The sequence below is a fragment of the Xanthomonas cannabis pv. cannabis genome, from assembly GCF_000802365.1.
GTDB lineage: Bacteria > Pseudomonadota > Gammaproteobacteria > Xanthomonadales > Xanthomonadaceae > Xanthomonas > Xanthomonas cannabis.
In genome coordinates, this window is the sequence record NZ_JSZE01000007.1 from 1 (window position 1) to 42,277 (window position 42,277).

General features: G+C 67.3%; 34 protein-coding genes, 1 tRNA gene, 1 other RNA gene and 3 pseudogenes. 12 read left to right on the forward strand and 27 right to left on the reverse strand.

What is annotated here, in order from left to right:
* Nucleotides 1-475: 475 nt before the first annotated feature.
* From OZ10_RS01905 to OZ10_RS01965, 15 genes and pseudogenes are all read right to left on the reverse strand, one after another.
* A complete protein-coding gene (locus tag OZ10_RS01905; protein WP_039414817.1) occupies nt 476-772 on the reverse strand; it encodes a flagellar basal body rod protein FlgC in 297 nt (98 codons plus the stop codon).
* Nucleotides 773-1,017: 245 nt separating this feature from the next.
* Nucleotides 1,018-2,658, reverse strand: a complete 1,641-nt coding sequence (locus OZ10_RS01910) for a DUF5597 domain-containing protein (protein ID WP_039563785.1) — start codon at nt 2,656-2,658, stop codon at nt 1,018-1,020.
* Nucleotides 2,655-5,003: a S9 family peptidase gene (locus OZ10_RS01915; RefSeq protein WP_039563786.1), complete on the reverse strand. Its 2,349-nt coding sequence runs from the start codon at nt 5,001-5,003 to the stop codon at nt 2,655-2,657. The genes OZ10_RS01910 and OZ10_RS01915 overlap by 4 nt, the downstream gene beginning before the upstream one ends.
* Nucleotides 4,993-6,564 carry an APC family permease gene (locus tag OZ10_RS01920; RefSeq protein ID WP_039414820.1) on the reverse strand — a complete coding sequence of 524 codons (1,572 nt, stop codon included), beginning with the start codon at nt 6,562-6,564 and terminating at the stop codon, nt 4,993-4,995. Before OZ10_RS01920 ends, OZ10_RS01915 begins: the two co-directional genes overlap by 11 nt.
* Nucleotides 6,565-6,828: 264 nt before the next feature.
* Nucleotides 6,829-8,664, reverse strand: coding sequence for a DUF885 domain-containing protein (locus OZ10_RS01925; protein ID WP_039563787.1), 1,836 nt, complete (start codon nt 8,662-8,664; stop codon nt 6,829-6,831).
* Nucleotides 8,661-10,478, reverse strand: coding sequence for a DUF885 domain-containing protein (locus tag OZ10_RS01930; RefSeq protein ID WP_039563788.1), 1,818 nt, complete (start codon nt 10,476-10,478; stop codon nt 8,661-8,663). Before OZ10_RS01930 ends, OZ10_RS01925 begins: the two co-directional genes overlap by 4 nt.
* 91 nt (nt 10,479-10,569) lie before the next feature.
* On the reverse strand, nt 10,570-10,662 hold the full coding sequence (locus tag OZ10_RS23105; RefSeq protein ID WP_425511556.1) for a hypothetical protein: 93 nt from the start codon (nt 10,660-10,662) through the stop codon (nt 10,570-10,572).
* Between the two features lies 1 nt (nt 10,663).
* Nucleotides 10,664-11,824, reverse strand: a pseudogene (locus OZ10_RS01935) (M24 family metallopeptidase); the annotation flags it as partial.
* Nucleotides 11,791-13,407, reverse strand: a complete 1,617-nt coding sequence (locus tag OZ10_RS01940) for an aldehyde dehydrogenase family protein (protein WP_039410918.1) — start codon at nt 13,405-13,407, stop codon at nt 11,791-11,793. The gene OZ10_RS01940 and the pseudogene OZ10_RS01935, both read right to left, overlap by 34 nt.
* A gap of 221 nt (nt 13,408-13,628) precedes the next feature.
* Nucleotides 13,629-13,705, reverse strand: a non-coding RNA gene (locus tag OZ10_RS20500) — sX9 sRNA.
* A 50-nt stretch (nt 13,706-13,755) separates the two neighbouring features.
* Nucleotides 13,756-14,664, reverse strand: coding sequence for a dihydrodipicolinate synthase family protein (locus tag OZ10_RS01945; protein ID WP_039563791.1), 909 nt, complete (start codon nt 14,662-14,664; stop codon nt 13,756-13,758).
* Nucleotides 14,661-15,974 (reverse strand): NAD(P)/FAD-dependent oxidoreductase, encoded by a 1,314-nt coding sequence (locus tag OZ10_RS01950; RefSeq protein ID WP_202902974.1) that lies wholly within the window; start codon nt 15,972-15,974, stop codon nt 14,661-14,663. The genes OZ10_RS01945 and OZ10_RS01950 overlap by 4 nt, the downstream gene beginning before the upstream one ends.
* A complete protein-coding gene (locus OZ10_RS01955) occupies nt 15,967-16,212 on the reverse strand; it encodes a 2Fe-2S iron-sulfur cluster-binding protein (protein WP_039563793.1) in 246 nt (81 codons plus the stop codon). The genes OZ10_RS01950 and OZ10_RS01955 overlap by 8 nt, the downstream gene beginning before the upstream one ends.
* On the reverse strand, nt 16,209-17,498 hold the full coding sequence (locus OZ10_RS01960; RefSeq protein WP_039563794.1) for an NAD(P)/FAD-dependent oxidoreductase: 1,290 nt from the start codon (nt 17,496-17,498) through the stop codon (nt 16,209-16,211). The genes OZ10_RS01955 and OZ10_RS01960 overlap by 4 nt, the downstream gene beginning before the upstream one ends.
* Nucleotides 17,498-18,436 (reverse strand): proline racemase family protein, encoded by a 939-nt coding sequence (locus OZ10_RS01965; protein WP_039410908.1) that lies wholly within the window; start codon nt 18,434-18,436, stop codon nt 17,498-17,500. The genes OZ10_RS01960 and OZ10_RS01965 overlap by 1 nt, the downstream gene beginning before the upstream one ends.
* Nucleotides 18,437-18,596: 160 nt before the next feature.
* Between OZ10_RS01965 and OZ10_RS01970 the strand changes: the two genes are divergently transcribed.
* From OZ10_RS01970 to OZ10_RS01985, 4 genes are all read left to right on the forward strand, one after another.
* Nucleotides 18,597-19,313, forward strand: a complete 717-nt coding sequence (locus tag OZ10_RS01970; protein ID WP_081419243.1) for an AraC family transcriptional regulator — start codon at nt 18,597-18,599, stop codon at nt 19,311-19,313.
* Between the two features lie 171 nt (nt 19,314-19,484).
* A complete protein-coding gene (gene ftsY, locus OZ10_RS01975) occupies nt 19,485-21,185 on the forward strand; it encodes a signal recognition particle-docking protein FtsY (protein WP_039563796.1) in 1,701 nt (566 codons plus the stop codon).
* A 325-nt stretch (nt 21,186-21,510) separates the two neighbouring features.
* On the forward strand, nt 21,511-22,584 hold the full coding sequence (gene mutY / locus OZ10_RS01980) for an A/G-specific adenine glycosylase (protein ID WP_039410904.1): 1,074 nt from the start codon (nt 21,511-21,513) through the stop codon (nt 22,582-22,584).
* A 22-nt stretch (nt 22,585-22,606) separates the two neighbouring features.
* The gene (locus tag OZ10_RS01985; RefSeq protein WP_039410902.1) at nt 22,607-22,885 is read left to right on the forward strand and encodes an oxidative damage protection protein; all 279 of its coding nucleotides are present in this window, start codon (nt 22,607-22,609) and stop codon (nt 22,883-22,885) included.
* A gap of 169 nt (nt 22,886-23,054) precedes the next feature.
* On the opposite strand, the gene OZ10_RS01990 is transcribed toward OZ10_RS01985, so the two are convergent.
* Nucleotides 23,055-24,680 (reverse strand): hybrid sensor histidine kinase/response regulator, encoded by a 1,626-nt coding sequence (locus OZ10_RS01990; RefSeq protein ID WP_039410900.1) that lies wholly within the window; start codon nt 24,678-24,680, stop codon nt 23,055-23,057.
* 311 nt (nt 24,681-24,991) lie between these two features.
* Between OZ10_RS01990 and OZ10_RS01995 the strand changes: the two are divergent.
* From OZ10_RS01995 to cho, 3 genes and pseudogenes are all read left to right on the forward strand, one after another.
* A pseudogene (locus tag OZ10_RS01995) lies at nt 24,992-25,657 on the forward strand (class I SAM-dependent methyltransferase); the annotation flags it as partial.
* Nucleotides 25,655-25,771, forward strand: a pseudogene (locus OZ10_RS23110) (KGG domain-containing protein); the annotation flags it as partial. The pseudogenes OZ10_RS01995 and OZ10_RS23110, both read left to right, overlap by 3 nt.
* 232 nt (nt 25,772-26,003) lie before the next feature.
* Complete coding sequence (cho, locus tag OZ10_RS02000) at nt 26,004-26,858, forward strand: excinuclease Cho (RefSeq protein WP_081419246.1); 855 nt, start codon at nt 26,004-26,006, stop codon at nt 26,856-26,858.
* Nucleotides 26,859-26,919: 61 nt separating this feature from the next.
* Here cho and OZ10_RS02005 read toward each other — a convergent pair whose 3' ends face one another.
* Entirely contained in the window at nt 26,920-27,195 is a 276-nt protein-coding gene (locus OZ10_RS02005) for a hypothetical protein (protein WP_039563798.1), read from the reverse strand.
* 274 nt (nt 27,196-27,469) lie between these two features.
* A tRNA-Phe gene (locus OZ10_RS02010) sits at nt 27,470-27,545 on the reverse strand.
* Nucleotides 27,546-27,724: 179 nt separating this feature from the next.
* On the opposite strand from OZ10_RS02010, the gene OZ10_RS02015 reads away from it, so the two are divergent.
* From OZ10_RS02015 to dxs, 5 genes are all read left to right on the forward strand, one after another.
* Nucleotides 27,725-28,261 carry a lipocalin family protein gene (locus OZ10_RS02015; protein WP_039563799.1) on the forward strand — a complete coding sequence of 179 codons (537 nt, stop codon included), beginning with the start codon at nt 27,725-27,727 and terminating at the stop codon, nt 28,259-28,261.
* 105 nt (nt 28,262-28,366) lie between these two features.
* Complete coding sequence (locus tag OZ10_RS02020) at nt 28,367-28,843, forward strand: LEA/WHy family protein (RefSeq protein ID WP_039410894.1); 477 nt, start codon at nt 28,367-28,369, stop codon at nt 28,841-28,843.
* 37 nt (nt 28,844-28,880) lie between these two features.
* On the forward strand, nt 28,881-30,674 hold the full coding sequence (locus OZ10_RS02025; protein WP_039563800.1) for an acyl-CoA dehydrogenase C-terminal domain-containing protein: 1,794 nt from the start codon (nt 28,881-28,883) through the stop codon (nt 30,672-30,674).
* 264 nt (nt 30,675-30,938) lie between these two features.
* Nucleotides 30,939-31,595 carry an HNH endonuclease gene (locus OZ10_RS02030; RefSeq protein ID WP_039410890.1) on the forward strand — a complete coding sequence of 219 codons (657 nt, stop codon included), beginning with the start codon at nt 30,939-30,941 and terminating at the stop codon, nt 31,593-31,595.
* A gap of 224 nt (nt 31,596-31,819) precedes the next feature.
* Nucleotides 31,820-33,736 carry a 1-deoxy-D-xylulose-5-phosphate synthase gene (gene dxs / locus OZ10_RS02035; RefSeq protein ID WP_039410930.1) on the forward strand — a complete coding sequence of 639 codons (1,917 nt, stop codon included), beginning with the start codon at nt 31,820-31,822 and terminating at the stop codon, nt 33,734-33,736.
* Nucleotides 33,737-33,920: 184 nt separating this feature from the next.
* Here dxs and OZ10_RS02040 read toward each other — a convergent pair whose 3' ends face one another.
* The 9 genes from OZ10_RS02040 to OZ10_RS02080 all read right to left on the reverse strand — a co-directional run.
* A complete protein-coding gene (locus OZ10_RS02040; RefSeq protein ID WP_039563802.1) occupies nt 33,921-35,177 on the reverse strand; it encodes a glycosyltransferase in 1,257 nt (418 codons plus the stop codon).
* Nucleotides 35,167-35,766, reverse strand: a complete 600-nt coding sequence (locus tag OZ10_RS02045) for a hypothetical protein (RefSeq protein ID WP_039563804.1) — start codon at nt 35,764-35,766, stop codon at nt 35,167-35,169. The genes OZ10_RS02040 and OZ10_RS02045 overlap by 11 nt, the downstream gene beginning before the upstream one ends.
* Nucleotides 35,756-36,910, reverse strand: coding sequence for a glycosyltransferase (locus tag OZ10_RS02050; RefSeq protein ID WP_039563805.1), 1,155 nt, complete (start codon nt 36,908-36,910; stop codon nt 35,756-35,758). Before OZ10_RS02050 ends, OZ10_RS02045 begins: the two co-directional genes overlap by 11 nt.
* Nucleotides 36,901-37,860, reverse strand: coding sequence for an NAD-dependent epimerase/dehydratase family protein (locus tag OZ10_RS02055; protein ID WP_039563806.1), 960 nt, complete (start codon nt 37,858-37,860; stop codon nt 36,901-36,903). The genes OZ10_RS02050 and OZ10_RS02055 overlap by 10 nt, the downstream gene beginning before the upstream one ends.
* Nucleotides 37,857-38,705, reverse strand: coding sequence for an MBL fold metallo-hydrolase (locus OZ10_RS02060; protein ID WP_039563807.1), 849 nt, complete (start codon nt 38,703-38,705; stop codon nt 37,857-37,859). Before OZ10_RS02060 ends, OZ10_RS02055 begins: the two co-directional genes overlap by 4 nt.
* Nucleotides 38,705-39,736 (reverse strand): 3-oxoacyl-[acyl-carrier-protein] synthase III C-terminal domain-containing protein, encoded by a 1,032-nt coding sequence (locus OZ10_RS02065; protein WP_039410878.1) that lies wholly within the window; start codon nt 39,734-39,736, stop codon nt 38,705-38,707. The genes OZ10_RS02060 and OZ10_RS02065 overlap by 1 nt, the downstream gene beginning before the upstream one ends.
* 212 nt (nt 39,737-39,948) lie before the next feature.
* Nucleotides 39,949-40,962, reverse strand: coding sequence for a TraB/GumN family protein (locus tag OZ10_RS02070; protein WP_039410875.1), 1,014 nt, complete (start codon nt 40,960-40,962; stop codon nt 39,949-39,951).
* A 90-nt stretch (nt 40,963-41,052) separates the two neighbouring features.
* Nucleotides 41,053-41,514: a cupin domain-containing protein gene (locus tag OZ10_RS02075; RefSeq protein ID WP_039410873.1), complete on the reverse strand. Its 462-nt coding sequence runs from the start codon at nt 41,512-41,514 to the stop codon at nt 41,053-41,055.
* Nucleotides 41,515-41,548: 34 nt separating this feature from the next.
* A partial coding sequence (locus OZ10_RS02080; protein ID WP_052209950.1) for a WecB/TagA/CpsF family glycosyltransferase occupies nt 41,549-42,277 on the reverse strand: 729 nt, incomplete at its 5' end.

Below are 42,277 nucleotides of genomic sequence, written 5' to 3' on the forward strand. Positions count from 1 at the left end.
CGCAATCGGTGAGGACACAGCACCAGATAGTTGGCTGGTAGTTTTATTGAAGAACCAAGAAGCCACAGCAGAGCCCTGATAGTTACTTGGTTGAAAACTCTACGCACCGACCAACTTGATTGGTCCTTGCCCGCCCACTGTCGCGGAACCCTTGGCGGCATGGATGCCGCCACGGAGCTACATGGACGTACTTGCAGCGTGTCCCGCGATGGTGGGCGGGCAAGGGCCCTGCAGCAAACGCGAAGAACTCGAGTGCGCGGTGCACCCACCAGATAGTTAGCTGGTGGCTTTATGGAAGAACAAAATCATCGCACCAGAAATTCTGCTGGCTGTTTTATTGAAGCTCTGCGCACCGACCATCTCCACTGGTCCTTGCAGCTAAGCAGCAGACGGATGTCGCCGGGTGGGCGATCAGACCGACAGCCGTGTACCCGGCGGATCAGAACGACCACGGCAGTCATCCACTCCGCACCGCTTAGGTCAACACGTCCAGCAGGCTACCCAACATCTCGTCGGAACGCCGCAGCGCGGTGGCATTTGCCTGGAAATCGTTGCGCGCCGACAGCCCTTCCACCAGATCGGTGGCCGGCGCCGATGGATCGGCACTGGCATCGACCACGCTGGCGGCCACGCCGCCATTGGCCTGCGTGCTGGCGGCAACGGACTGCCGTGGGCTGCCATCCACTGCCTGACGGGCCACATTGCTGGCGGCTACCTGCTGGCGCAGTGCGGCCACCTGCATTCCGGAACTGGCGATGCTGTTGATGCTCATGATGGCTCCGGTGCAAAAACTACGAAAAAAAGATAGGACGCGCGTTTACTCGCCAGCCGGCGCAGCGCCGATCACAATCGCGCCGCGCTGCTGTCGCGTTTACCGCAAGCTAACCGCTGGCTAGCCTTCTTACGCGGATGGACCCAGCGAACAGCAACTGCGCCCTACCTGCTGCACATCCACATGTCCTACCTGGCAACTGCGACAATGCCGGCCTCACGGCTGCACGGTCGCCTCGCCCATGCTCAATACGTGCCCACCCGCACACGCAACACCACGGACACATTGCCGGCCGCATCCACACGCCCGAAGTTGAGCCCGTAGTCGGTCTGGTCGCCGTTGAGCTGCCTTTCTACCTGCCAGCGCCCATCGACATACCGCCCCTGCTCTACCCGCAACAGTTGTCCATGACGGGTATCGGCCGCGTTGCGAAAAAATTCAATGCGCGAAGCCATGCCGGTCACCAGAAATTCTTCCGGCCCCAACTGGGCTACCAGCAACCGGCCTGCATGGTCGTCGTTGCCGGGCAGAATCGGCGGCGCATCGCCCCACATGGGCGCACCGAACGACACCTTGGCCTCCCACTCGCCGAAGCGCAGCGTGCGCTGCGGCGTGCCGGGTTGTTCGGCCACTGCCTGCAGCCGGCCGTCGAAGGCGGCCTGCGCCAGAAGTCGCTGCATCGGCGCAAGCAGCTTGAAGTTGGCCGCGTGCGCAGCGATTGCGGCGCGATTGGCCTCGCTGTCGGGGTTGCCATCCATACCGAACACCGAAAAGCCCACCCCGCCCTGCCCCAGCACATGGAACAGATAGGGCGCGGTGGCCGCTTCGAAGCCGGTTTCCGACACCCAGGCCGGGTTGTCGGGCCGCGCGTACTGGCCGATGACCTTGGTGTATTCGTTGTAATCGTTGGTGTAGATGTCGGTGCCGATGAAGTCGATCGACGGCGTGGCCGCACGCCATAGCGCGAACATGTTCACCGTGGCACCGCCGGAGGGATAGTCCATGCCCGGATAACGCTTGCCCTTGTAGCGCAGCCAGGTGTTCACGTAGAGCGGCAGCGGATACGCACGCTTGCCGGCGGCGGCCACCTGCTCGATGTAGGCGGCGGTGGCATGCGCGTTGAACGCTTCGGCCGCTTCGGCGCCGAACACTTGCTGCCAGCTGCCCTGCGGCTTGCCCAGTGCACGCGCAATCGCGGCCGGCACCGCTTGTGCGAACGCGGCCTCGCCGGCCGGGCCGTGGTCGCGCACGGTGCCGATCGCACCGGGCTCGTTTTCCACCTGCACCAGGATCACCGTATGGCGGTCGCCATCCACCTTGCGCAGGTGCTGCATCAACGCGGTGAACGCGCGCATATCGGCCTGCACGTTGGCCGCCGCATGCGGCGACAGCACATCCACCGGTTCGCCGTTGGCATCGCGCATGCGCGGGTACGTGGTCTCGTCGCGCTTGATCCATTCCGGCACGTAATGCATCTGGCCGTTCTTCCAGCTGCCGAACCACAGCAAGGCCACGCGCAGGCCGCGCTTGCGTGCGCCGGCGATCAGTACATCCACATTGGTGGTGTCGAAGCGGCCAGGCGCCGGCTCGAACTGCTCCCAGTACACAGGCGCTTCCACGGTGTTGGCGTGCAGCGCGACCACCTCGTCCAGCGCCTTGGGCAGCACGGCTGGCCAGGCACTGGAGTTGTGCAGCTGCGCGGCTAGCACAGTGTAGGGCGCGCCATCGACAAACAGCGCATGACGGCCGTTCTGGGTGACGAAGCGCGGCAGTTCTTCGGCACTGGCCAGCAACGGCACGCTAGCGGCCAACATCACCAGCGACCACAGCAGCGCCGCGAGGCGGCCACGCGGCTGCGGTATTTTCAGGGCAAGCACATGCATCATCGCGCCTCCGACGGTAGTGAGTTCCAGTGCGGCGTGGGTTCGTTGCGCAGGTGGCGCACGAAGAAGTCGTATTGACGGCGTTGCACGTAGTCGATCGGCCCGCTGGAGCGGCCCACCGAATGCTCGCCACCGGGCACGTTGAGCAGATCGAATTGCTTGCCGGCCTTGATCAAGGCATCGACCACCTGCGCAGTGGAGGCCGGGTCGACATTGCTGTCCTGCTCGCCGACGATCAGCAGCAGGTCGCCCTGCAGCTTGCTGGCGTTGACCACGCCGGATGCCTGCGCATAGCTCGCATCCACCGGCCAGCCCATCCACTGCTCGTTCCAGCTGATCTTGTCCATGCGGTTGTCGTAGCAACCGGCAAACGCCACGCCCACCTTGTAGAACTCCGGATGGCGTTCGAGTGCACCCAGCGTGCTCTGCCCGCCGGCCGATGCGCCATAGATGCCGACCCGGCTGATGTCGTACGAAGGATCCTTCGCGGCCAGCGCGTGATGCCAGGCGATGCGGTCGGCAAAGCCGGAATCGCCCAGGTTTTTCCATGCCACATCGTGAAACGCCTTGGAACGGTTGGCCGTGCCCATGCCATCGATCATCACCACGATGAAACCCAGATCGGCCTGCGCCTGCATGCCGATCTGCTTGTCGCCGCCGGAGTGGTAGCCGAACGGCCAGAACGTCTTGGGCACGAAGGCGTCGTGCGGCCCGGCGTAGATGTTTTCGATCACCGGGTATGTTTTGCGCGGGTCGTAATCGCGCGGGCGCACCACCATGCCCCAGATATCGGTGCTGCCATCGCGGCCCTTGGCCACGAAGGTCTCCGGCGCGCGCCAGCCGGCGGCCTGCAGCCTGCCGATATCGCCACGCTCAACGGTGTGCAGCAGTTGCCCACCGATGGCGTGCAGCTCCATCACCGGCGGCAGGTCCGGGCGCGAATACACGTCCACGTAATGCCGGCCGTCGTCGGCAATGACCACATCGTGATCCGCATTGGCCGTGGTCAGGCGCGTGAGATGCTTGCCATCGAAATCCACGCGGTAGAGCTGCCGGTAGTACGGGTCCTTGCCGGCGTCCATGCCGCTGGCGGCGAACCAGATGCGGCGCTGCGCATCGTCCACGCGCAGCACATCGCGCACCACCCACTGCCCGCGCGTGATCTGGCGTTTGACCTTGCCGCTGCGGCCATCGAACAGATACAGGTGCCGCCAACCGTCACGTTCTGAAATCCACAACACCTCATCGCCGCGCCCATCCACGTCGTGGCGAAAGCTGCGATCGGCATACACGAACGTGCGCGCATCTTCGCCAACGGCCACATGCGCGCGTGCAGTGTGCGCATCCACCGCAATCACCCGCATATGCTGAAAGCCACGCTGCACATACTCAAAGCTCACACTGCGGCCATCGTTGCGCCATTGCAGCGGCGACAACGAATATGGCGTGGCGAACAAGGCGTTATCCACCACGCGCCGGCTGCCATCCACGGCCAGCAGCACCGGCCGTTCCACATCCACCGCATCGCCCGGCTTGGGATACAGCTGGGTGTGCACTACCGGCTGAAGGCGACCGGCCGGTGCGGCCTCCACACGGGTGACCCGGCGCGCAGTGCCCGGCCGTACCCGATACACCGCCAGCTGCTGCGAATCGGGAGACCAAGCAATGCTCTCCGGATCGAAATAGTCTTCCGCACGGCCATCGTCGGTGCGCTGGACCAGCTGGCCGTCGGCCACCCGGCGCACGACCAGGTTCCAGCCATCGGCCAGCGCCTCCCACTGCCCGTCGGGCGAACGGCGTGGCGTGGTATCGGCCGCTACGTCCGGGTCGCGCACCACGCCAAAGCCGCGCGGCCGCTGTTGCCCCTGCGGCTGCCGGCCGGGATCGTCGAGCGCGCAGCGGTAGGTGGTCAAGGTACAGCGCCACGCAGCGTCCTCGATGGCGAACACGATCGCCCCGTCCTCACGCGCGCCTTCCTGCGCATACGCAAACCGCTCGAATGGCAACATCAACGCCGCATAGGCAGTGCCGGTGGCTGCCTGCAGCGCCTGGGACACGCGCGCCTGATCGAAGGCGGGCTGCTTGTGCAACGTGGCGACGTCCACGCGCATGAAAGCGAACCCACCAGGCACCGTCTTGCGGTAATGGAACCTGCCGTTGTCCTGCCAGTACGCCGGCCAGGCGACGTTCTCGGTCAGCGTGCTCCAGTGCGCGCGCAGGCCCAGCGAACGCTGGTAATCGGCCACGCTGGGTGCGGCTTGCGCAGCGGTTGCAAGCAACAGCAGGCAGGCGGCCATGGCGCGCGATGCCTGCGTCAGGCATGCGCATCGCAAGGCATCACTCACCATCGTCTTCCTCCAGCGCCAGCTCGTCGCTGCGCAGGCCGCTGCGCGCGCCCCAGTGGTAGATGAAGAACGCGATCACTGCCACGCTCAAGGTATCGAACGGATGCGCGATCCAGCCGTGTCCACCGAAGGTGCCGGCCCACGACACCAGCATCACCAGCACGAAGAACACGATCAGCCACAACGACGCGCGCACCTGCCGCAACAGGCGGGTGCGGCCTTCGCGCGATGGCAGGCGATACAGCACATACAGCGCGAACGCGGCCACCTGCAAGCCAAGCAGCCACGACAAGGTGGGCCAGGTGGACCAGTACACGATCAACGCCGCGACCATGAACGACAGCGGCCCCAGCACCGCCAGGCCGCGGACGAAAAACGGACGCGGCAACGCCGGCGCGCTGCGGCGCAGGGCTGCCACCGTCACCGGCGCCACCGCATAGCTCAGCACCAGCGCCGCCGACACCACGCCGATCAAGGTCTCCCAGGACGGGAACGGCAAGGTCCAGAAGATCGACAAGCCCAGGCTTAACCACAACGCCGGACGCGGAATGCCCGACGCCGGGTCCACCCGCGTCAGCACCGGCAGGAAACCGCCGCTACGCGCCCAGCCGTACACCACGCGCGGGGTGGCATTCATGTAGATATTGCCGGTGCCGCTGGGCGACACCATGGCATCGCAGATCACCAGCGCCGCCAGCCACGCCATGCCCAGGGCCAGTGCGATGTCGTGGTACGGCAGCGAGAAGGCCTTGTCGATGCCGGTCCACCCCTGCGCCAGCTGTGCGGCCGGAATGCTGCCCAGAAACGCCAGCTGCAGCAGCACGTAGATCACCGTGGACAGCGCCACCGACAGGATCAAGGCGATAGGAATATTGCGCTGCGGGTCGCGCACCTCGCTGGCCACCGACACGATCGGGGTCAGCCCCAGATACGCGAAGATGATGCCGCCGGCGGAGATCGCCGCTTCCACCCCGGCCATGCCCGACGGCGCGAACCCGTGCATGCTGAGATTGCCGGCATTGAAGTGCTTCATCAGCAGCACGATCACCAGGATCGGCACCAGGAACTTGAAGATGCTGACGATGTTGTTGGCCAGCGCAAAGGTCTTGACGCTGAAATAGTTGAGCAGGAAAAACAGCACCAGCAAGGCCAGCTGCACCAGCCAGCCCCAGATGCTGGGATGCGTGCTGTTGGGCTGACTCAACCACGGGAACCACGCCGCTGCATATTGCCGCGCCGCCTCCACTTCGATCGCGATCAAGCTGGAAAACGCGATGAGCGTGATGAAGCCAGTCAGCGAGCCGAGCAAGGCACCATGCGAATACTCCGGGTAGCGCACCACCCCGCCAGCGCGCGGCAACGCCGCACCGAGTTCGCAATAGACCATGCCCAGCAGCAAGACGGCGATGCCGCCGAGGATCCACGACACGATGCCGGCCGGCCCCGCAATCGAGGACACATGGCTGGCCGAAAACAACCACCCGGAACCGAAGATCGAACCCAGCCCGATAAAGGTCAGGTCGGTCAGGCTGAGCCGCTTGTGGAACTTGCCTTGCGTGGCCATGGTGCCCCCGTTGGAAAGGTTGTAGCCGATTTCTAATTACTGCAGCTGTTCCCTTCTCCCACCGGGAGAAGGTGCCCCGAAGGGGCGGATGAGGGTACGTGCGCAGCCTCGTGCCATTTCGACCCTGAGCAGCTTCGCTCCGTACCCTCACCCCCCCCCCTCCGCGCCCCGGCCCGCGCCACTGGCGCGGGCGCTCCAAGGCACGCGCGCCAGTGGCGCGCAAACTGTGCCTTCTCGCCCCGTCGGGAGAGGGGCTCAGCATTGCTACTGCTTCGACACCTCCTGCGCCCAAGGCGACTTCCCGCCATCGCCGATGAAACGGTCGATGCGTTGCTCCAGCACCGGTAGCGGCACCGAACCGGTTTCCAGGATCGCGTCGTGGAAGGCGCGGATGTCGAACTTCTCGCCGAGCGCGGCTTCGGCCTTGTGCCGCAATTCGATGATCTTCAACTCGCCCAGGTAGTACGACAGCGCCTGCCCCGGCCAGGCGATATAGCGGTCCACCTCGGTGGTCACTTCGTGTTCGCTCAGCGCGGTGTTGTCGCGCAGATATGCCTGCGCCTGTTCGCGCGTCCAGCCCTTGTGATGCAGACCGGTGTCGATCACCAACCGGCAGGCACGCCACATCTGATACGTGAGGTAGCCGAAGCGGTCATAGGGCGTGTCGTACATGCCCATTTCCTGGCCCAGGTACTCCGAATACAACGCCCAGCCTTCGCCATACGCGGAGATGTAGCCGTAGCGGCGGAACTCCGGCAAGCCCTGCGCCTCCGCCGCCAACGGCATCTGCAATGCGTGGCCGGGCGAAGACTCATGCAAGGTCAGCGCGGTCAGGTTGTACAGCGGCCGCGACGGCAGGTTGTAGGTGTTGACCAGATAGATGCCCGGGCCGCCACGACCGCCGGTATAGAACGGCGCCAGCTCCGGCGGCACCGGCTCGATGGCGAAACGGCGGCGCGGCAGCCGGCCGATGTAGTCGCCCACCTTGGCATCCACGCGCTTGGCGATCCACGCCGCCTGCTTGAGCAGCTCGTCCGGCGTCTTGGCATAGAACTGCGGGTCGGTGCGCAGGAAATGCAGGAATGCCGGAAACACCGCCTGCCCGGCCGGCGCTTTGAAGCCGCTGGCTGCGATGGTCTGGTCCATCTGCGTCCGCAGCTTGGCAACCTCGTCCAGACCGATCTGGTGGATCTGATCGGGGCTCACCTCCAGCGTGGTGAACTCGCGAATCTGCGCGCGGTAATAGTCCTTGCCATCCGGCAGCGTTTCACCGGCCAGCGTGGTGCGCGCACGCGGTTGATACTCAGTGCGGATGAAGTCCAGCAACTTGGCATACGCCGGCACCACCTGCGCGTTGATGGTCTCCTCGGCCTGCGCCCGCAGTTGCGCCTGCACCGCTGCCGGCACGGTGGCCGGCATCTGCTTGAACGGTGCGTAGAACAGATTGGCCTGACCCTTGGCCTGCGCCACATCGGCGATGGATTGATCGCGGCCGGTCAGCGTGACCTTTGGCTGGCTGAAACCACGCGCCAGCCCGGCGCGCATGTTGTCGGTGTGCTCGGCGAAATAGCGCGGGATATCGGCCAGCATCTTCAGATAGCGCTGATAATCCTCGCGCGTGCGCAACTTGGCCTCGGCGCTGAAGCCCAGGTCGCTCCAGAACGCCGAGTCACTGTTGAACGGCATTTCCCAGGCGCGAAAACGCTGCTGATCCAGCAGCACCAGCAATTGCTGGCGGTACACCTGGTAACTGACCTGATCTTCGGGCGGCAGCTGCGCCTGCGGGATGGCATCCAGTTCCTTCAACGCCTGTTGCCAGTACGCCGTGCGCTGGTTCTGCGTGGCCACGTCCACCTTGGGTAGATGGTCGGATTGCTGCTCCTGCGTGGCCTGGTTGTCTTCATCCACCGCACCGGACAACTGCGCCTGCCGCCAGCGCCATTCGCGCGTGTACAGCGCTTTGAAACGTGCCGCCGCGCTGTCTTGCGTGCTTGCTGCGGGTGCGGGTGCTGCGGCTTGCGCCTGCACGGCGGCGGCGCCCAGACCGGAGGCAATCAACACGCTCAATGCGCTTGCGCGCCAGATGCGGCTGGTCCTCATCCGCGTGCCTCGGGTGCCACCTTGGCCTGCGCAATCCACTGCCGCACGCGCTGCTGCAACAGTGCCAGCGGCATCGCGCCGCCGCCGAGCACCGCATCGTGGAAGGCGCGCACATCGAAACGATCGCCCAGCTCTTTTTCCGCTTCCGCGCGCAATGCCAGGATCTGCAGCTGACCGAGCTTGTAGCCCAGCGCCTGGCCGGGCCACACGATGTAGCGGTCGGTTTCGGACTGGATGCTGGGCTCGTCGTCGGACGGATGCGCGTGGAAGAAGTCCACCATCTGCTGGCGATTCCAGTGCTTGTAGTGCACACCGGTGTCGAGCACCAGCCGGTTGGCGCGCAGCAACTCGCCGGACAGGCGGCCGTAGTCGTTGTACGGGTCCTTGAAGAAACCGATCTCCTTGCCCAGCCGCTCGGCATACAGCGCCCAGCCTTCGATATAGGCGTTGTAGCCAGCCTGCTGGCGGAACGGCGGCAGGGGCAGCGTCTGCGCAAGCGAAATCTGCAGGTGATGCCCGGGCACGCCTTCGTGATAGGCGGTGGTTTCGATGTTGATCAGCGTGCGGCTGGCGAAGTCGCTGGTGTTGACCTTCACGATCGCCGGCTTGGTGCCTTCCGGATTGCTTTGCCAATACTCGGCGCCGGGTGCGCTGCGACGGAAGGCCGGCATCGCCTGCACCTCCAGCGGCGTCTTGGGCAGATGCCCGAACAGCTTGGGCAGTTCCGGCTCCATCGCCGCGATGTACTGCCGGTATTGCTGCAGGATCTGTTCGCCGGAGCTGGCAAAGTGGCGCTTATCGGTCTCCACCGCCTTGCGGAAGCTGGCCAGATCCGCAAAACCCTGCGCCTTGGCGATCACCGTCATCTCCCCTTCGATGCGCGCAACTTCCTTCAATCCGATCTGGTGGATCTCCTCCGGCGCCATGTCGGCGGTGGTCTGGGTGTGGACGGCGTAGCGATAACGGCGCTCGCCATCGGGCAGCGACCACACGCCTTCCTGCGCGCGCCCTTGCGCGGCGTATTCGTCGCGCACGAACGCAGCCAATTTGCCGTAGGCCGGGCGCACCTGCTGATCGATCGCGGCGAGCACCTGTTGACGCAGCGCGTCGCGTTGATCGGCCGGCACCGCCGCATCGAGCTTTTTCAGCGGCGAAGCGAACGGGCTCTGCTCGCCGGTCAACGCGGCAATCTTGTCGATCTGCTCGGGCAGGCGCTCCAACAGATAGCGCGGCTGAGTGAGGCCATCGGTCGCGCCCTGGCGCGACACCGCGATGACTTGCTCGATCACGGTCGGGATCGTCTGCAGACGCTTGATGTAATCCTGGTAATCCTTGGCGTTTTCGAACGGAAACGCATCACCATACCCGGCCAGCGCCAACTGCACGCCGCCGATGGGCTCCAGCGGCATCGTGTAGGTCTTGAGGTCGATGCCTTCCAGCTTGTCGCGCAATTGACCCAGCATCATCTGCAGGCTGAGCTGGCGTTGCTCGTCCAGCGCCTTGGCATCCACTGCTTCAAACTGCGTGAGCAGGTCCGCGGTTGCGGCGCGCTCCGCCTGCACCGCTTCCAGCGAATAATCGCTCCAGCGGTCGTTGTAGCGCTTGTCGCCGATGATGCTGGCGAACTCCGGGTTGTGCTGCAGCTGGTATTGCCACTGTTTATCCAGCAACGCATCGAAGGCCTTGGCGGCTTGTTCGCTATTGGCCGAGGCAGTGGTAGCGGACGCCGTTTCCGATGCCGGCGGTGCTGGCTTGCAGGCGGTAAACAATGCGGCGGCAAGCAGGCCGATGGCGACAGGACGCAGGTGGTTCATGCATTTACTCCAAGATGCAAGGACAGCGGTAGGAGCGCGCATGAGCGCGAATGGCTTTACTCGGGAATGCCCGTCGCGCCCGGGTGCGCTCCTACGCGCGCGTGAGTCTGTGCCGCTCACGCAAACGGTTGATCGATCGCCAGCGACGGCGGCGTAAACCACTGCGCGCCCGCGTCGGTGACATAAAAATGGTCTTCAAGCCGCACGCCGAACTCACCGGGTACCACGATCATCGGCTCGTTGCTGGCGCACATGCCCGGCTGCAGCGGCTGCGCATTGCCGCGCACCAGATACGGTGCCTCATGAATCGCCAGACCGCAGCCGTGGCCGGTGCGATGCGGCAGGCCGGGCAAGCGGTAGTCCGGGCCCAGCCCTGCGGCTTCCAGCGCCGTGCGCGCGGCCTGATCCACTGCCTCACAGGCCACACCGGGGCGGATCGCCGCAAATGCCGCTGCCTGCGCGGCCTGCTCCAGGTCCCAGATGCGCTGCTGCGCGGCGTTGGGCGTGCCATAGATCCAGGTGCGGGTGATATCGGAATGGTAGCCCTGCACGGTGCAGCCGGTGTCGATCAACACCAGCTCGCCTTCGCGCAGGCGCTGCACGCCCGGGATGCCATGCGGAAATGCGGTGGCATGGCCGTATTGCACGATGCAGAAGGTCGAACCGTTGTCCGCGCCCAGCGCGCGATGCGCCTCGTCGATGAAGCGCACCAGTTGATCGGTCCCGATGCCCTCGTGCGCGATGCCGGCGGCCAGCCGCTGCACCAGCAGGGTCATGTCGCAGGCCTGCTGCATCAACGCCAGCTCGGCCGGCGACTTGGACATGCGGCAGCCGTCGACGATCGCCCCCGCATCGCGGATCGCCGTGCCAAGATGCGCGCGCAGACCGGTGTGCACGGCGAAGGCAATGCCCGGGTCCAGCGCCAACGCATGCGCGTGGCGCTCGTCCATGGCCTGCACCACCAGCGCATACGGGTCGTCGTGTTCTTCCCATAAGTACTTGGCCACCGGGATCTTCAGCACCGCGTCCAGCGAGCCTTCTTCGAACGCAGGACACAGCAGCACCGGCTCGCCATTCAACGTCAGCAACAACGCCACCAGGCGCTCGCTCGCGCCCCATGGCACGCCGGTGAAATAGCGCAGCGAGGTGCCGGCGCCGATCAACAGCGCATCCACGCTCTGGCTGCGCATCAGGCTGCGTGCGCGTTCGATGCGGCGCTCGTATTCGTCCGCGGCGATCGGCGCGGCGCATTGCGTCCACGGCGCCAGCTGCGCACGCGCCTGCTCCAGCGACAGCCCGCCGATCTGTGCGCTCATGCACCTGCTCCCAGATCGGCCGTGCTCCATTGCCCATCGACCAGCCGCGCCACCCCGCCGGGATTGCGCTGGCGCAATTCCGCAGGCAGCAGTGCATCGGGCACCGCGTCATAACTGTGCAGGGCCGCAAAACGGCGGATTGCACCGGGCATGCCCACGGCGGTGAAGCCCGGGTGCCCGGTGCTCGGGAACGGGCCGCCGTGGTTCTGCGCGGCGCTCACGGCCACGCCGGTCGGCATCTTGCTGTTGATCAGCCGCCCGACCCGCGCGCGCAACACCGGCGCGATGGCCTGCCAGGCCGCATCGTCGCTGCCATCGCCGGCGCGATATAGCGTACCGGTGAGATTGCCTTCGAATGCCGCCGCCACCTGCGCCATCTGCGCTACGTCGGCTGCGCGCACCAGCAGGCTCACCGGGCCGAACGCTTCGGCCTGCAGTGCGTGCGGGTGGGCGATGAATGCCTTTGCATCCACGCTCAACAAGGTCGGCGCGTAGCGGTAGCCATCCTCGCCGGTGTGCCCGCCCGCCAGTACGCTGGCACCGGCAGCGCGCAGGCTGGCCACCCCGCGTTGCACACCGTCCACACCGGCCGCCGAGAACAGCACCATCGGCATGGCCGCTTCGAAATGAGCCTTGGTGGCCGCAACAAACGCATCGCCGGCCGCACCGTGCGGCACCACCACCACACCCGGATTGGTGCAGAACTGCCCGCTGCCCAGTGTGCAGGACGCAAAGAACTCCTGCGCCAGCGCATCGCCGCGTTCGGCCAGCGCGCCGGGCAACAGGAACACCGGGTTGACGCTGGACAGTTCGGCGTAGAACAGCACGCCTGCTGCGTCGGCCGCTGCCTTCAGCGCCAGCCCACCGGCACGGCTGCCGGTAAAACCAATCGCGCCCAGCCGCGCATCGCCGGCCAGCCGCACGCCGATGGCGTTGTCGAAGTGATACAGCAACTGTACGGCCACCGCCGGCAGACCGGCCGCAACCAGCGCCTGATGCGCCAGCTGCGCCATGCGCTGGCTGGTGGCCGGATGCAGCGGGTGCGCCTTGGCGATCACCGGGTTGCGCGCTGCGATCGCGCTGGCGAAATCGCTGCCGGCAATGGCATTGAACGCAAACGGGAAATTGTTGGGGCCGAACACCAGCACCGGCTTGCCTAGCGGCGCCAGGTGCGAACGCAGATCGGCCGCGTTATCGATGACGGGATGGGTCCAGCTGTACGTGCGCACCGCCTGCGCGGCCTGGCGCAGCTGCCCGCTGGTGCGCGGCAGTTCGTTGCCACGCAAGCGTGTGGGCGCGGGCAACGCGGTTTCGGCATGCGCCAACGCGACCAGGGTGTCGGCATCGGCATCCAGCGCGTCGGCATAGGCGTCCAGGAAGGCGGCGATGCGCTCCACCGGTGCAGCCGCCAGTTCCGCTGCCACCGCCTGCGCTGCGGCGACGGCGGCTTCCACATCGTCCGCGCCACTGATCGGAAACTGCGGGCCGATCGGCTCGCCGGTGGTCGGGTCGGCAGCGCGGAAGCTGCCGGCCGCGTGGCGGCTGGGTTGCCATTGGCCTGCCAGTAGCACCTCGGCGGCGGTCATGGGAATGGAGTGGTTCGTGTCGTTCATTGCGGCACCTTCGGTAACAGGGATGCAGGGCCTGCGCACTGTGCGCCAGCGGCCGGCCAGAGAAGCGATGAGGATGCAGCACTGCAGGCCACATCCGCAGCCGCCGACGCCTTGCCCCACGCGCAGGCACGGCGCGTGGGGCGAATCCGCACGCGCCGCACGCTGTGCCTGCGAGTAGACGCAGCGTGCGATGGCCGTACGCCATCAGGACAACCGAGAGCGGCTAACAGAACGTAGCGCGCAGTCGTCAGGCGGGTGCGGGCAGCGCGCTCAGCGTCGGAGTGTACGAGTGGTACATGCCGATCCGAGCACCAACCGCGCCCGCCTGGCGGCGGCGCAGTCGTGTTGCTAGCTGCTCTTCGGCGCCGTGGCGATGGCATGCTCGATCACCTTCAACGCGGCATCGCGCTCGGCGCCGGCCACCACCAGCCGCGGCGCACGCACCTGCTCGCTCCCCATGCCCACCTTTGCCTGCACCAGCTTGATCAGCTGCACGAAGGTGGGCACGGTGTCCAGGCGCAGCAGCGGCAGGAACCAGTGGTACAACTCCTTTGCCGCCGGGTAACCGCCGTCGCGGGCGAGTTCGAACAGGCGCACCGATTCTTTCGGATACGCATTGACCAGCCCTGCGATCCAGCCCTTGGCGCCCATGCTCAGGCCTTCGACGATGGCATCGTCCATGCCCACCAGCAGCGCCAGCCGATCGCCCAGCAGTTCCTGCAGGGCGGCAAAGCGGCGCACGTCGCCGGAGGATTCCTTCACGGCCTGCAGGTTCGGGAATTCGGCAGCCAGCTCGGCGATCTGCGCCGGGCCGAAATCGGTCTTGTAGGCCACCGGGTTGTTGTACAGGATCACCGGCAGGTCGGTCGCGCCGATCACCGCACGCACATGCGCGCCCATTTCGCGCCAGTCGGTGGAGTACACGTACGGCGGCAGCACCATCAGGCCGCCGCAGCCGATGTCCTTGGCCGCCTTGGCCAGTGCCACCGCCTCGCCGGTGGCCAGGCTGGCGATGCCCGGCACCACCGGCACGCGGCCGTTCAAGGCGGTGACCAGCGTGCGCAGGATCGCCAGCTTGTCGTCCACGCTCAAGGTGGCGGCCTCGCCCAACGAGCCCAGCGGCACGATTGCGGTGCAACCGGCATCCACCAGCTGGTTGGCATGCTTGCCGAGGAAGTCGTGGTCGATGTCGCCCGAGGCGGTGAACGGGGTGGTGATGGCCGGCAACACGCCGTGCCAGAACGCAGCAATGCTCATGGGTGATTCCCTTGCGAGTCGGAAGTGAACGAGTCGGCCAGCGCCGCGAGGCGGACCGGGAACAACGGCGGCCGGCGGCCGGCGTCGGTGGAAAGCTCGGGCGGGCAACGGCCCAGTTCGGCCAGCGCAGCGGAGCAGATGCGGCCCTGGCAGGCGCCCATGCCGCAGCGCGAGGCCAGCTTGGCGTCGCGCGCATCGTTGAAGTCGTCCAGTGCGCCCAGCGGCACGTCTTCGCAGCGGCAGATCAGCGTGTCCGGTTGCGCCAGCGCGCGGATGCGCGGGTCCAGCGCGAACTGCTGCTGCAACAAGTCGGCAAATGCACGCGCGGCGCGCCGCCTTGGTTGCAGGCGCAACGCGGCCTCCGGCGCATCGGCGGCCATGTGCCCGGCCATCGCGCCTTCGATCAAGGCGCAATCGCGCCCACCGATGCCGCAGGCTTCGCCGGCGGCAAACACCTGGGTGACGCTGGTGCGCAGCAGCGCATCCACCTGCACCTGCTGGTGCGCCCCACATGCCTGCAGCTGGCAACCCAGCAATTGCGCAAGCTCGGTATTGGGCACCAGGCCATAGCCCACCGCCAGGTGGTCGCATGCGATGCGCGTGCGGCCGCCGGGCCCTTCCAGTTCGACCTCGCGCAGCTGCGTATCGCCATGCGCGGCAACCACGACGCTGCCGGCGCGATACGCCACTGCGTGCAGCTGCAGGCGCAACGCGGCAGCCTGCGCGGCCTTGCCCGGCCAGCGCCACAACTGCAGCGCGAACCGGCGCAACGCCGCTGCCGAGGCCTGTTCGTGGATGCCCAGCACCTGCGCGCCATGCCGTTGCAAGGTGGCCGCACTGGCCAGCAGCAGCGGGCCACTGCCGGCCACCAGCACACGCTTGCCGGCCAGCGGCCAACCCTGCTTCGCAAGCGCCTGCGCCGCGCCGGCACCGGTGACGCCGGGCAAGGTCCAGCCCGGAAACGGCAGCAGCAATTCGCGCGCACCGGTGGCCAGCACCAGGGCGGCGTAATGCAGTTGCTGCGTGCCGTCCGGGCCATCGGACAACAACCAGCCCGGTTGCGCCAGCAGGATCTGCGTGCGCGTCTGCAGCGTGATCGCCGCATTGCCCTGCACCTGTTGCAGCAGCGCGCGCGCATCGGCCGGCGCACCGTGCTGCACATCGCTGCGCCACACCTGCCCGCCCACACGCGGCTGCATGTCCACCACGCCCACGCGCACACCGTGACTGGCTGCGGCGTGCGCGGCGGCCAACCCGGCCGGCCCGGCGCCGATCACCAATACATCGAAATGCAGCACGCATTCAGCCATCGGTGCGCACCTGCATGCCATCGCGTGCGTCCACCAGACAGGCGCGTTGCTGGCCGATGCCATCGATCCGCACGCGGCATTCGAAACACACGCCCATGCCGCATAACGGCGCGCGCGGTTGCCCGCTGCTGGATCGCCGGAACTGCAGCGTGGCTTGCGCCACGGCAGCCGCCACGCTGGCACCGGCCGGCACCTCGACCGGCTGCGCATCCACGTGCAACCGCACTGTCGCGCTCATGCGGCCGTGCCCTGCACGGCACGCGCCGGGGCGTACGGCATCGGGTCGATGGCCGGCGTGCGCCCGAGCAGGCTGTCCACGATCACCCGTGCGCTCCCCAGCGCCGTGGTGACGCCCAGCCCCTCGTGACCGGCGGCCACCCACACATCGCGCCGGCCGGGCACCGCCCCCAGATACGGCCGCCCATCCGGCGTGGCCGGGCGCAGCCCGGTCCATACGCGAATTGCCTGCAACTCACGCAGCACCGGCAGATACGCAAAAGCACGCTGCAACATCTGCTGCAGCACCGGCATCGACAACGCGCGATCGTGCTCGCCGAACTGGCGCGAGGAGCCGATCAATATCTGCCCGGTCGGCCGCGGCTGCACATTGAAGGCCACACTGGTGTCGTCGGCGCCATGCGCCGAATCGGCATAACCGAGTTCCAGCAGCTGATGCCGGATCAACCCCGGGTGGCGGTCGGTGATCACCAGATGGCCCTTGCGCGGGCGCAACGCCAGCTCGGGCAGCAACTGCGGCAAGGCCACGCCGCTGGCCACCAGCACGGCTCCGGCAAGCACCTGCCCGTCGTCCAGGCGCACTGCATGCTCCTGCAACTGCGCAACGCGGCGGCCGGCAAATACCTGCGCGCCGGCCTTGCAGGCCAGGCTCACCAGATGCCGCGCCACCCGCGGCGGATACACCACCGCCTCGCCGGGCACGCGCATGCCGCCGGCCAGGCCGGGCACCAGCTGCGGCTCCAGCGCATACAACTGCGCCGCATCGATCGCTTCTGCCTGCAGATCGGCAGCGGCCAGCCGCGCGATCTTGGCCGGCACCGCCGCCAGTTCGCGCGCGTCGCGGGCCACCCACAGCGTGCCGCAGCGGCTGAATTCGGCATCGCTCAGCGTCGCGAAGCGCTCCCACAGGCGCAGCGAATACGCCGACAACGCCAGCTCGGCCGGGTCGTCGTCCATCGCCACCAGGTGCCCCATCGCCGCGGCGGTGGCGCCGCCGCCGATCGGCCCCGGTTCGACGATCGCCACCCGCAGCCCCTCGCCCGCCGCAGCCTCGGCGCAGGCGGCGCCAACAATGCCGGCACCGACCACGATCAGGTCGTAACTGCGCCGCGTGGAGGCGGCAGACGGCGCAGAGCCGGATTCGGGTCCGGCCACGGAACCCGGCGCCGGCGCAGATGCCGTCGCGGGCGATGGCGACGCGGGCAGCGCAGCAGACGTGCCGACGATCACCAGTTCGGCCGGCGACATGGCCGACGCAACCACCGGCGCGGGCCGCACGGCCTCCATCAGGCCACGATGCCCCAGGCGAACGGGTCGGCCGGGTCGATCAGCAGCTGCGCGCGCGCAGTGATGTACGCCTGCCCGCTGATGCGCGGCGCAATACCGCGCCCGCTCAGGCGATAACTGCCTTCGAACGCACTGCCCAGGATGCCTTGCTGCACCCAGCGCTCGCCCTCGCCCAGCTTGCCGTCGGCGGCCAGGCACGCCAGCTTGGCGCTGGTGCCGGTGCCGCACGGCGAACGGTCGTAGGCCAGCCCCGGGCACAGCACGAAATTGCGCGCCACGCCGCTGCCATCGGGTGCGGCGCCGTTGACTTCGATATGGTCGATCTCGCCACCGCCCTCGCCGGTGATGCCGGCGGCCTGCAGCGCCAGCCGGATCGCTTCGGTGTAGGCAGTGAGCGCGCGTTGATGCGCCAGGTCCAGCGCACATGGCGCCTGCTCGGTGATGAAGAACCAGTTGCCGCCCCAGGCCACATCGCCGCGCACCGCGCCATGCCCCGGCACGTCCACCACCACACCGGCAGCCGCGCGATAACTTTCCACGTTGTCCACCCACACGGTGCCGTCGTCGGCCAGCTCCACGCCCACCGTGCCCACCGGCGTTTCGATACGGTGCCTGCCCGGCGCGATCCGCCCCAGCTCGGCCAGCGTGCGCACCACACCAATCGTGCCGTGCCCGCACATGCCCAGATAACCCACGTTGTTGAAGAAGATCACCCCGGTGCAGGCGCTCGGGTCGCGCGCCGGCAGCAGCAACGCGCCGACCATGGTGTCCGAGCCGCGCGGCTCGCAGGCAATCGCGCTGCGCCACTGGTCGAACTCGCGGCCGAACCGCTCGCGACACTGCGCCAGGTCGCCATCGCCCAGATCGGGGAAGCCGGCCAGGACCACGCGGGTGGGCTCGCCGGCCGTATGAGAGTCGATCACGTCGATGCTGTGCATGGCGCATGCTCCCACTGCCGGCCCGCGCACGACTAGCGTGCAATGCGAAATCAAAATGCGGAAATCTGCACAATTACCAACCCGATGCATCGCCGCGCGTTTGCGCTAGGATCATTGCTGGGTTGCACCTTCGTGCAACCGTCAAATCGTGACCGCTACCATGACCCTGATGGACCTCAACCTGCCCGCGCTGGAAATGCAGACGCTGTTCGATGCACTGCCGGATGTGGTGTTCTTCATCAAGGACAGCGAGGGCCGCTACACCCACTGCAACCTCACCCTGGTGCGTCGATTGGGGCGCAAGCTGCGCAGCGAGATCATCGGTCGGTCGCCGCTGGAAGTCTTCCCCCTGCCGCTGGGCGGCAGCTACATGATGCAGGACCGTCGCGTCCTGCTTGGCGAACTCATCGACAACCAGCTCGAAGTGCACCTGTATCCCAATCGCCTGCCGGGCTGGTGCCTGACCTTCAAGCGCCCACTGTGCGAGGCCAACGAGGTGATCGGCGTGGTCGGCATCTCGCGTGATCTGGGCCAGCCCGATAGCCGGCATTCGGCCTACGAACGCCTGAGCCAGGTGATGGAACACATGCAGGCCAACTTCGGCGACAACCTGCGCGTGCAGGCGCTGGCCGATCTGGCCGGGCTGTCGGTGGCGCAGCTGGAGCGGCACTTCCGCCGCGTCTTCCAGGTCACCCCGCAGCAACTGCTGACCAAGCTGCGCATCGAATCGGCGATGCGGCTGCTGTATGGCGAGGACAGTATTGCCAGCATCGGGCAACGCTGCGGCTTTGCCGACCAGAGCGCCTTCGCGCGCCAGTTCAAAGCCACCGTCGGCATGACTCCGCGCGATTACCGCGCGCTCAAGGGCCAGCTGTAAGGCGCCCATCATGCGCTGACACACGGCCGGCACAAATGCCGAATTCGGCAGCATTGCGGGCCCGAGCGTGATGTGCTGCCGCCGTGGTGGCGAGGGGCGCCACTGAAGGGCGCGTCAAGGTGAGACCGGACCCCGATGGTAGAATTTCGGGTTTCCCCTACTGCGTTGCCAATGGCCAGCTTTTTTCGCCGCAACAAGCCCACCACGCCCGACAGCTCGCGTACCTCGCGCTACAGCCTGGAAGAACTGGCAGCCGCATTTCCCACCGCGCCGTCTGCCGCCACCCCTGCATCGCCCGTCGACGCCCTGCCACCTGCGCAGACCGGCACACCGCCTGCCGCTACGCCAGCGCCCACGCCCGCACCGGTAGCGGCGGACCCGCCAACGCCGGCCGCCGAGCACGCCGCGCCCGCCACACCGGCTGAGGCGTTGGCACGCGACATCGCCGCCCGCACCGGCCAGGCGCAGAGCGTGGCGGCGGTGCCGAACACGCCGCCCGCCCCTGCGGCGCCGGCCCCATCGGCCCTGCAGGCACTGCCGGACCCGGCGCCTGCCGCCGCCCCCGTCGCCCCGGCGCCGGTGGTGGTGGTGCCGCCAGTCGTGGCGCAGCCACACGGCGTACCGACCTCGCCGGCAACGGCGCCCGCAGCGCCTGCTGCACCGGCGCAGTCGCTGTTGCAATCGCCACCATCGACGCCCGCAGCGCCGGTCGCGACGCCTGTTGCCGCTGCGCCTATTGCCGCTGCGCCTATTGCCGCTGCGCCTGCTGTCGTACCGCCTGTTGCTGCTCCGCCCGCCGTCGTACCGCCTGCCGCCTCCGCCCCGCCCGCCGCCGCCCCGGCCGCGAGCACGACACCAGTGGTCACCGCACCGGCCATCGTCAGCAGTCCGCTGCCAGGCACCCAGGACGACAGCATCGTCGGCCAGCACGACGCCCTGCCTGCTGCACCGGCGGGCAAACCCGGCTGGCGCGAGCGCCTGCGCAACAGCACCTTCGCGCGCAGCTTCGGTGGCCTGTTCTCGCGCAACCCCAAGCTCGACGACGACCTGCTCGACGAGATCGAGACTGCGTTGATCACCGCCGACGTCGGCATCGGCGCCACCACCGCGTTGGTCGAAGGCCTGCGCAAGCGCATGAAGTCGCGCGAATTCGTCGATGCCCAGGCCATGTTCAAGGCCTTGCGCGCCGATCTCATCGCGCTGCTGCAGCCGGTCTCCAAGCCACTGGTCATCGACCGCTCGCACAAGCCCTTCGTGGTGCTCACCGTCGGCGTCAACGGCGTTGGCAAGACCACCACCATCGGCAAGCTGGCCAAGCGCTTCAAGGACGACGGCAACAGCCTGATGCTGGCCGCCGGCGACACCTTCCGCGCCGCTGCCGTGGCGCAGCTGCAGGCCTGGGGCGACCGCAACGGTGTGGCGGTGATTGCGCAGGGGCAGAATGCCGATGCCGCTTCGGTGGCGTTCGACGCGCTGCAGGCCGCCAAGGCGCGCGGCACCGACGTCTTGATCGCCGACACCGCCGGCCGCCTGCACACCCAGACCGGGCTGATGAACGAGCTGGGCAAGATCCGCCGCGTGCTCGGCAAGATCGACGCCGCCGCGCCGCACGAAGTGCTGATGGTCATCGACGGCACCACCGGCCAGAACGCCATCTCGCAGCTGCGTCAGTTCCATGCGGCGGTCGGCGTCACCGGCCTGGTCGTGACCAAGCTCGATGGCACCGCCAAGGGTGGCGTGGTGTTTGCGCTGGCGCGGGAGTTCAACATCCCGATCCGCTTCGCCGGCATCGGCGAACGCCCGGAAGACCTGCGCGTCTTCGACCCGGTCGCCTTCGTCGACGCACTGTTGCCGGACGCCTTGGGCGGTTGATTGGAAGATGCCTGCCCGCATCTGCAAGCGCTGCGGGGTGGTTGCAGCGTGCGGCAGGTATCGCGTGACTGGTCGCAGGCACGACGTGTACTGACGGTTGCCCAGCCCTTGCCTGCAGCACTGCACACGCCAGTCCGCGCTGTGCGTCGGTGGCTTATTACCGTGCGCCCACATCACCGCATTGGCCTGGGGATGCGGATGTTTCTGCGAACGGTGCCTGGTCGGAATGACGTTTCCGCTGCGGTGAGTGGACGCGCCGCACCACGCGCGTAGCAGCTGCACTCCTGCTCCCGACACCCTTGCCCTCCACCGCCAGCAGAGCGCCATGCCAGCCGACCACGCCACTCCCCTTGCTGATACCTTCGTCGAGCGCCTGCTGCACTGGTTCGACGGCCACGGCCGCCACGATCTGCCCTGGCAGCATCCACGCGCGCCGTACCGGGTGTGGCTGTCGGAGATCATGCTGCAGCAGACCCAGGTGGCGGTGGTCATTCCGTATTTCCACAAATTCGTGGAAAGCTTCCCTACGCTGGCGGATTTGGCGGCAGCCGACAACGACACCGTGATGGCGCATTGGGCCGGGCTGGGCTACTACGCCCGCGCGCGCAACCTGCATGCCGCCGCCAAACACTGCGTCGCCTCGCACGATGGCGACCTGCCGCGCGACTTCGATGCACTGCTTGCGCTGCCGGGCATCGGCCGCAGCACGGCCGGCGCCATCCTGAGCCAGGCCTGGAACGAGCGTTTTCCGATCATGGATGGCAACGTCAAGCGTGTGCTCACGCGTGTCCACGGCATCGCCGGCTATCCCGGCCTGCCGGTGGTGGAAAAGCAGCTATGGCAACTGGCCTGGGCCCATGTTGCGCACGTGCCGGCCGGACGACTGGCCGACTACACGCAGGCGCAGATGGATTTCGGTGCCACGCTGTGCACGCGCGCCAGACCGGCGTGTATCGTGTGCCCGCTGCAGCAGGACTGCGTCGCCCGCCGCGACGGCCTGGTGGACGCCTTACCCACTCCCAAGCCCGGCAAGGTGCTGCCCGAGCGCGAAGCCACTGCCTTGCTGCTGGAAAACCTGCACGGCGAGATCCTGTTGCAACGCCGCCCGCCGACCGGCATCTGGGCCTCGTTGTGGACCCTGCCGCAGGCGGAGACCGACAGCGGCCTGCGCAGCTGGTTCGCCACCCACATCGAAGGCAACTACGAACGCGCCGATGCGATGGCGCCGCTCGTGCACACCTTCAGCCATTACCGGCTGCACCTGCAGCCCTTGCGCCTGCGCAAGGTCGCGCTGCGCGCAACGGTGCGCGACAATGACGACCTGCGTTGGGTGGCGCGCGCCGATCTCGGCTCGCTGGGCTTGCCGGCACCGATCCGCAAACTGCTCGACACGCTTTAAGCACGCCTTCAAAGGAATTCGCATGTCCCGCACCGTGTTCTGCCAGTACCAGCAATGCGACACCGACGGCCTGGATTTCGTGCCCTACCCCGGCGAGCTGGGCCAGCGCGTGTTCGCGCACATCGGCAAGACCGCCTGGCAGGCGTGGCTGGCACACCAGACCATGCTGATCAATGAAAACCGGCTGTCACCGCGCGACCCCAAGCACCGCGCGTTTCTCGAGGCCGAATTGCAGAAGTTCCTGTTCGACCGCAATGCCGACAAACCCGAAGGCTATGTGGCACCGCTGGGCGAAGAGTAGCTGGACGGGGATTGGGGATTGGGGATTCGGAGTGGTCGCGGCCCGGCTTGTTGAATGCCGATCAGGCGGGGGCTGCACCGGCAACCGATCGGCCAACATGCCCCTCGCCCGGGACGCTGGCATATGCAGGCGATGCCGATCAACGCCATCGCCCCTGCCCCTCCGGCGCCTAACCCACGCCAGTCGGGCCATCCAGCAGCATGCGGATGCGCTTTAGCAATTCCTTCTGCGTGTAGGGTTTGTTGACCACGTCGAATTCCGCACCGCCCACGTCGGTCCGCTGGATGCTGGCGTCGGCGTAGCCGGTGGTCAGCAGCACTTTCAACTTGGGCTGCATGCGACGCGCTTCGCGTGCCAGCACCACGCCATTCATGCCGCCGGGCATGATCAGATCGGTGAACAACGCATCCACCTCCGGGTGCTGTTCCAGCAGTTCGATCGCCTCGCGCCCGCTCGATGCGGACAGAATGCGATACCCGGCATTTTCCAGGAACATCTTGGCCACCACCGCCACGTCCTGCTTGTCTTCCACCACCAGAATGGTCTCGTCGCCACCCTTGTCGATCGCGCGGCTCTTGGCCGCCTGCAGGTCGTTCTCGAATTCGCTGGAAGCCGGGAAATACAGGCGTACCGTGGTGCCCTGGTCCACCTCGCTGTAGATGCGCACCGTGCCGCCGGACTGCTTGACGAAGCCGTACACCATGGACAGCCCCAGGCCCGTACCCTGCCCCTCTTCCTTGGTGGTGAAGAACGGCTCCATGACGCGGCTGGCCACTTCCGGCGGCATGCCGCTGCCGGTATCGCTCACCGCGATGCTCACGTAGCGTCCGGGCGCCAGCTGGTGATGCATTGCCAGATCGTGGCTGGTGATCTCCACGTTCTGGGTCTGCACCGTGACCTCCTTACGCTCGGCCTGCGCCATTGCATCGCGTGCGTTGATCAACACGTTCAGCAATGCCACCTCGGCTTGCGTGGTATCGATCTGGCAATTCCACAGCCCCTCTTCGAGCAACTGCCGCAAGGTGATGCCGCCACCCAGCGCGCGCTCGGCCATGTTGTTCATGCCCGCCACCAGGGTATTGAGATTGACCACGCGGCCGCGCAACTTCTGCTTGCGCGAGAACGCCAGCAATTGCTGGGTGAGCGTGGCGGCCTTGGCCGCAGCCGCGGCCGCATGTTCGGCGCTGAACGCGATGCGATCGGCATTGCTGCCCGCGTTGGCGGCCGCCATCATCTGGATCACTTCCAGGTGCCCGGACATTACCTGCAGCAGGTTATTGAAATCGTGCGCAATGCCACCGGTGAGTTGCCCCAGCGCTTCCATCTTCTGCGCCTGGCGCAAGGCATCCTCGGCGTCGCGGCGGCGGCTCACATCCAGCTGCGAGCCGAAGAAGTAGACCAGGTTGCCCTTGTCGTCGAACACCGGCGAGACGAATAGCGCGTTCCAGAACGAGGACCCGTCCTTGCGGTAATTGAGCACCTCGGTGGCGAATTCGCGGCGGTTGTCGATGGACTCGCGCACGTCCTGCACGCTGGCCGGATCGGTCTCCGGGCCCTGCAGGAAGCGGCAGTTGTTGCCGATGATCTCGTCGGCCGAATACCCGGTCATTTCCAGGAACGCGCGATTGGCGAACACGATCGGATTGTCCGGCAGATGCGGGTCGGTCACCGTCATCGGCATGCGCGTGGTTTCCACGGCGGCAAAAAAGATATCCGAGCGGTGCTTCTCCACAGGCAGGCTGCGGGATTCGCTGATATGAGGCGCGCGCAGCTCTCCGTGACGGGGATCGTTCAAGTGGTGTTCTCCGCGGGGCTATTCCCGTGGCGACATTCTAGTTGGGCCCGGTGAGTTGACCCGTCACATCCATGAGCCTTTGCCGTACGGCCGCGCGCGCCGATGCAACCGAATGCAACCGGCTGGGTGGCCGTGCACTCCGGCAGCGGCCCTGCCCTCCCACGCAGACCCACGCGACCGCGTGCGCGCCGTTTTGCCGTAGCATGCGCGGGCTGTTTGCAGCTCCTGCGCCTTCGCTCTGCCACTGCGGCGGCGTCGCGCGTGCGTCTTCCCTGCCGGTGCTGATGCCTGGCCACCCATGCGATGCCACCATGTCGGGCTACCAGACCCAGATTCACGAACTGACCTTCGGGCAGCAGACCTACGTCATCCGCGCCTTGGCGGACAAGCAGCAATACGCCGACCCGGACCAGGCCGCTGCCGACGCCGGCATTTCCTCGGCGCAGTGGAGCCTGTTCGGCCAGGTGTGGCCGGCAGGCCAGTTGCTGGCCGAAGCAATGGCCACCCGCCCGATCGAGGGCAGGCGCATTCTCGAGCTCGGCTGCGGGCTGGGGCTGGCGAGCCTGGTGCTGCGCCGGCGCGGCGCCGACGTGGTGGCCAGCGACCACCATCCGCTGGCGGAAGTGTTCCTGGCCTACAACGCTGCGCTCAACGGGCTGGACGCGGTGCCGTATCGCCGGCTCGACTGGGACACCGGCGCGCCAACCATGGGGCAGTTCGACATGATCATCGCCAGCGATGTGCTCTATGAAACCCGCCACGCCACCATGCTGGCCAAGCTGATCCCCGCCCTGGCCAAACCCGCGTGCGAGATCGTGATCAGCGATCCGGGCCGCGGCAACGCCAACGCGCTCTCGCGCATGCTGGCCGAGATTGGATTCTCGTTGATCGCCGGCGAACGCCAGGCCCCGGCACAGGCAGCCAAGGCGCCGCGCCTGTTCGTCTATCGCCGCAACATGGATGCCTCGCCGCCGGCCCAGGGCGGCCAGGCGGCTCATGAAAGCGGCAACGCGCACGAGTTCAGCTCCGAAGAGGCACGCGAAGCCGGCAAGAAAGGTGGTCAGGTTAGTGGTGGCGGCAACAATCGCTAAGTAGCGCGGTGTTGATTGCATCGGCATCGGCATCGGCCGAGTCTCATCGGATGAGACGGCAGGTTGGCACGCTCGCGCCCGATGACACACACCACCCGGCCACGATGCCGCCCTGGCATGGGCGCACCTGCATCGCACATCAGCGCGATCGCAGACGACGCATGCCGATCGGCACACCCGTATCGGCCCAAGCACGCCAGCGATTGCCACTCACCGCAGCCCCGGTCGCCCCATGGCCCGGAGTGAGCGCACCCGGCGCGGCTTGAGCCCGGTGGACTACGCCTACCCCGAGCATCTGCGCAGCACGCTGGAAACCCTGCCTGCCACGCCGGGCGTGTATCTCTTCCACGGGCAGGACGACGGACTGCCGCTGTACATCGGCAAGAGCATCAATCTGCGCGGACGGGTGATGGATCATTTCCGTACGCCCCGCGAAGCCGCGCTGCTGCGTCAGACCCGCCGGGTGAGCGTGATCGAAATGGCCGGCGATCTGGGCGCGCAACTGCTGGAGTCGCAACTGATCAAATCGATGCGGCCGCTGTACAACCAGAAGCTGCGCCGCGTGCCGCGCCAGTTTTCGATCCGGCTGTATCGCGGCGAGGTGTCCATCGTGCATTCGGCCGAGAGCGACCCCGCGCTGACACCGTGGCTGTACGGGCTGTACTCGAGCCCGCGCGCCGCCAAGGAGGCACTACGGCGGCTGGCCGATCGCGACCGCCTTTGCTACGGACTGCTGGGGCTGGAGAGCGTCGCTGCCGGCCGGCCATGCTTCCGCGCCATGCTCAAACGCTGCGCCGGCGCCTGCCATGGCGCGGAAACGCTGGGCGACCACGAGGAACGTCTGCGCGACGCGCTAGGGCACCTGGAACAGGCCGTCTGGCCATTTCCCGGCGCCGTGGCGGTGAAGGAACAGGGCGCGCATCTGACCCAGTTCCACGTGCTGCGCGACTGGCACTACCTGGGCAGCACGGCCTCGTTGGCCGCCGCGCGCAAGCTGAAGTCGGCGCCGGGAGACTTCGATCGCGACAGTTATCGCATCCTGCGCAAAGGCCTGCACACCCATCTGCACTGCGTGGCGTTGCTTTGATGCGCGTCGGCGCGGCGCCGTGCCGGGAGCGCACCAGGCACCTGCACCAACCGGCGAGCTGCTAACCCGCTTCGGCCGGGTCCGCCCGGTATTCCTTCGGGTCCAGAAAATCTGCCAGGCACGATCCCACGCGCAATGCCTGTTCGCGCGCGTCACCGCGATACTCGCCTTCGCCGGCGCCCTCGATGGTGGCCACCGGCGCCGCGCGGTCGCGGTGATAGACGAACGCGGTCGACATCCAGCGGGTGTCGCCCGGGGCCTGACTTTCCATGGTCTCCACGCGGAATTCACCGCAGTAGCCATGGATCAAGGTGCGTCGAAGAGTCTTGTGCGTCATGCGCAGAGTATTGCCGCGCCAGGTTGAAGATGACGTGGAAACCCGCGGCAACATCCGCACAGATGCGCAACAGCAGCTGCAGCGGAACGATCTAGAACAGCGGAGCAGGATTGCCGTCGCGTCACTGCGTCGATGCCAGCGCGGCGATATCCGGCGTGCATGAAAACGCACGCATCAGCGCAATCGCCCCGGGCTGGGACATCGCAACATGCAACGTGAGGAAGACGACGAATCCGGATCTAACCGGGAAGCCTTGCGAATGCAGGCTTGAAAATGGTGGCCGAGGACGGAATCGAACCGCCGACACGGGGATTTTCAATCCCCTGCTCTACCAACTGAGCTACTCGGCCACTACCTGCGACGCGATGCCTGCGTTGCGAGGAGGCGCATCATAGCGAGCAGGCGCACTTTGGGCAAGCGTTGTGACCAACTTTGTTGCAGCGTGGCGTCGTCGCCTGATTTCTTGCACCGGTTCACGCCGCGCAGGGAGGCGCATCGCCTAGCCTGCGCGCGTCCATCGGAGATCGTCATGCGCCTGTCTTGCCTGCTGTGGTCGTGCCTCGCCCTGCTGCCACTGGCTGCGTCCGCGCAGCAACCGGTGCGCGCGGTCCCGCAGCTGGATATCTCGCGCTACGCAGGGCAGTGGCATGAGATCGCGCATCTACCGGTGTCGTTTCAGAAAAAGTGCCGCAGCGATATCACCGCCAGCTACACCTTGCGCGACGATGGCTTGATCGGCGTGCGCAATGGCTGCCGCACCGCCGATGGCAGCCTGACCCAGGCCGATGGCGTGGCGCGACCGGTCGACGGCCATCCGGGGCAGTTGCAGGTACGCTTCGCGCCCGAATGGCTGAGCTGGCTGCCGCTGGTCTGGGCCGATTATTGGGTGATCGCGCTCGACCCGGACTATCAATGGGCGCTGGTCGGCGAGCCGGATCGCAACTATCTGTGGATCCTGTCGCGCTCGCCACAGATGCCGCGTGCGCAGTTCGAGCAGCTCAAGGCCCGTGCCACGCAGATGGGCTACGACCTGTCGCCGCTGATCGTGGCCGCGCCCGTGCTGTGAGCCGGGTACCCCGCTCCCGGGCGGGCGGGGCTGGCATCGGGCGCAAGGCGGCGTCCGTACTGCGTAGTATTCTTGGCGCCGCCTCAGCCGCCAAGGACCCCTTACATGCGTCGTGCCTCCCGCCTCCTGATCGTGTCGCTGGCCTGTGGCCTGCTGTTGAGCGCTTGCGGCGGCGCGGTGCGCCGCGTGTCCGAGCCGGCCGCCAGCATCCAGCAGCTCACCGTCCGCGCCGATGGCAGCTGGTCGGTCGACCTGCGCCTGCAGAACTACAGCAGCATCCCGATGCAGTTCGAGCGCGTGGCGCTGGAGATCTCTGCTGGCGAGCAGGTGGCCGGCAAGCTCGACCGGGCGGTGGGCATGTCCATCGGCCCGGAAACCGCCGATATCGTCACCGTCACCGTGCAGCCCACCTCGCTGGGCCGCATCACCGTGGCCGATGTGCTGGCCGGCGGCCGCTCGCTGCCCTACACCCTCAAGGGCACGGTATGGGCCACCCCGCAGGACAAGAAACAACGCGAGTTCGCGGTGGAATCGCGCAACACGCTCAGCCCGGCCCCCGGCCTCAATGGCGTGCTGCGCTGACGCGCACGCCCTCCCGCACCCGCTTCAAGGATCCCGCATGAGCAGCTATGCCGCCCCGCTGACCGATTTCCGCTTTGCCCTGCACGACGTGCTCGGCGCCGAAGCGCTGTTCGCCCGCCTCGGCTACACCGAGGCCAGCACCGACATCATCGACGCCGTGCTCGAAGAGGCCGGTCGCTTCACCTCGCAAGTGCTGGCGCCGCTCAATAGCGTGGGTGACGAAATCGGCTGCGCCTTCGACAAGAGCACCCATGCCGTGACCACCCCGCCCGGCTTCCGCGCCGCCTACGACCAGTTCGTGGACAGCGGCTGGAATGGCCTGACCGCCGAGGCGGAGTTTGGCGGCCAAGGCATGCCGCATCTGTTGGGTGTGCCGCTGAACGAGATGATCAACTCGGCCAACCTGGCCTGGGGCAACTTCCCGCTGCTCTCGCATGGCGCTACCGAAGCGCTGCGCCAGCATGGCGAAGCCTGGCAGCAGGAGGTCTTTCTCAAGCCGCTGATTGACGGCCGCTGGACCGGCACCATGTGCCTGACCGAGCCGCATTGCGGCACCGACCTGGGCCTGCTCAAGACCCGTGCCGAACCCAACGCCGACGGCAGCTACGCCATCACCGGCACCAAGATCTTCATCACCGCCGGCGAGCACGACCTCACCGACAACATCGTGCATCTGGTGCTGGCCAAGCTGCCGGACGCACCGGCCGGCGCCAAGGGCATCTCGCTGTTCGTCACGCCCAAGTTCAAGGTGGCCCGTGACGGCACGGTGGGCGAGCGCAACGCGCTGCATTGCGGCTCCATCGAACACAAGATGGGCATCAAGGGCTCGGTGACCTGCGTGATGAACTTCGAAGGCGCTCAGGGCTACTTGGTCGGGCAGCCGCACAAGGGCCTGCAGGCCATGTTTACCATGATGAACACCGCGCGCCTGAGCGTGGGACTGCAAGGCATCGGGCTGTCCGAGCGCGCTTATCAGAACGCCCTGCGCTACACCCGCGAGCGCCTGCAGTCGCGCGCGCTCAGTGGCGCCAAATTCCCCGACAAGCCGGCCGACCCGATCATCGTGCATCCGGACGTGCGCCGCATGCTGCTGACCATCAAGTCGCTGACCGAAGGCAGCCGCCTGCTGGCGCTGCACGCCGCCAGCCTGGTCGACGTGGCCCACCGCGGCAGCACCGACCAGGAGCGTGCCGACGCCGAAATCCTGGTGAGCTTTCTCACCCCGATTTCCAAGGCCTGCCAGACCGAGTGGTCGATCGAAAACACCTACCACGCGTTGCAGTGTTTTGGCGGCCACGGCTACATCCGCGAATACGGCATGGAGCAGCTGGCGCGCGACGCGCGCATCACCACCATCTACGAAGGCACCACCGGCATCCAGGCGCTGGACCTGATCGGCCGCAAGACCGCCGCCAGCCAGGCTGCCGGCCTGAAGCTGTTCCTGGCCGATCTGGAAACCTTCGCCAATGCGCAGGAAGGCAACGCGGCACTGGCCGAGTTCATCAAGCCGCTGCGCGACAAGGCCAGCGAATGGGCCATGCTGACCCGCGACGTGCTCGATCGCGCCGCGCGCAACCCCGACGAGCTGGGCGCGGCCAGCTACGACTACCTGTTTTATTCCGGCTACGTGGTGCTGGCGTATTGGTGGGCGCGCAGCGTTGCCGCGGCCGACGCGTCGGCCCATGGCGAGGAGTTCAAGCGCGCCAAGCGCGAGACCGCGCGTTTCTACTTCGCCCGCATCCTGCCGCGCACCTTGACCCACGCCGCCACCATCCGCAGCGGCGCCGCGCCGTTGATGACGTTGGACGCGGAGCTGTTCGGCGAAGGCTGAGCGCCATCATCGCAGCTGGCTGCCGCTGTCGTAGGAGCGGACCTGGCCGCGACGAGGCATTACCGGTCGGCAAGACGTCGCGCCCGAGTGAGTTCCTGTGGCTAAGTGAGGCCTGCAACGGGTCTGAACATTGGTGACGCAGCGCGGCGGCATCGCCGCCGGGGCGGCTGGGCCGGGACGTGCTGACCCCTATTGCAAGACGCGCACCAAGCCGTTCGCCGCGATACACAAACTGTCAACGATCGGGTATAAGCTGTTGTCCCGATGGAGACAGACACGCACGTAGGTGATGTGATCTTCCCCGGAGGCGCCTCTGCCCCGGTCGCGGGCAGCGCTGTCGCTGCGATCCAGCCACTTCCCAGCCTGCGTCTGCTGTCGCTCGATGCGCACGGCCGGGTGCTGGACTGGATCAACTGGCAGGACGCCGCCTGCCTGTATGCACGCGACGCGGTGTCCTGGACGCTGGGCGAGCCCTGCATGCAGATCCACGGCGGCATTTCGCGGCTGACCGGCGAGCGCAGCACACTGGAGCTGCACCCAATCATCGCCGCGCGCGGCCACGCCCGCTCGCGTGCGCTGGACCCCACCCCGACGCTCAGCAATACCGCGCTGTTCGCGCGTGACTCCCAACTGTGCATGTACTGCGGCCAGCACTTCAGCCGCCCGCACCTCACCCGCGACCACGTCATGCCGGTCTCCAAGGGCGGGCGCGACACATGGGAGAACGTGGTCACCGCGTGCTTCCAGTGCAACTCGCGCAAGGCCAACCGCACGCCGCAGCAAGCGCACATGCCGCTGCTGGCGGTGCCGTACCGACCGAGCTGGATCGAGCACCTGATCCTGTCCAACCGCAATATCCTGTCGGACCAGATGGCCTTCCTGCGTGCGCAGCTGCCCAAGCGCTCGAAACTGTCGCTGTAGGTCGCCGGTGCCCGGCGGCGCACGCGTCGATGCATTGCAGGGACGGCAACGGCCCAAGCGCCATGGCGATCGCGGCGGTAGCACTGGCCGCGTGCACCACGACCACGCTGCAAAGCGCTCACGATGGCGCGCTCGACCATTACCGCCGGCTGACAGCTGAACCGGTTTGCTTGCCCGGCCTTCGCCTGGGGAGGACAATGTGGTTTCAGAAGATTGACACGATGATGATCGACTCCACCCGCTACCCGCGCCTGTCCCGCATCCAGACCCCCGACGACCTGCGCAGCTTCGACGAGGCCGATCTTGCGGCGATCGCCGACGAGCTGCGTGCCTATCTCATCGAATCGGTGGGCAAGAGCGGCGGGCACTTTGCCGCCGGCCTGGGCGTGATCGAACTCACCGTGGCCCTGCACTACCTGTATCAGACGCCGGTCGATCAGCTGGTGTGGGACGTCGGGCATCAGACCTACCCGCACAAGATCCTCACCGGCCGTCGCGACCAGATCCACACGGTCAAGCAGAAGGACGGCGTGGCGCCGTTTCCCAAGCGCGAAGAGAGCATCTACGACACCTTTGGCGTCGGCCATTCGTCCACCTCGATCTCGGCCGCGCTGGGCATGGCGATCGCCGCGCAGCGCAACGGCGACGACCGCAGGGTGGTCGCCGTGATCGGCGATGGCGCCATGACCGCCGGCATGGTCTACGAGGCGCTCAACCACGCCGGCGGGATGGATCCGGAGCCGAACCTGCTGGTGGTGCTCAACGACAACCGCATGTCGATCTCCGAGGCGGTGGGCGGGCTGACCAAGATGCTGGGCCGTGCCAGCGGCAGCCGTACCCTCAATGCCATCCGCGAGGGCGGCAAGAAGATCCTCGGCGACAAGAAGAACAATCCCACCGCGCGCTTCGTGCGGCGCTGGGAGGAGCACTGGAAGGGCATGTTCGTGCCGTCCACCCTGTTCGAGGAAATGGGCTTTCATTACACCGGCCCGATCGACGGCCACGACCTGCCCAGCCTGGTCAGCGCGCTCAAGACGCTCAAGACCCTCAAGGGCCCGCAGCTGCTGCACGTCATCACCACCAAGGGCAAGGGCTACGAGCTGGCCGAAGGCGACCAGATCGGCTATCACGCCGTTGGCCCGTTCGACCCGAGCAAGGGCCTGGTGGCCAAGGCCGGCGCCAGGAAGCCGACCTATACCGACGTGTTCAGCGACTGGGTCTGCGACATGGCGGCGGCCGAGCCCAAGCTGCTGGTGATCACCCCGGCGATGCGCGAAGGCTCCGGCCTGGTGCGTTTCAGCAAGGAGTATCCGCAGCGCTATTTCGACGTTGCGATCGCCGAGCAACACGCGGTGACGCTGGCCGCGGGCATGGCCACGCAAGGTGCCAAGCCGGTAGTGGCGATCTATTCCACCTTCCTGCAGCGCGGCTACGACCAGCTGGTGCACGACGTGGCGGTGCAGCAGCTGGACGTGCTGTTCGCGATCGACCGCGGCGGCGTGGTCGGCCCGGATGGCGCCACCCATGCCGGAAACCTGGATCTGAGCTTCCTGCGTTGCGTGCCGCACATGGTGGTCATGGCACCGGCCGACGAAGCCGAATGCCGGCAGATGCTGAGCACCGGCGTGCGTTACGAAGGCCCGGCCGCAGTGCGTTACCCGCGCGGCACCGGACCCGGCGTGGCGCTGGATGCCTCGCTGGCCACCCTGCCCATCGGCAAGGCGCAGCTGCGTCATAACGGGTCGCGCATTGCGCTGCTGGGCTTTGGCGTGACCGTGGAAGCCGCGGAAGCGGTCGGCCGCGAACTTGGCCTGACCGTAGTCAACATGCGCTTCGTCAAACCGCTCGACAAGACCATGCTGCTGGAGCTGGCCAGGACCCACGATGGCTTCGTCACCATCGAAGACAATGTGGTTGCCGGCGGTGCGGGCTCCGGCGTGTCCGAGTTGCTCAATGCCGAGGGCGTGACCATGCCGATGCTGCAGCTGGGCCTGCCGGACAGCTTCCAGCATCACGCCAGCCGCGAAGACCTGCTGGCCGAAGCCGGCATCGACCAGGCCGGCATCCGCGCTGCGGTGCTCAAGCGCTGGCCGCAACTGATGACGACCCACACGCCGCCATTGAACGCAGCGGCGGGTTGATTTCAACCGGCGCGCCGCGAGGTTCGGCCTGCGCGTGGGGAGCGCCGGGGCAGCACTGACCGGCCCACCTGTGACGCGCGCTCTGTCCCTGGTCCACATGCGGAGGCTTGCCTGGGCTTCAATGGGCGCGGCATGGTGCCCTGCACGCCACCATGCCGCCGCGGGCGGCGCTGGCGCGGTGGCGTCACTCCTGCAGTAGCGCGCCGGTATCTGCGAACGCTTGCACCAGCTGCACGACGCGCTGCTGCGCGTGGATCGCCTGCAGCTCCGCCTGCAGGCGACGTACGCCGCACGGCGGCTCGGTCGCGGCAAGGGCCTCATCCAGTCGTGCCGGCAGCTCATCCAGGTTGCGCAGCCAGGTTGCCGCACCGGCAGCCTGCAGACGCGCGGCGTGGTCGAACTGGTCGTAGTCCAGCGGATACACAATCGCAGGCAGCCCCGCTGCCAGACAGGCGTAGAGGATGCCGGCGCCGCCGTGGTGGACGACCAGCGCGTACCGCGGCAGATGCTGCGCGTAATCCACGTACGGCAGCCGCTGATAATTGCCCTGCCCCTGCTGTTGCGGCGCGGCCGTATCGCCATCGCTGAAATGAAAGATCACCTCGGGGAACCGCGGCGCCAGCGCGCGCAATACCTCGTCCATGCGCTGTTTGACCCACTGCAGATGCGTGCCCAGCGTCACCAGCACATGCCGGCGCCCGTCGACGAAGCCGGGAGGCGCCACCTCGGACGGCGGCGTGCACAGTTGTGGCCCTACAAAGCGCAAGGCGGCGGGCCAGCGCCGGGCGAACTCGAACGCGGGCACGCCCAGGGCCAGGATGCACTGCGGCGAATACACCGCCTCGCTGCGGTCGCGGCGGTACAGCGCCGGCAACCCGCACGCGCGCATCTGGCGGCGATAGCAGGCATGCAAGCTGCGCTTGAAGCCGCGCGTCAGCCGCCGCGCCAGCGCATGCCACATGCGCTGGCGCAGGGTAGTGGCCGGTCGCAGCCCACCGAAGTAGGCCGGCGGCCCGTCGCCGGCTTCGATCACGCACGGCGACGGCATGCTGGTCCACCACGCGATACCCTCCGCCTGCGCGGCCAGCCCGGCGCTGGGCAGGGTGAAATCGACGATCACCAGATCCGGCCGTCGTGCGCGCCAGTCCGTCTTCAGCGCATCGCCCAGCTGCGCCATCAGGCCGAGCGCGGCGTGCAGCTGCCGGCGCAGGCGCAACGGATGATGGCCCACCGCATGCGGTGGGTTGGCAATATCCAGCAGCACACGATCGGCCTGCGCGTCCAGCACGCTGACCGCGCGCAGCCCGCACGCCGCAATGCGCGCCTGCGCCGCCGGCGTACTGATGACGCGCACATCGTGGTCAGGCGCCAGCTGGCGTGCAATGGCCAGGATCGGATGCAGGTGGCCGCTGTACGGCGGGGCGACCAGATCAATCCGCATGCAGGCTGCTCCGCAAGTGCTGCTCGACCTCGGCGACGAAGGCCCGGCAGCTGGCCAGCACGCTCGCGCTGCGTAGATAGTCCATGTGGCCACAGCGTGGCGCGTGCGCCACCGCACCATCGAACAGCGCGCGCGAGAGCCAGTCACCGCGCCCCTGCACCACGCGTAGCTGCCCGAACGCGCCAGGCGCGCGGCAGACCGGCCCATAGGCGAACACGGCCAGCCGCGCACGCGCCGACTGCGGCAACTGCAGGGCCGTCAACAACTGCAAGCCGCAACTGCCGGCCAGCAGCACGGTCATCGGGCTGTGCTGCAGCAAGCCAGCCACGCGCGCGCGATCGGCAGATGCGACGCGCCCGGCGCGCGCACCCAGATACTGGCGCGCGTTGGACAGGCTCGCGCGCCACAGCGGGGTGCGCCGATGCGGCGCGCTGTCTGGGCGATACGGGTAATTGCAGTCGATCAGCCGGCGGCCCCCACCCTGCAACGCCTGCAGAAACTGCTGCTGCTCCGCGCTCAAGGCGCAGCGTGCCCGGTCGCTCTGCCCGGTCAGGAACGCAATCTGCAGCAAGGGGCGCTCATTCGGCACGAAAGCGACCGTTCGCGAGTACGCGGTAGCGGCGGGTGCGCCAGCGGATGATGCGCACCCCTGCAGCGTGCAACAGGTGCAGCGGCTGCAGACACTCCGCGCACACCGACAGCAGCGGACGGTGGCGCAGCGCACCGGTCACGCGCCATTGCACGGCGCACAGCAGCAGTGCGCGGAGCAGCAAGGTGGCAACCACAATGGCTGCACCCGGCCAGCCGGGCGGCATGCACGCACACAGCAGCATGGCCAGCAGCACGACCGGCGGCAATCCTTGCAGCAACACGATGGCTGCACGCACGCGCACGGGTTGTTGCCGCAGCAGGATCAGCCCGAACAGCATCCACCGGTGCATCTGGCGTGCATAGCTCGCCAGGTCCGGCAGTGCGGTGCGCATCTCCACCGGCGCGGTGGATTGCCACAGGCGCCCTCCCCGTTCGCGCACCAGGGACGCGACGGCAAGATCGTCGGTCAGCTGGTCCAGCAGTGCGGCAAAGCCGCCCCAGGCGCGCAGCTGCGCAGTCCGCGCGGCATAGCACATGCCATTGAGTGTCACCGGCGCCGCAAACGGCAGCCAGCCCAGGTAGGTGAGCGCTGCATTGTTGTTGACGAATTGCGAGAGCAGGCGCCCGGCCAACGTGTCGCTGTCGCGGTAATACGGCAACGCGGTCACGACGTCGGCATGGGTGAGGTCCTGCAACAGCTGCGTCAAGGCGTGGCTGCCAAGGTGCGCGTCATCATCCAGGATCAGACTGATCGGCGCACGCACGCCCGGCAAGGCATGCTGCAGTTTCCAGGCCTTGGGGTTGATGCCCGGTGGCGCCGGCGGCACCAGCATGCGGGCAATCCGCACCTGTGGAAACCGGGCGATCAGCGCATCGGCCACCGTGTTGCCTGCGACGTCGTCTGCATCCAGCAACCACACGAACTGCGCCCGTGGCAGGGCTCGCAGGTTGGACGCCAGCACCTCCTGCAGGTGCGCATCACCGCCGAGAATCGGTTGCAGCACGGCCACCTCGGCCTGCGTTGCGGCGATACCGCCAGCCAGGCCGGGGTGCGCGCCGCGCATGACCCACAACGCGGCTGCAGACTTGATCAGCAGCAGGCCCAGATACGCGGCAGCCAGGGCGAGCGTGGCTAGGCCCACTGGGCAGCCTGCCAGCGCACGAATGCCTCGATGCCTGCATCCAGACCAACACTGGGCGGGCCCAGATCGGCCAGCATGCGGTGTGGATTGAAGGTCTTGGAATAGGCAAAGACGCCCACCCCAAACCGGGTGATCGGCGGCTCGCCACGTAACCGCAGCACGCGGTAGAGACCTTCGACCACGCTGGCCATGCGCAGCGCAGTGCCGATGCGGACCTGGCGTTGCGGCATGGGGAGATGCAGCCGCGCCAGCACCTCCAGCAACAGCTGCTGCACATCCACCGGCTGCGCGTTGGTGAGGTTGTAGGACCGCTGCAACTGCGGCGCCGTGGCCGCGCGATAGAGGTAATCGCAGAGCGTATCGATGTAGATCAGATCGCCGATCACCGACTGGGTCTGCCCGATGAAACGCGGCAGCGCGCCCTTGCGTGCGGCGGCGATCACGCGTGGAAACAGCACCGTGTCGCCCGGCCCGAACACCGCACGCGGACGCAGCACCGACGCCTGGCCCGGATAGTGCTCCAGCAGGGTTTCGCCCAGGTATTTGGTCTGCGCGTAGGTATTGACGAAGTGCGGACCGATCGGACTGTGCTCGTCCAGGTCGTATTGATGCGCTTCCCGGTAGAACACCGAACTGGAGGACACGTACAGCAGACGCGGGCAGCCGTGTTGCTTGCAGAACTCGATGACATTGGCGGTGGCCTGCACGTTGTGCAGCTGGAACTGCGCGCGCGTCCCCCAGGGCGAGGCCAGCGCCGCCGCGTGGATCACCACGTCCGGTTGCCACTCCAGCGAGAACGGCTGACTCAGGTCGATGCGATGGTAGTTGGGCAGATCGCTGGCACGTCGCCCGATGCCATGGATCTCCAGCCCGGGCTGCCCCTGGAACCGGCGCAGGAAGGCGCCGCCGACAAAACCGGACGCGCCGGTCACGAGAATGCGCAACGTCATCGCCACTCCGGCTGGTAACGGTCAAGACTGGGTTGGCAGTGCGACGGCAGGATGGCCAGCTCCGGCTGCGCCTGTGCCAGGCCATGCAGGTGATGCACGGTGCGCTGGAAGGCGCGCCAGTCGTGCATCAGCAGGCGCGTCGGCCACGCCGGCCACTGCAGGGTGGCCAGGGTTGCGTGGGACCACACCGCATCTGCGCACAGCAGTACCTGCCGGTCATGCGCATCGCGCAGCCACAGGCCCATTTGCCCCGGGACATGCCCGGGCAGCGGCACCGCCAGCACGCTGCCGTCCTCGAACAGGTCATAGGCTGCGCCCAGCCCCTGCCAGGCGCCGCCCAGCGCGCGCTGCGGCGCCTGCTCGGCAAACTGCAGGCGCTGATCGAAGTCGTCTGGCAGCAGCTGCGGCAGCAAGGCACGTCGCAAGCCGCCCAGGCGCGAACAGCTGCGCAGCTGCTGGTGATCGGCACGCAGGCAGATGAAGCGCGCATTCGGCAGGTCGCGCAGACCGCCGACATGGTCGGCATGGAAATGCGAAATCAGGCACCAGGCAATGTCCTCCAGCTGCACGCCGCGCCGCGCCAGTTGCGCGCCCAGGGTCTCGTGCGTGGGCAGGGTCACCGGTGTCGTCCAGCGATACACACGCTCCGGCCAGGGATCGGTGGCATCGAAAAAATGCGTGGCATAGCCGGTGTCGTAGAGCAGCGCTCCGCGCTGCGGATGCCGGATCAACACGCTCAATGCGGGGAACTCCACCGCATGCCAGTGGCCATCCGCACGCACCATGCGCTCGCAATGACGGCAGTGGCCGACACGCAACAGCGCGATGGACACGCGCGTGGCCATCAGTACCGCAACACCATGCCACCGATCGCCAGGCCGGCGCCGGTACCGAGCAACGCGAACACGTCGCCGCGTTGCAACTGCCGGTCCACGCATGCGTGATGCAAGGCATGCGGGAGCGAGGCAGCCACCTGGTTGCCGGTGTGGTGCAGGATGCGCACGACCTGCTCGTTGCGCAGCCCCAGCGTCTGCACGACATGATCCAGCCCACCGCCGGAGGCCTGATGCGGCACCAGACAGCGCAGCTGCGCCGTGCTGGTGCCGGCCTCGCGCAGCAACTGGTCCCAGAATGCGGGCAGATGGCGCGCTGCAAACCGGTAGGCGCCGCGGCCGTCCATCCAGAACAGGCGTGAGGCGGCGCGTGCGTCGTCATCGCCCTGTGGTGCGCGGGTGCCGCCGCCGCGGATGCGGCACAGGTCCGCGCCGCTGCCGTAGCTGGACAGCCGGCTGGACAGCAGTGCCGAGCCGTGGTCTGCGCTGCTGCGCCCGACCACCACCGCAGCGGCGCCATCGCCAAACAGCCCGGCAGTGGCCGGCACCGTATCGTCCAGGCCGGCCGATGCCACTTCGCTGGAGACGATCAGCACGCGTCGATAGCGGCCAAGCGCCAGCGCATTGGCCGCCGTGTCCAGTGCCACCAGAAAGCTCAGGCAGGTCGCGTTGACATCGAATGCCGGAATGCCGGAATCGCCCAGCCCCAATGCACGCTGGATCAAGACCGCCTGGCAGGGAATCGGCTGCTCCATCACGCTGCAGGCCGAGATCAGGCAATCCACCTCACCGGCATCGATGCCGGCGTTTGCCAGTGCCTGCTGCGCAGCAGCGGCGCCCATCGAAGATGCCGTCTCGCCCTCGCCCACGTAGTAACGCGTTTCGACACCCAACCGGGCAACGGTGGTTCCCGCCGGCAGTTGCCAGCGCTCGTCCAGCGCCTGCGAGGTCACCTGCCTGGCCGGGACGTGGCGTCCGGTGCCCAGGATGCGCAGCGGCAATGCGTTCAACACGGAGCTCTCGGCGAAGAAGGCGCGCAGCATACCTTGGCTGGAACGGTCGGCCTAACCGTCCCGGATGGCGAGGCACCCATTCCTCTGCAGTGTCATTCCACACCGCAGTGCGGCACCGCTCCCAGGCACGCCCTGCTGGCACGGCTGCAAGCCTTGCGTGTCCGGCATCGCGCGCGAACTCCGGCATGCACTGCGTGCGTAACGGTGCCGTGCACCTGCACGCCCATTGCCGCGTCAGGCGCTCAAGGCGCCTCCACCGCATACCCCAGCGCCTGCAACCGGTCCAGGTATCCATCCGGGGCCGTCAGACGGCTGATCGGCAGCACCGCGAAGGTGCTGCGATTGCGTTGCAGCGCAGTGGTGGCGATCGCGAGCCAATGCTCGCGCATGCGCCGCTCCAGATCGTCGATGCCGCGCTTCCTTGCCGCATCGGAACTGGCCATCGCGCGCATGCAGGCCGCCTGCGGATCTTCGCGCGGCAGCTGGCGCAATGCCTCGATATCACCCACCGACCAGGCGTTGGCGCGCTCGACCATGGTGGGCAGGTCGCGCTCCACCGTCACCAGGATGCTGCGAAAACAGGCGATATCGTCCAGGCCGCCGGCGCGAAACTCCTTCAGCGCCTGGCGCGGGTCGGTGATCTTGTAGTCCAGCGCCGTCGGAGTGGGCTTGATGCCGGCGCGCTTGGCGGCGCGCTCCACCACCGACCAGATCACCGGCGAGCGGGCCAGGCCCGCACGCTTCAGCGCCGCCTGGTACAGCTCGCCGGCGGCCAGCATCGGGCGTTTGCGTTCCACGCCACGATCGCTGCCGATGTAGCGGGCCTTGGCCACTTTCCACCGCGCGTACAGGTCGGGCGGCAGGACCTCGCGCAACTCGCGGCCGTCCTCGTTCTTCATCGCCTGCATTGCCGATGGCAGCAAGGTGAGCTTGCCGAAAAAACCCATGTCCGCGTCGACCTGCACTGTCGGCGCCATCAGCACCTGCTGCGACTGGCCGATGATGGTGGCCACTTCCGACGATTGCCATTGCAGGCGTTTTGGCAACGGCGACTGCGTGCCCAGGATCCACAACACATGCTCGCCCTTGCGCACCTTCCACAGGCCCGGCCCGGGCTGGACCCCGCGGACGACGAGCGCCTCCAGGTCGACCACCGGGGGCGGCGCGGCCGCGCCCTGTATCGACAGATCGCTGGCGGTCGCCAGCATCGACACCAGCAGCAAGCCGGCGCCCCATCCCACTGCCCTGTGTCGCATCACGTGGTCGCCCCCTGTTTGCGGCGGACATTACGCCAAGCCTGCGACCACTGCGTTAGGGAAGCGTTCGGCCGAGCATCGGCAGCACTGCTAGCGCGTCGCCAGCGTTGCCAGATGCGCTGCCAGGGGAGACGCCTGGTCGAGCAGCGCGAAGCCGTCCCACACGAATCCCGGCGACACCGTGCACCCCACCAGGGTGAAGTCACCCAGCGAGCGCGCCGCCTGCCAACAGCCCGCAGGAACCACATGCATCGGCTCGCCGCGTTCGGCCGCGTCCAGGATCAACCGCCGCAGTTGCCCGTCACGTTCGTCGTAGACCAGCAGTTCCAGCGCATCGCCCTGCTGCCAATGCCAGCTTTCTTCCGCATCCACGCGGTGCCAGGCGCTGCATTGGCCGGCAGTGAGCAGGAAACGGATCGCAGTCAGCGCCGGGCGCGCGACGCCGTTGTCGCTGACCTGGTGCGCGGAGGCGTAGACGCGCCGGAAGTGCCCGCCTTCCGGGTGGGGTGACAACGCGAGTGATCGGATCAGGGCGGCGGCAGTGGGATGCATGCACGCATGCTAGGCCAGCCGCCGCCGCTGCGCATCAGGGCAGATGCTTGCCCGCGCGCAGACAGGTACGGAAGAACACCAGCAGATCCCAGCTATAACGCTTGAGCAGCCGGCGCGGCTCGTTGAGCAGGCGGTACATCCATTCCATATGCAGGCGACGGACCCAGTCCGGTGCCCGCTCGGCGGTGCCGGACAAAAAGTCCAGCAGCGCGCCCACGCCGAACACCAGCGGCACCCGCAGCGCGTGGCTATGGTCGAGGATCCAGCGCTCCTGCAACGGGTTGCCGAAGGCCACCAGCAGCACGTCCGCACCCGAGCGATTGATGCGCTCGGCCAGGCCCTCGCCGGCAGCGGCAAACTCGCCGTAACCGTCGCACATGCCCACCACCTGCTGCCCCAGCGTACCGGTCAAGGTGGCAGCGGCGGTCTTGCCGACCCCGGGCCGGCCGCCCAGCAGGAAGAACTTGAGCGGCTGTGCGCTCTCCCTGCACAGATACGGAATCAGATCGGTGCCATTGAGATTGCCGGCGAACCGGCGGCCATGAATCATCCGCGCCGCCAGATCCATCCCGATGCCATCGTTGACGATGCGCACGCCGGGCTCGCGCATGCGCATCCGCAGCGCCTGGCACTGCACGACAAAGTTGGTGTTGGCAAAAAAGACCCGGCGCGGCTGCTGTGCAGCCAACGCGTGAAACAGGTCAAGCGCGAACGCTTCCTGGGTGGTGGACAACACCGGAAACCCACCCAGCGGAATCACCAC

What these genes read in the sequence shown, in the direction of transcription:
- OZ10_RS01905 (WP_039414817.1), bottom strand. Translation starts at nt 772, where the DNA reads ATGAGCATCAACAGCATCGCCAGTTCCGGAATGCAGGTGGCCGCACTG.
- OZ10_RS01910 (WP_039563785.1), bottom strand. Translation starts at nt 2,658, where the DNA reads ATGATGCATGTGCTTGCCCTGAAAATACCGCAGCCGCGTGGCCGCCTC.
- OZ10_RS01915 (WP_039563786.1), bottom strand. Translation starts at nt 5,003, where the DNA reads ATGGTGAGTGATGCCTTGCGATGCGCATGCCTGACGCAGGCATCGCGC.
- OZ10_RS01920 (WP_039414820.1), bottom strand. Translation starts at nt 6,564, where the DNA reads ATGGCCACGCAAGGCAAGTTCCACAAGCGGCTCAGCCTGACCGACCTG.
- OZ10_RS01925 (WP_039563787.1), bottom strand. Translation starts at nt 8,664, where the DNA reads ATGAGGACCAGCCGCATCTGGCGCGCAAGCGCATTGAGCGTGTTGATT.
- OZ10_RS01930 (WP_039563788.1), bottom strand. Translation starts at nt 10,478, where the DNA reads ATGAACCACCTGCGTCCTGTCGCCATCGGCCTGCTTGCCGCCGCATTG.
- OZ10_RS23105 (WP_425511556.1), bottom strand. Translation starts at nt 10,662, where the DNA reads ATGTCACCGACGCGGGCGCGCAGTGGTTTACGCCGCCGTCGCTGGCGA.
- OZ10_RS01940 (WP_039410918.1), bottom strand. Translation starts at nt 13,407, where the DNA reads ATGAACGACACGAACCACTCCATTCCCATGACCGCCGCCGAGGTGCTA.
- OZ10_RS01945 (WP_039563791.1), bottom strand. Translation starts at nt 14,664, where the DNA reads ATGAGCATTGCTGCGTTCTGGCACGGCGTGTTGCCGGCCATCACCACC.
- OZ10_RS01950 (WP_202902974.1), bottom strand. Translation starts at nt 15,974, where the DNA reads ATGGCTGAATGCGTGCTGCATTTCGATGTATTGGTGATCGGCGCCGGG.
- OZ10_RS01955 (WP_039563793.1), bottom strand. Translation starts at nt 16,212, where the DNA reads ATGAGCGCGACAGTGCGGTTGCACGTGGATGCGCAGCCGGTCGAGGTG.
- OZ10_RS01960 (WP_039563794.1), bottom strand. Translation starts at nt 17,498, where the DNA reads ATGGAGGCCGTGCGGCCCGCGCCGGTGGTTGCGTCGGCCATGTCGCCG.
- OZ10_RS01965 (WP_039410908.1), bottom strand. Translation starts at nt 18,436, where the DNA reads ATGCACAGCATCGACGTGATCGACTCTCATACGGCCGGCGAGCCCACC.
- OZ10_RS01970 (WP_081419243.1), top strand. Translation starts at nt 18,597, where the DNA reads ATGACCCTGATGGACCTCAACCTGCCCGCGCTGGAAATGCAGACGCTG.
- ftsY (WP_039563796.1), top strand. Translation starts at nt 19,485, where the DNA reads ATGGCCAGCTTTTTTCGCCGCAACAAGCCCACCACGCCCGACAGCTCG.
- mutY (WP_039410904.1), top strand. Translation starts at nt 21,511, where the DNA reads ATGCCAGCCGACCACGCCACTCCCCTTGCTGATACCTTCGTCGAGCGC.
- OZ10_RS01985 (WP_039410902.1), top strand. Translation starts at nt 22,607, where the DNA reads ATGTCCCGCACCGTGTTCTGCCAGTACCAGCAATGCGACACCGACGGC.
- cho (WP_081419246.1), top strand. Translation starts at nt 26,004, where the DNA reads ATGGCCCGGAGTGAGCGCACCCGGCGCGGCTTGAGCCCGGTGGACTAC.
- OZ10_RS02005 (WP_039563798.1), bottom strand. Translation starts at nt 27,195, where the DNA reads ATGACGCACAAGACTCTTCGACGCACCTTGATCCATGGCTACTGCGGT.
- OZ10_RS02015 (WP_039563799.1), top strand. Translation starts at nt 27,725, where the DNA reads ATGCGCCTGTCTTGCCTGCTGTGGTCGTGCCTCGCCCTGCTGCCACTG.
- OZ10_RS02020 (WP_039410894.1), top strand. Translation starts at nt 28,367, where the DNA reads ATGCGTCGTGCCTCCCGCCTCCTGATCGTGTCGCTGGCCTGTGGCCTG.
- OZ10_RS02025 (WP_039563800.1), top strand. Translation starts at nt 28,881, where the DNA reads ATGAGCAGCTATGCCGCCCCGCTGACCGATTTCCGCTTTGCCCTGCAC.
- OZ10_RS02030 (WP_039410890.1), top strand. Translation starts at nt 30,939, where the DNA reads ATGGAGACAGACACGCACGTAGGTGATGTGATCTTCCCCGGAGGCGCC.
- dxs (WP_039410930.1), top strand. Translation starts at nt 31,820, where the DNA reads ATGATCGACTCCACCCGCTACCCGCGCCTGTCCCGCATCCAGACCCCC.
- OZ10_RS02040 (WP_039563802.1), bottom strand. Translation starts at nt 35,177, where the DNA reads ATGCGGATTGATCTGGTCGCCCCGCCGTACAGCGGCCACCTGCATCCG.
- OZ10_RS02055 (WP_039563806.1), bottom strand. Translation starts at nt 37,860, where the DNA reads ATGACGTTGCGCATTCTCGTGACCGGCGCGTCCGGTTTTGTCGGCGGC.
- OZ10_RS02060 (WP_039563807.1), bottom strand. Translation starts at nt 38,705, where the DNA reads ATGGCCACGCGCGTGTCCATCGCGCTGTTGCGTGTCGGCCACTGCCGT.
- OZ10_RS02065 (WP_039410878.1), bottom strand. Translation starts at nt 39,736, where the DNA reads ATGCTGCGCGCCTTCTTCGCCGAGAGCTCCGTGTTGAACGCATTGCCG.
- OZ10_RS02070 (WP_039410875.1), bottom strand. Translation starts at nt 40,962, where the DNA reads ATGCGACACAGGGCAGTGGGATGGGGCGCCGGCTTGCTGCTGGTGTCG.
- OZ10_RS02075 (WP_039410873.1), bottom strand. Translation starts at nt 41,514, where the DNA reads ATGCATCCCACTGCCGCCGCCCTGATCCGATCACTCGCGTTGTCACCC.